This is a genomic window from Polaromonas sp. YR568 (assembly GCF_943369675.1).
In the GTDB taxonomy this organism is placed as follows: Bacteria; Pseudomonadota; Gammaproteobacteria; order Burkholderiales; family Burkholderiaceae_C; genus Polaromonas.
This window is the reverse complement of sequence record NZ_CALROB020000023.1, coordinates 1-55127: the sequence shown is the minus strand read 5'-3', so window position 1 is coordinate 55127 and position 55127 is coordinate 1. Positions and strand designations below refer to the sequence as shown.

55 protein-coding genes, 3 tRNA genes and 1 pseudogene (1 of these 59 running past the window's edge) are annotated in these 55127 nt (G+C 64.0%); 28 read left to right on the top strand and 31 right to left on the bottom strand.

All coding sequences use genetic code 11. The features are described 5' to 3' along the window. Both recN and ACLV8F_RS14105 read right to left on the bottom strand, forming a co-directional pair. Positions 1 to 352: the beginning of a DNA repair protein RecN gene (gene recN / locus ACLV8F_RS14110; RefSeq protein WP_411884826.1), read on the bottom strand. 1292 nt of this gene lie to the left of the window's left edge; 352 of the gene's 1644 nt are visible here — the first part of the coding sequence; it begins with the start codon at positions 350 to 352; the stop codon falls past the left edge of the window. Between the two features lie 18 nt (positions 353 to 370). Beyond that, the gene (locus ACLV8F_RS14105; RefSeq protein ID WP_411884825.1) at positions 371 to 1246 is read right to left on the bottom strand and encodes an NAD kinase; all 876 of its coding nucleotides are present in this window, start codon (positions 1244 to 1246) and stop codon (positions 371 to 373) included. A gap of 48 nt (positions 1247 to 1294) precedes the next feature. On the opposite strand from ACLV8F_RS14105, the gene hrcA reads away from it, so the two are divergent. The 5 genes from hrcA (at position 1295) to greB (ending at position 3576) form a co-directional block, all read left to right on the top strand. After that, the gene (hrcA, locus tag ACLV8F_RS14100) at positions 1295 to 2314 is read left to right on the top strand and encodes a heat-inducible transcriptional repressor HrcA (protein ID WP_411884824.1); all 1020 of its coding nucleotides are present in this window, start codon (positions 1295 to 1297) and stop codon (positions 2312 to 2314) included. 45 nt (positions 2315 to 2359) lie between these two features. Next, positions 2360 to 2436: transfer RNA gene (locus tag ACLV8F_RS14095), tRNA-Ile, on the top strand. Between the two features lie 27 nt (positions 2437 to 2463). Beyond that, positions 2464 to 2540 (top strand) — tRNA-Arg (locus ACLV8F_RS14090). Positions 2541 to 2710: 170 nt separating this feature from the next. Continuing rightward, complete coding sequence (locus ACLV8F_RS14085; RefSeq protein ID WP_411884823.1) at positions 2711 to 2965, top strand: hypothetical protein; 255 nt, start codon at positions 2711 to 2713, stop codon at positions 2963 to 2965. Positions 2966 to 3009: 44 nt separating this feature from the next. After that, the gene (gene greB / locus ACLV8F_RS14080) at positions 3010 to 3576 is read left to right on the top strand and encodes a transcription elongation factor GreB (protein WP_411884822.1); all 567 of its coding nucleotides are present in this window, start codon (positions 3010 to 3012) and stop codon (positions 3574 to 3576) included. Positions 3577 to 3584: 8 nt separating this feature from the next. Here the strand turns inward: greB and ACLV8F_RS14075 are convergent, their stop codons facing one another. The 4 genes from ACLV8F_RS14075 to ACLV8F_RS14060 all read right to left on the bottom strand — a co-directional run bounded on the left by ACLV8F_RS14075 (position 3585) and on the right by ACLV8F_RS14060 (position 7786). Further along, positions 3585 to 5831 carry a RelA/SpoT family protein gene (locus tag ACLV8F_RS14075; protein WP_411884821.1) on the bottom strand — a complete coding sequence of 749 codons (2247 nt, stop codon included), beginning with the start codon at positions 5829 to 5831 and terminating at the stop codon, positions 3585 to 3587. A 109-nt stretch (positions 5832 to 5940) separates the two neighbouring features. Beyond that, the gene (gene rpoZ, locus ACLV8F_RS14070; protein ID WP_411884820.1) at positions 5941 to 6144 is read right to left on the bottom strand and encodes a DNA-directed RNA polymerase subunit omega; all 204 of its coding nucleotides are present in this window, start codon (positions 6142 to 6144) and stop codon (positions 5941 to 5943) included. Positions 6145 to 6185: 41 nt separating this feature from the next. Next, positions 6186 to 6806 carry a guanylate kinase gene (gene gmk, locus ACLV8F_RS14065; protein WP_411884819.1) on the bottom strand — a complete coding sequence of 207 codons (621 nt, stop codon included), beginning with the start codon at positions 6804 to 6806 and terminating at the stop codon, positions 6186 to 6188. 62 nt (positions 6807 to 6868) lie between these two features. Further along, complete coding sequence (locus tag ACLV8F_RS14060) at positions 6869 to 7786, bottom strand: YicC/YloC family endoribonuclease (protein ID WP_411884818.1); 918 nt, start codon at positions 7784 to 7786, stop codon at positions 6869 to 6871. A gap of 76 nt (positions 7787 to 7862) precedes the next feature. Between ACLV8F_RS14060 and ACLV8F_RS14055 the strand changes: the two genes are divergently transcribed. From ACLV8F_RS14055 to ACLV8F_RS14030, 6 genes are all read left to right on the top strand, one after another. Next, entirely contained in the window at positions 7863 to 8870 is a 1008-nt protein-coding gene (locus ACLV8F_RS14055) for a serine/threonine-protein kinase (RefSeq protein ID WP_348046394.1), read from the top strand. Then, entirely contained in the window at positions 8867 to 9769 is a 903-nt protein-coding gene (locus tag ACLV8F_RS14050; protein ID WP_411884817.1) for a PP2C family protein-serine/threonine phosphatase, read from the top strand. The genes ACLV8F_RS14055 and ACLV8F_RS14050 overlap by 4 nt, the downstream gene beginning before the upstream one ends. A 101-nt stretch (positions 9770 to 9870) precedes the next feature. Beyond that, positions 9871 to 10599 (top strand): ribonuclease PH, encoded by a 729-nt coding sequence (gene rph / locus ACLV8F_RS14045; protein WP_411884816.1) that lies wholly within the window; start codon positions 9871 to 9873, stop codon positions 10597 to 10599. A gap of 13 nt (positions 10600 to 10612) precedes the next feature. After that, positions 10613 to 11233, top strand: coding sequence for an RdgB/HAM1 family non-canonical purine NTP pyrophosphatase (gene rdgB, locus ACLV8F_RS14040; RefSeq protein ID WP_411884815.1), 621 nt, complete (start codon positions 10613 to 10615; stop codon positions 11231 to 11233). 16 nt (positions 11234 to 11249) lie between these two features. Beyond that, positions 11250 to 12443 carry a radical SAM family heme chaperone HemW gene (hemW, locus tag ACLV8F_RS14035; protein ID WP_411884814.1) on the top strand — a complete coding sequence of 398 codons (1194 nt, stop codon included), beginning with the start codon at positions 11250 to 11252 and terminating at the stop codon, positions 12441 to 12443. 25 nt (positions 12444 to 12468) lie between these two features. Further along, entirely contained in the window at positions 12469 to 12687 is a 219-nt protein-coding gene (locus ACLV8F_RS14030; protein ID WP_411884813.1) for a hypothetical protein, read from the top strand. 38 nt (positions 12688 to 12725) lie between these two features. Here the strand turns inward: ACLV8F_RS14030 and ACLV8F_RS14025 are convergent, their stop codons facing one another. The 5 genes from ACLV8F_RS14025 to ACLV8F_RS14005 form a co-directional block, all read right to left on the bottom strand. Continuing rightward, the gene (locus tag ACLV8F_RS14025; protein ID WP_411884812.1) at positions 12726 to 13028 is read right to left on the bottom strand and encodes an I78 family peptidase inhibitor; all 303 of its coding nucleotides are present in this window, start codon (positions 13026 to 13028) and stop codon (positions 12726 to 12728) included. A gap of 435 nt (positions 13029 to 13463) precedes the next feature. Continuing rightward, positions 13464 to 13649, bottom strand: coding sequence for a YegP family protein (locus ACLV8F_RS14020; protein WP_411884811.1), 186 nt, complete (start codon positions 13647 to 13649; stop codon positions 13464 to 13466). Between the two features lie 142 nt (positions 13650 to 13791). Further along, entirely contained in the window at positions 13792 to 14253 is a 462-nt protein-coding gene (locus tag ACLV8F_RS14015) for a hypothetical protein (protein WP_411884810.1), read from the bottom strand. Positions 14254 to 14303: 50 nt separating this feature from the next. Beyond that, the gene (locus ACLV8F_RS14010) at positions 14304 to 15503 is read right to left on the bottom strand and encodes an AAA family ATPase (protein WP_411884809.1); all 1200 of its coding nucleotides are present in this window, start codon (positions 15501 to 15503) and stop codon (positions 14304 to 14306) included. Between the two features lie 334 nt (positions 15504 to 15837). After that, positions 15838 to 16005 (bottom strand): recombinase family protein, encoded by a 168-nt coding sequence (locus tag ACLV8F_RS14005; protein WP_411884862.1) that lies wholly within the window; start codon positions 16003 to 16005, stop codon positions 15838 to 15840. A 197-nt stretch (positions 16006 to 16202) separates the two neighbouring features. Between ACLV8F_RS14005 and ACLV8F_RS14000 the strand changes: the two genes are divergently transcribed. Both ACLV8F_RS14000 and ACLV8F_RS13995 read left to right on the top strand, forming a co-directional pair. Then, positions 16203 to 16292 (top strand) — tRNA-Ser (locus tag ACLV8F_RS14000). Positions 16293 to 16657: 365 nt separating this feature from the next. Next, positions 16658 to 17035, top strand: coding sequence for a hypothetical protein (locus ACLV8F_RS13995; protein ID WP_411884808.1), 378 nt, complete (start codon positions 16658 to 16660; stop codon positions 17033 to 17035). 55 nt (positions 17036 to 17090) lie between these two features. Here the strand turns inward: ACLV8F_RS13995 and ureG are convergent, their stop codons facing one another. From ureG to ACLV8F_RS13955, 8 genes are all read right to left on the bottom strand, one after another. Further along, complete coding sequence (gene ureG, locus ACLV8F_RS13990) at positions 17091 to 17762, bottom strand: urease accessory protein UreG (protein WP_411884807.1); 672 nt, start codon at positions 17760 to 17762, stop codon at positions 17091 to 17093. 27 nt (positions 17763 to 17789) lie between these two features. Then, positions 17790 to 18497, bottom strand: coding sequence for an urease accessory protein UreF (locus tag ACLV8F_RS13985; RefSeq protein WP_411884806.1), 708 nt, complete (start codon positions 18495 to 18497; stop codon positions 17790 to 17792). 7 nt (positions 18498 to 18504) lie between these two features. Beyond that, the gene (gene ureE, locus ACLV8F_RS13980) at positions 18505 to 19146 is read right to left on the bottom strand and encodes an urease accessory protein UreE (RefSeq protein WP_411884805.1); all 642 of its coding nucleotides are present in this window, start codon (positions 19144 to 19146) and stop codon (positions 18505 to 18507) included. A 300-nt stretch (positions 19147 to 19446) separates the two neighbouring features. After that, positions 19447 to 21165 (bottom strand): urease subunit alpha, encoded by a 1719-nt coding sequence (gene ureC, locus ACLV8F_RS13975; protein ID WP_411884804.1) that lies wholly within the window; start codon positions 21163 to 21165, stop codon positions 19447 to 19449. A gap of 23 nt (positions 21166 to 21188) precedes the next feature. Next, entirely contained in the window at positions 21189 to 21866 is a 678-nt protein-coding gene (locus ACLV8F_RS13970) for a LysE family transporter (RefSeq protein WP_411884803.1), read from the bottom strand. 24 nt (positions 21867 to 21890) lie between these two features. Beyond that, on the bottom strand, positions 21891 to 22196 hold the full coding sequence (locus tag ACLV8F_RS13965) for an urease subunit beta (RefSeq protein ID WP_411884802.1): 306 nt from the start codon (positions 22194 to 22196) through the stop codon (positions 21891 to 21893). Between the two features lie 9 nt (positions 22197 to 22205). Further along, on the bottom strand, positions 22206 to 22817 hold the full coding sequence (locus ACLV8F_RS13960; protein WP_411884861.1) for a HupE/UreJ family protein: 612 nt from the start codon (positions 22815 to 22817) through the stop codon (positions 22206 to 22208). 67 nt (positions 22818 to 22884) lie between these two features. Then, on the bottom strand, positions 22885 to 23187 hold the full coding sequence (locus ACLV8F_RS13955; RefSeq protein WP_007874763.1) for an urease subunit gamma: 303 nt from the start codon (positions 23185 to 23187) through the stop codon (positions 22885 to 22887). 170 nt (positions 23188 to 23357) lie between these two features. Here ACLV8F_RS13955 and ACLV8F_RS13950 point away from each other — a divergent pair, with 170 nt between their 5' ends. From ACLV8F_RS13950 to infA, 4 genes are all read left to right on the top strand, one after another. Next, positions 23358 to 26882, top strand: coding sequence for an ATP-binding protein (locus ACLV8F_RS13950; protein ID WP_411884801.1), 3525 nt, complete (start codon positions 23358 to 23360; stop codon positions 26880 to 26882). Continuing rightward, positions 26866 to 27921, top strand: a complete 1056-nt coding sequence (locus ACLV8F_RS13945) for a response regulator (protein WP_411884800.1) — start codon at positions 26866 to 26868, stop codon at positions 27919 to 27921. Before ACLV8F_RS13950 ends, ACLV8F_RS13945 begins: the two co-directional genes overlap by 17 nt. A gap of 354 nt (positions 27922 to 28275) precedes the next feature. Then, positions 28276 to 28512 carry a hypothetical protein gene (locus tag ACLV8F_RS13940; RefSeq protein WP_411884799.1) on the top strand — a complete coding sequence of 79 codons (237 nt, stop codon included), beginning with the start codon at positions 28276 to 28278 and terminating at the stop codon, positions 28510 to 28512. Positions 28513 to 28575: 63 nt separating this feature from the next. Further along, positions 28576 to 28833 (top strand): translation initiation factor IF-1, encoded by a 258-nt coding sequence (gene infA, locus ACLV8F_RS13935; RefSeq protein ID WP_092132708.1) that lies wholly within the window; start codon positions 28576 to 28578, stop codon positions 28831 to 28833. 93 nt (positions 28834 to 28926) lie between these two features. Here infA and ACLV8F_RS13930 read toward each other — a convergent pair. Both ACLV8F_RS13930 and ACLV8F_RS13925 read right to left on the bottom strand, forming a co-directional pair. Beyond that, positions 28927 to 30271, bottom strand: a pseudogene (locus ACLV8F_RS13930) (dicarboxylate/amino acid:cation symporter). A 126-nt stretch (positions 30272 to 30397) separates the two neighbouring features. After that, entirely contained in the window at positions 30398 to 31009 is a 612-nt protein-coding gene (locus ACLV8F_RS13925; RefSeq protein ID WP_411884798.1) for a DUF502 domain-containing protein, read from the bottom strand. Positions 31010 to 31190: 181 nt separating this feature from the next. Between ACLV8F_RS13925 and ACLV8F_RS13920 the strand changes: the two genes are divergently transcribed. The 6 genes from ACLV8F_RS13920 to ACLV8F_RS13895 all read left to right on the top strand — a co-directional run bounded on the left by ACLV8F_RS13920 (position 31191) and on the right by ACLV8F_RS13895 (position 34369). Continuing rightward, a complete protein-coding gene (locus ACLV8F_RS13920) occupies positions 31191 to 31400 on the top strand; it encodes a hypothetical protein (RefSeq protein WP_411884797.1) in 210 nt (69 codons plus the stop codon). Positions 31401 to 31412: 12 nt separating this feature from the next. After that, positions 31413 to 31775 (top strand): hypothetical protein, encoded by a 363-nt coding sequence (locus ACLV8F_RS13915; RefSeq protein ID WP_411884796.1) that lies wholly within the window; start codon positions 31413 to 31415, stop codon positions 31773 to 31775. Next, positions 31772 to 31948, top strand: coding sequence for a hypothetical protein (locus ACLV8F_RS13910; RefSeq protein ID WP_411884795.1), 177 nt, complete (start codon positions 31772 to 31774; stop codon positions 31946 to 31948). Before ACLV8F_RS13915 ends, ACLV8F_RS13910 begins: the two co-directional genes overlap by 4 nt. A gap of 186 nt (positions 31949 to 32134) precedes the next feature. After that, entirely contained in the window at positions 32135 to 32368 is a 234-nt protein-coding gene (locus ACLV8F_RS13905; protein WP_411884794.1) for a hypothetical protein, read from the top strand. A gap of 131 nt (positions 32369 to 32499) precedes the next feature. After that, positions 32500 to 33318, top strand: coding sequence for a hypothetical protein (locus ACLV8F_RS13900; protein WP_411884793.1), 819 nt, complete (start codon positions 32500 to 32502; stop codon positions 33316 to 33318). Positions 33319 to 33703: 385 nt separating this feature from the next. Continuing rightward, on the top strand, positions 33704 to 34369 hold the full coding sequence (locus ACLV8F_RS13895; protein WP_411884792.1) for a hypothetical protein: 666 nt from the start codon (positions 33704 to 33706) through the stop codon (positions 34367 to 34369). Positions 34370 to 34375: 6 nt separating this feature from the next. On the opposite strand, the gene ACLV8F_RS13890 is transcribed toward ACLV8F_RS13895, so the two are convergent. The 8 genes from ACLV8F_RS13890 to ACLV8F_RS13855 all read right to left on the bottom strand — a co-directional run bounded on the left by ACLV8F_RS13890 (position 34376) and on the right by ACLV8F_RS13855 (position 43389). Further along, positions 34376 to 35359, bottom strand: a complete 984-nt coding sequence (locus ACLV8F_RS13890; protein WP_411884791.1) for a Bug family tripartite tricarboxylate transporter substrate binding protein — start codon at positions 35357 to 35359, stop codon at positions 34376 to 34378. A 40-nt stretch (positions 35360 to 35399) separates the two neighbouring features. Beyond that, positions 35400 to 36104, bottom strand: a complete 705-nt coding sequence (locus ACLV8F_RS13885; RefSeq protein WP_411884790.1) for a class II aldolase/adducin family protein — start codon at positions 36102 to 36104, stop codon at positions 35400 to 35402. Between the two features lie 5 nt (positions 36105 to 36109). Next, on the bottom strand, positions 36110 to 36502 hold the full coding sequence (locus tag ACLV8F_RS13880; RefSeq protein WP_411884789.1) for a nuclear transport factor 2 family protein: 393 nt from the start codon (positions 36500 to 36502) through the stop codon (positions 36110 to 36112). Position 36503: 1 nt separating this feature from the next. Then, on the bottom strand, positions 36504 to 37352 hold the full coding sequence (locus ACLV8F_RS13875; RefSeq protein ID WP_411884788.1) for a fumarylacetoacetate hydrolase family protein: 849 nt from the start codon (positions 37350 to 37352) through the stop codon (positions 36504 to 36506). Further along, entirely contained in the window at positions 37349 to 38998 is a 1650-nt protein-coding gene (locus tag ACLV8F_RS13870; protein WP_411884860.1) for a bifunctional 3-(3-hydroxy-phenyl)propionate/3-hydroxycinnamic acid hydroxylase, read from the bottom strand. Before ACLV8F_RS13870 ends, ACLV8F_RS13875 begins: the two co-directional genes overlap by 4 nt. Before the next feature lie 23 nt (positions 38999 to 39021). Next, positions 39022 to 39804 (bottom strand): IclR family transcriptional regulator, encoded by a 783-nt coding sequence (locus ACLV8F_RS13865; protein ID WP_411884787.1) that lies wholly within the window; start codon positions 39802 to 39804, stop codon positions 39022 to 39024. A 9-nt stretch (positions 39805 to 39813) separates the two neighbouring features. After that, entirely contained in the window at positions 39814 to 40635 is an 822-nt protein-coding gene (locus ACLV8F_RS13860) for a VOC family protein (protein ID WP_411884786.1), read from the bottom strand. 417 nt (positions 40636 to 41052) lie between these two features. Next, positions 41053 to 43389 carry an ATP-dependent DNA helicase gene (locus tag ACLV8F_RS13855; protein WP_411884785.1) on the bottom strand — a complete coding sequence of 779 codons (2337 nt, stop codon included), beginning with the start codon at positions 43387 to 43389 and terminating at the stop codon, positions 41053 to 41055. A 300-nt stretch (positions 43390 to 43689) separates the two neighbouring features. Between ACLV8F_RS13855 and ACLV8F_RS13850 the strand changes: the two genes are divergently transcribed. The 3 genes from ACLV8F_RS13850 to ACLV8F_RS13840 all read left to right on the top strand — a co-directional run bounded on the left by ACLV8F_RS13850 (position 43690) and on the right by ACLV8F_RS13840 (position 52107). Further along, the gene (locus ACLV8F_RS13850) at positions 43690 to 44637 is read left to right on the top strand and encodes a DedA family protein/thiosulfate sulfurtransferase GlpE (protein ID WP_411884784.1); all 948 of its coding nucleotides are present in this window, start codon (positions 43690 to 43692) and stop codon (positions 44635 to 44637) included. A gap of 328 nt (positions 44638 to 44965) precedes the next feature. Further along, positions 44966 to 50116, top strand: a complete 5151-nt coding sequence (locus ACLV8F_RS13845; RefSeq protein ID WP_411884783.1) for a PAS domain S-box protein — start codon at positions 44966 to 44968, stop codon at positions 50114 to 50116. Positions 50117 to 50556: 440 nt separating this feature from the next. After that, positions 50557 to 52107, top strand: a complete 1551-nt coding sequence (locus ACLV8F_RS13840; protein WP_411884782.1) for an ABC transporter substrate-binding protein — start codon at positions 50557 to 50559, stop codon at positions 52105 to 52107. Positions 52108 to 52196: 89 nt separating this feature from the next. On the opposite strand, the gene ACLV8F_RS13835 is transcribed toward ACLV8F_RS13840, so the two are convergent. Continuing rightward, positions 52197 to 52574 (bottom strand): hypothetical protein, encoded by a 378-nt coding sequence (locus ACLV8F_RS13835; protein WP_411884781.1) that lies wholly within the window; start codon positions 52572 to 52574, stop codon positions 52197 to 52199. A gap of 433 nt (positions 52575 to 53007) precedes the next feature. On the opposite strand from ACLV8F_RS13835, the gene ACLV8F_RS13830 reads away from it, so the two are divergent. After that, complete coding sequence (locus tag ACLV8F_RS13830; RefSeq protein WP_411884780.1) at positions 53008 to 53385, top strand: VOC family protein; 378 nt, start codon at positions 53008 to 53010, stop codon at positions 53383 to 53385. Positions 53386 to 53401: 16 nt separating this feature from the next. Here the strand turns inward: ACLV8F_RS13830 and ACLV8F_RS13825 are convergent, their stop codons facing one another. After that, complete coding sequence (locus ACLV8F_RS13825; RefSeq protein WP_411884779.1) at positions 53402 to 54229, bottom strand: hypothetical protein; 828 nt, start codon at positions 54227 to 54229, stop codon at positions 53402 to 53404. 262 nt (positions 54230 to 54491) lie between these two features. Between ACLV8F_RS13825 and ACLV8F_RS13820 the strand changes: the two genes are divergently transcribed. Continuing rightward, the coding region (locus ACLV8F_RS13820) for an MFS transporter (RefSeq protein ID WP_411884778.1) at positions 54492 to 55127 on the top strand (636 nt) is incomplete at its 3' end.

Here is a 55127-nt window from a genome sequence, read left to right as displayed (position 1 = left end):
CCTTGAGCTGCGTGGCGGTCGCCGCGCTGCCGTTGATCCAGGCCCGGCTTTTTCCCTGCACATCTATCGTGCGGCGCAGCAGCAGGCTGTCGCCGCCGTCGAAGCCGGCCTGCTCCAGCCAGGGGGCCAGGCTTTTGGGGCTGTCGAACTCGGCGCTGATCTCGCAGCGCGCCGCGCCTTCGCGGATCACACCGGCGTCGGCGCGCGCGCCCAGCGCCAGTTGCAGCGCGTCGATCAAAATGGATTTGCCGGCGCCGGTTTCACCGGTCAGCACCGTGAACCCGCCGGACAGGTCCAGCTCGAGTTCGTGGACGATGACGAAGTCGCGAAGCGAGATGCTTTTAAGGCTCATGGCTTTGTTCCGGGCCGTTCAGGCCACGCCTTCATTCCAGTGAAGTTTCTTGCGCAAGGTATCAAAATAGCTCCAGCCCTTGGGGTGCAGGAAGCGCATCTGGTGCTCCGAACGCCTGACGGTGATACGGTCGCCGTGCAGCAGGCTGGCCAGCGACTGCATGTCGAAATTGGCGCTGGCGTCGCGGCCCGCGACGATTTCAATCGTGATTTCGCCCGAATCGGACAGCACGATGGGCCGGTTGGACAGGGTGTGCGGCGCGATAGGCGCCAGCACCCAGCCGGCAATCGACGGGTGCAGCAAGGGGCCGCCGGCGGAAAGGGCATAGGCCGTGGAGCCGGTCGGCGAGGCGATGATCAGGCCGTCGGCGCGCTGGTTGGCCACGAAGCGGCCGTCGACCTCGACGCGAAGTTCCACCATGCCGGCGGTCGCACCGCGGTTGACCACCACGTCGTTCATGGCGGTGGCGCTGAAGACACAGCGGCCGTCGCGCACCACCTTGGCCTGCATCATCCAGCGGCGGTCTTCCTCGTATTCGCCGCGCAGCATGGGGATCAGGGTGCTCTGGTAGTCCTCGAAGGCAATGTCGGTGATGAAGCCGAGCCGGCCCTGGTTGATGCCCACCAGCGGGATGCCGAACTGGGCCAGCAGCCGGCCTATGCCCAGCATGGTGCCGTCTCCGCCCACCACCAGGGCCAGATCGCATTGCGCCCCTATGCCAGCTGTATCAAGCGTGGGGAACTGCGTAAGGCCGGTGTTGCTGGCGGTGTCCTGCTCGATCGCGACCTCGCAGCCCTGGGTGCCCAGGAAATGCGCGATGTCCTCCAGCGCGGACCGGGAACCTTGTGCGTGGTACTTGCCGATCAGAGCGACATGGCGGAATTGCGACTTCATCGGCAAATTACATCACAACATCCGGCCCAAGCTTCGTAGAATGTCCGCATGCTTGATGATCGTGCGCGGTTGCTACTCAAAGCGCTGGTAGAGCGCTACATTGCCGACGGGCAGCCTGTGGGCTCACGCACGCTGTCCAAGGCCTCCGGCCTGGAGCTGTCGCCCGCCACCATACGCAACGTCATGAGCGACCTCGAGGAGCTGGGCCTCATCGTCAGCCCGCACACCTCGGCCGGCCGCATTCCCACGGCGCGCGGCTACCGCCTATTCGTCGACACCATGCTGACCACGCAGCGTGACGCGTTCCCCGCATCCGGCCAGATAGGCGCGCCCCGGCTGGCGCCCGACCAGCCGCAGAAGGTGCTCAGCAACGCCGCGCACATGCTGTCCAGCCTTTCCCAATTCGTCGGCGTGGTCATGGCGCCGCGCCGCACATCGGTGTTTCGCCACATCGAATTTTTGCGCCTGTCGGAAAAACGCTTCCTGGTGATCATCGTCTCGCCCGACGGCGATGTGCAGAACCGGGTCATCTTCACCGAGGCCGACTACACCCAGTCGCAACTGGTGGAGGCCGCCAATTTCCTCAACTCGCACTACGCCGGCATGGCCATCGAGGAAGTGCGCGAGCGCCTGAAAAACGAGGTTGAGGCGCTCAGGGGCGAAATTGCCACGCTGATGCAGGCCGCGGTCAAGGTCAGCTCCGAAGCCATCGAGTCGCGCGACGAGGTCGTCATCTCCGGCGAGCGCAACCTGCTGGCCGTCAGCGATTTTTCCGGCGACATGGGCAACCTGCGCAAGCTGTTCGACCTGTTCGAGCAAAAGGCGCAACTGATGCGCCTGCTCGACGTGTCCAGCCGCGCCGAGGGCGTGCGCATCTATATAGGCGGCGAAAGCCAGGTCATTCCCTACCAGGAGCTCTCGGTAGTGACCGCGCCCTATGAGGTCGACGGCCAGGTCGTGGGCACGCTGGGCGTCATAGGCCCGATGCGCATGCCCTACGAAAAAATGATCCAGATTGTCGACATCACCTCCAAACTGGTCAGCACGGCCCTCAGCCACAGCAAGTAGGCCCTGAACAGGGTTCTCGGGGCCCTTACAATCGCTGTCTTGTGTGGGGCGTTAGCTCAGTTGGTTAGAGCAGAGGACTCATAATCCTTTGGTCGAGTGTTCAAGTCACTCACGCCCTACCATTTAAATAAGCTATAATTTGAGGCTTAGCGGCTGTAGCTCAGTTGGATAGAGTACTTGGCTACGAACCAAGGGGTCGTGGGTTCAATTCCTGCCAGCCGCACCACTTTTATTAGTGATTTCAATAGCCTAGAGGCGTAAGCCTCTAGGCTATTTTTCTTTGTGCGAACGGTTTGCGGGTGGTTTTAGTGGTTTTCCTGGGGCTGTCCGGCACTCAATGGGCTGTACGCCCGGCAAGGGCTCCGTTATTCTGGAAGCTTATTCCGGAGGAGAGACATGGGATCACTGAACGTCGAGGACCACGGCGAATGGCTGAGTTTTGGCCTGTCGCATGCAGGCAGCACCATCCCCGTGAGGATTTCGCGCGAGGCGATGGAGGAGTTTTTCGGCGCCGTTCCGGAGCCGGATTCCCTCAAAAAGGCCTATGAGCGCGATGCTGAAATGATTCATGCGCGCGCCGCCGACATGGTTGTGCAGGGGGTTAACTACACGTCCGACAATCCCCTGCGGCTGAATATGGAAGATTTTTAGGTGCATTCGCGGCCGGCGGCCATGAATGCTATGGTGGCCGGAGCATGAACAAAGCCTTTACCAAAGAAACCGACGCTGAGGACGACGAGCCGGCGCTCCCGCCGCTGCCCGCGGGTGGTAAAAACTACATCACGCCGCAGGGTTACGAGCGTCTGCGCGGCGAACTGCTGGACCTGATCGACAACGAGCGGCCGAAAATGGTGGAAATCGTCCACTGGGCCGCCAGCAACGGCGACCGCTCGGAAAACGGCGACTACCACTACGGCAAAAAGCGGCTGCGGGAAATCGACCGCCGTATCCGCTTTCTGACCCAAAGGCTGGAAATCGCCGAAATCAGCAACCCTTCACTCCACCACGGCAGCGACCAGGCCTTCTTCGGCGCCACGGTGACCTATGCCGATGACAGCGGGGCCGAGCGCGTCGTGACCATCCTGGGCATCGACGAAGCCAACAGCGCCTTGGGACAAATCAGCTGGATATCGCCGGTTGCCAGGGCACTGCTTAAATCACGGGTGGGGGACGAGGTGAGCCTGGTGACGCCGCAGGGCGTGCAGACACTGGAAGTGCTCAAGGTCAACTATCCGGCGCCAGGCGAGCGGACGGCTGGCTGACCAGCAGGCTAAGCGGTCGACTTGGCCCGTTGCACTCGCAGTACGGAAGGCGTGCGCTTGACGCTGCGCAGCGCCGAAGCCAGGTGCACGCGGTCGCGCACCGCCACGCCAAAGCGCAGGTCCGTCGCGTCATGCGAGGGCTCATGCTCCATGTCGACGTGCGTGATGTCGGCCTCGGCGCTGGCCAATGCCGCCGCCACGCGCGCCAGCACGCCCTTGCCGTTGGAGACGGTGACCAGCAGGTTGGTCTCAAACGTGCGCACCGGTTCGTCCGACCAGTCTACCGCGATGAAGCGCTCACTGTCGCGATGCTGCAGGCGCTTGGCGACGGCGCAGTCGTCGGTATGGATGACCAGGCCTTCGCCGCGGCCCAGGTAACCCACGATGCCGTCGCCCGGGATGGGCCGGCAGCAGGGCGCGAACTGCACCGAAGCGCCTTCGCTGCCGTCTATCACCAGCCCGCCTTGCGACACTGATTCGTGGGCGGTGTAGCGCTCGCGGCTCATCAGCAGCGCATTGGGTTTTTCGCCGGTCTCGGCCAGCAGCGTCACGATGCGTTTGGCCACCATGCTGGCGATGCGCTTGCCCAGGCCGATGTCGGTCAGCAAATCGGCGCGCGTGCGGTTGCCGGTAAAACGCAGGATTTTTTCCCAGGTCGCGTGGTGGGCTTCGTCGTCCTCGGGCAGGCGCTCGCGCTCTATGCCTTCGGCGCGCAACGCCTGGGCGAGCATTTTTTCGCCCAGGTCCTGCGATTCCGACAGCGCCATAGTCTTGAGGTGATGGCGTATCTTGGAGCGCGCCTTGCCGGTGCGCACAAAGCCCAGCCAACCCGGATTCGGGCTGGAGACCGAGGCCGTGATGATCTCGATCACGTCGCCGTTGTGCAGTTCCGAGCGCAGCGGGACCTGTTCGCCGTTGACCTTGGCGGCCACGGCGCGATGGCCCACGTCGCTGTGGATGGCGTAGGCGAAGTCGACGATGGTCGCGCCGCGCGGCATGGCCATGATCTGGCTTTTCGGCGTGAACACATAAACCGCCTCGGGGAACAGGTCGATCTTGACGTGGTCCCAGAACTCGGCGGCGTCGCGCGTTTCCTGCTGGATGTCCAGCAGCGACTGCAGCCACTGCGTGCCCAGGCGCTGCGAGGCATCGCTGTCCGGGTCGGTCGCCTTGTACAGCCAGTGGGCCGCAACGCCGGACTCGGCCACCACATGCATGGCGTCGGTGCGCATCTGGAACTCGATGTTGGTGCCGAAAGGGCCGACCAGTGTGGTGTGCAGCGACTGGTAGCCGTTGATCTTGGGGATCGCGATGTAGTCCTTGAACTTGCCGGGCAGCGGTTTGTACAACTGGTGCAGCACGCCCATCGCCGTGTAGCAGGCGGTCAGGTCTTTCACGATCACCCGGAAGCCGTAGAGGTCGGTGACCTGCGCGAAGGACAGGTGCTTTTCCTCCATCTTGCGGTAGATGGAATACAGCGTCTTTTCGCGCCCCGAGATGACCACGGGCACCTGTGCGTTGGCGAAGGCCGACTCGACCTCGCCCTGCACGCGCTTGATCACGTCGCGGCGGCGACCGCGTGCGCGTTGCAGCGCCTTGGTCAGCGTGGCGTAGCGCCAGGGGTGCAAGTGCTGGAAGGACAGGTCCTGCAGTTCGCGGTAAGTGGTGTTCAGGCCCAGGCGGTGGGCGATGGGCGCGTAGATGTCCAGGGTTTCACGCGAGATCCGGGTCCACTTGGCGCGGGGCACGTCGCCCAAGGTGCGCATGTTGTGGGTGCGGTCGGCCAGCTTGATCAGGATGACCCGCACGTCACGCGCCATGGCCAGCAGCATCTTGCGGAAGGACTCGGCCTGGTTTTCCTCGCGCGTGTTGAATTCGAGTTTTTCGAGCTTGGTCAGCCCGTCCACCAGTTCGGCCACCGGTGCGCCGAAGCGCTCGATCAGCTCGGGCTTGGTGACGCCGCAGTCTTCAATGGCGTCGTGCAGCAGGGCCGCCATGAGCGCCTGCGCGTCCAGCTTCCACTCGGCGCATTGTTGCGCGACGGCGATCGGGTGGGTGATGTAGGGCTCGCCGCTGTTGCGCAGCTGGCCCAGGTGGGCCTCATCGGCAAAACGGTAGGCGCGGCGGACGTTGTCGATGTCGGCGGCGCTCAGGTAGTCCAGCCTGGCCGTGAGCGCGGCAAAACTCGCGGCCGCTGCGTTGGCGGCGGCCGGGGTCGATTTGCTGGCAACTACGGGCGAAAGCATGGCGCTCATGCCTCAAATGTATCGCGGCATGAAAAAAATTTGAGAAAAATGGACTTTATGGAGGCTGAAATGAAAAAAGCACCGAGATTCGGTGCTTTTTGCGAAGCAGAGAGGGTTCTCAGCTTGGGACTTTTTTCAGCATTTCGAGGCCGACTTTGCCTTCGGCGATTTCACGCAGGGCGGTCACGCCGGGCTTGTTCTTGCTTTCGATCTTGGGGGCATGGCCCTGGCTCAGCATGCGCGCGCGGTAGGTGGCGGCCAGAACCAGCTGGAAGCGGTTCGGGATTTTCTCGAGGCAGTCTTCAACGGTAATGCGGGCCATGATGATCTCCGGTGTGATCGATAAGGTGAAAAGCGGTGAATTCAGGGAATTTGAAGGGCCTGGAAGGTCTCGGCACGGGCACGCCGCTGGGCCGAAAACTTGAGCCGCTGGGCATGCACAATGGTTTTCAGGTCGAAAACTGCCCGCTCAAACAACTCGTTGATTATAACGAAGTCGAATTCCCGGGCCTGGGCCATCTCGGCGGCCGCGTTCTTGAGGCGCAATTCGATGACTTCGGCGCTGTCCTCGCCGCGCCGCTGCAGGCGCGAGCGCAGTTCTTCCCAGCTCGGCGGCAGGATGAAAATCAGCACCGCATTGGCGAAAATTCGCTTGATGTTGATGGCGCCCTGGAAGTCGATCTCCAGGATCACGTCGGCGCCGGTGGCGACGCGCTCTTCAATCGTCTGGCGCGAAGTGCCGTAACGGTGGCCGTGCACATGGGCCCATTCGAGGAAGGAGTCGCGCAGCACCATGCCGTCGAAGTCCTCGGGTGACGCGAAAAAGTACTCCCTGCCGTGCTTTTCCTGCCCGCGCGGGGGGCGGGTGGTGTGCGACACCGCCGGCTGGATGCGCGAATCCAGCTCCATCAGGGCCTTTACCAGGCTGGATTTGCCCGCCCCGCTGGGGGCGGCCACGACAAAAAGGTTTCCGGGATAGTCCATGCGTACAGGCGTTGATTGCTTATTAATTAGAGGGCTTTGGGGTGGCAAGGGCGGCCGGGACTTTATTCAATGTTCTGGACCTGCTCGCGGATCTGCTCGATCAGCACCTTCATGTCCACGGATATGCGGGTGAGCTCCAGCGACGCGGATTTGGAGCCCAGTGTATTGGCTTCGCGGTGCAGTTCCTGGATCAGGAAGTCCAGGCGCTTGCCCAGTTCCCCGCCGGCGGCCAGCAGGCGGTCGATCTCGTCGAGGTGCGAGGACAGCCGGGTGATTTCTTCCGCCACGTCGATACGGATGGCGAAGGCGGTGGCCTCGGTCAGTGCCCGGTCCTGGGCGATTTCCGGCAGCGTGGCGCTTTCGGACAGGGCCATGGCCTCTTTCCAGCGCTCCAGGAAGCGGTTTTTCTGCTGCTCCACGAGCTTGGGGACCATGGGCTCGGCCAGAGCGGCCAGCGCGCGCAGCTGCGCCGTGCGGTCCAGCAGCATTTCCGCCAGGCGCGCGCCCTCCCGTTCGCGGGCCGCCATCAGCTCCTTGAGGGCTTTTTTGGCCAGCTTGACCAGCTCTTCGCTGTAGTCATGTGGTTTTTTGTCTTCATTCGTCGCAATTCTGAGAATATCTGCGACGCTCAGCGCCGCGGCCTGCGGCAACCATGATTTGATGCTGTCTTCCAGGGAGCCCAGGCGCTGCAGCGTGGCCGAGGAGGGCGCGCGCAGGTTGCCCGAGGTTGCGCTTTCCAGCGAGACGCGGACTTCGACCTTGCCGCGCTTGAGTTTGGCCGTCAGCAGTTCACGCAGCGCCGGTTCGGCTTGGCGCAGCTCGTCGGGCAGGCGGAAGGCCAGGTCCAGGAAGCGGCTGTTGACCGAGCGTATTTCGACGCCCAGGCGCGAGCTGGCATCGGGGCCCGATTCAGTCTCCGGGCCGGATTGCGCCATGCTCGATTGCACGGTCGCATAACCCGTCATGCTGTAAACTGACATTTGTAGAACGCTTTACTAGACTAGAGAGAGAACCAAGACCAAGCTGGCCATTGTCATGCTTGGGTAACCCCAAATTATGTCAAAGGTCAAGCCTGCACCATTGCCGCCCGACACCGTCATTGGTGGCTATCGTGTTGTGCGAAAGCTTTCGGCCGGTGGCTTCGGGGTAGTTTACTTGGCCGTCGACAACGAGGGCCAGCAGGTCGCCATCAAGGAATACCTGCCGTCCTCCCTGGCCAGCCGCTCCCCCGGCGAGCTGCTGCCCCAGGTCCAGGCGGAAAAACTCTCGCTGTACCGCCTCGGCCTCAAGAGTTTCTTCGAAGAAGGCCGCTCCCTCGCCCAGATTTCCCACGGTTCCGTCGTCAGCGTGCTGAATTTCTTCCGCGAGAACGAAACCGTCTACATGGTGATGAACTACCTGGAAGGCGGCACCCTCCAGGACTTCATCATCACGGCCCGCGAGCTCAAAAAGCAGAAGGTCTTCCGCGAATCCACCATCCGCTCGCTGTTCGACGAAATCCTGCGCGGCCTGCGCATCGTGCACCAGCACAAGATGCTGCACCTGGACATCAAGCCGGCCAACATCTTCATCACCGACGACAACCGCGCCGTGATGATCGACTTCGGCGCCGCCCGCGAGGTGCTGAGCAAGGAAGGCAACTTCATCCGCCCCATGTACACGCCCGGCTTCGCCGCGCCCGAGATGTACCGCCGCGACTCCTCCATGGGCCCCTGGACCGACATTTACGCCATAGGCGCCTGCATTTACGCCACCATGCAGGGCTATCCGCCCAACGACGCGCCCCAGCGCCTCGAAAAAGACCGTCTGTCGCTTGCCCTGTCGCGTTTGCGCGGCGTCTATTCCGACAACCTGATCGAGGTTGTAGAGTGGTGCATGTCGCTCGATCCGCTGTCACGCCCCCAGTCGGTGTTCGCCCTGCAAAAAGAGCTGAGCCGCGAAGGCGAGCGCCGCTACACCAAGCTCACCGTCAGCGAAAAGGTTCGCCTGCAGTTTGACAACATGGTGTCCGACACCAAAAAAACCGCGCGCAAGGCCACCGGCTACGCGACGAAATTCAAATGAAATTCTCAGTCTTTCAGGTAAGCCGTAAAGGCGGGCGCGAGAAGAACGAAGACCGCATGGGCTATTGCTACACGCGCGAATCGGGGCTTTTTGTGCTGGCCGACGGCATGGGCGGCCACCCTGAAGGCGAAGTGGCGGCCCAGCTCGCCCTGCAGACCATCTCGGCGCTCTACCAGAAGGAAGCGCGCCCCGTTATCGAAGACACCACCGAATTCCTCTCCACCGCCCTGATGGCGGCGCACCACCAGATCATCCGCTACGCCAGCGAAAAAGGCATGCTCGACACGCCCCGCACCACGCTGGTGGCCGCCATTTTGCAAGGCACGGGCGCCACCTGGGTGCACTGCGGCGATTCGCGCCTGTACGTCGTGCGCGACGGCGAGATGCTCACGCGCACCCGCGACCATTCCTATCTTGAGCAGCAAAGCGCCGGTGTCATCAAGCTCGAGCGCATCAACCGCAACATCCTGTTCACCTGCCTCGGTTCGCCCACCAAACCCGTCTTTGACGTCACCGGCCCCGTCACCCTGCAGCAGGGCGACAAGCTGCTGCTGTGCTCCGACGGACTCTGGGGCAGCCTCAGCGACGCCGAAATCGTGCGCCAGCTGGCCAGCAAAGGTGTCTCCGACGCGGTGCCCGACCTGGTCGAAAATGCCCTGCGCACCGGCGGCGAGCACAGCGACAACGTCACCGTGCTGGCCATGGAATGGGAAACCCCGGACGCCTTCGAGTCCACCCGCGGCGTTTCCACCGACAGCATCATGGACGGCGTTTTTGCCTCCACCATCCAGGCCGGCGTGCTCGACAGCATGGTCGACGACCTCGACGAAGCCACGATCGAGCGATCCATCGCCGAGATCAACGAAGCGATTCGCCGCTCGGCCGCCAGAAAAGCCTGATACCGGCTTTGGCTCCGGCCGGCGCCGCCGGGCCATTGCCTCTTCCCTCTACTTTTTACTGCAGATCCCTCCGGCGTTTTTTGCCAGAAAGCCCCATTTCCATGAGCCAATTTGAACGAAGCGGCGCGCGCGCCGCCGACGCCCTGCGCAGCGTGCGCATCACCCGCGGCTACACCGCCTACGCCGAAGGCTCCGTGCTGATCGAATTCGGCGGCACCAAGGTGCTCTGCACCGCCTCCGTCGAAGAAAAAGTCCCCGGCCACAAAAAAGGCAGCGGCGAAGGCTGGGTCACCGCCGAATACGGCATGCTGCCCCGCGCCACCCACACCCGCAGCGACCGCGAAGCCGCCCGCGGCAAACAAAGCGGCCGCACGCAGGAAATCCAGCGCCTGATCGGCCGCTCCATGCGCTCGGTGTTTGACCTCAAGAAACTCGGCGAACGCACCATACACCTCGACTGCGACGTCATTCAGGCCGACGGTGGCACCCGCACCGCCAGCATCACCGGCGCCTTCGTCGCCGCGCAGGATGCGGTCAACACCCTGATCGCCGGCGGCAAGCTCACGCAAAGCCCCATCATCGACCACGTCGCCGCCATCTCCGTCGGCATCGTGCAGGGCACGCCGCTGCTGGACCTCGAATACACCGAAGACTCCGCCTGCGACACCGACATGAACGTCGTCATGACGGGCGCCGGCAACTACGTCGAAGTGCAGGGCACGGCCGAAGGCGCGGCCTTCTCGCGCAAGGAAATGGACGCGCTGCTCGTGCTCGCCGAAAAAGGCATCCGCGAGCTGGTCGGCCTGCAAAAGCAGGCGCTGGCCGGTTGACCGCCTGCCGCCCATGAAAAAAATCGTTTTAGCCTCCAACAACCAGGGCAAGCTCGCCGAGCTCAAGGCCATGTTCGCGCCCCTGGGGCTTGAGCTCGTCAGCCAGGCCGAGCTCGGCCTGCCCGAGGCCGAAGAACCCTTTCGCACCTTTGTCGAAAACGCCCTCACCAAAGCCCGCCAGGCCTCCCGCCTGAGCGGCCTGCCCGCGCTGGCCGACGATGCGGGCCTGTGTGTCGACGCCTTCGGCGGCCTGCCCGGCGTCGACACCGCCTTCTACGCCACCCGCTACGGCTACACCAAGGGCGACGACAACAACGTCAAGGCCTTGCTTGAGCAGATGGCCCACCTGCCTGATCCCGCCCAGCGCCGCGCCGCGCTGGTCAGCACGCTGGTGGCCGTGCGCTCCGACAAAGACCCCGAGCCGCTGATCGCCTCCGGCCGCGTCGCCGGGCAGATCGCCGCACAGCCTGTGGGCGAGAACGGTTTCGGCTTCGACCCGGTCATGTTCATCCCCGAGTTCGGCAAAACCTTTGCCCAACTGCCCGTCGAAGTCAAAAACGCCAACAGCCACAGAGGCAAGGCCGCGTGCCGCATGATTGAATTGATGCGCGAACAATGGCTGTCCGCGGCCTGACATCCTGAATACCGCCATGGCCCCGCAGCAAGACATCCAGCACTACATGCGCAGCGGCACGCTGCAGCTGGCCGCGCTGCCGCCGCTGTCGCTCTATGTGCACCTGCCCTGGTGCATACGCAAATGCCCGTATTGCGACTTCAACTCGCATGAAGCCGTCGGCGAGATGCCCGAGCAGCGCTACATCGACGCGGTGATCGCCGACCTCGAAGCCGCGCTGCCCCTGGTCTGGGGCCGCACCGTGCACAGCATCTTCATAGGCGGCGGCACGCCGAGCCTGTTTTCACCGCAGGCCATAGACCGCCTGCTCGCCGACATACGCGCGCGCCTCAGGCTCGAGGCCGATTGCGAAATCACCCTCGAAGCCAACCCCGGCACCTTCGAGAAAGACCGCTTCAAGGCTTTTCGCGCCGCCGGCGTCACCCGCCTGTCCGTCGGCGTGCAAAGCTTTGACGACAAACACCTGAAAGCCCTGGGCCGCGTGCATGACCGCGCCCAGGCCATCGCCGCGGTCGAAGAGGCCGCCCAGGCCTTCGACACGTTCAACCTCGACATCATGTATGCGCTGCCCGGCCAGACCATGGACAACCTCGCGCAGGACATGCGCCAGGCCCTGGCCCTGCAGCCGCCGCACATATCGATTTACCACCTGACGATAGAGCCCAACACCTACTTCGCCAAATTCCCGCCCGTGGTGCCCGAAGAAGACACGGCCTACGCCATGCTCGACACCATCACCGAAATGACCGAGGCCGCCGGCCTGCGGCGTTATGAAGTCTCGGCCTATGCCAAAGCCGGCCATCAATGCTTTCATAACCTCAACTACTGGCAGTTCGGCGACTACCTGGGCATAGGCGCCGGCGCCCACAGCAAGCTCAGCTTCGCGCACCGCGTGGTCCGCCAGGTGCGCTACCGCGAACCCAAGCTGTACATGGAAAAAGCCCTGGCCGGCGAAGCCGTCACGCAAGAAACCGAAGTCAGCCGCGCCGACCTGCCGTTTGAGTTCATGCTCAACGCCCTGCGCCTGCGCGACGGCTTCAAGCTGCAGGACTTTGCCGAGAAGACCGGCCTGCCTTTCACCGCCATCCAGCAAGGCCTGGACGAAGCCGAACGCAAGGGTTTGATAGAACGCGACTTCGCGCACGTCAAACCCACCGAACGCGGCTTTGATTTTTTGAACGACCTGCAATCACTGTTCCTGGCCGGCTGAAAAGCGCAAGGCTACTATCCACCGCATGGAAACTCCCGCCATCATCTTTCTCGTTGTCAGCTGCGCCATCAGTTTCGGCCTGGGGCGGCTGTTTGTGCACTTCCGCGACAAGAAACGCAAGAAGGCGGCCGAAGAGCGCGCAGCCCAGATACTGCGAAATCGCCCGGCCGAGCCCGAGTCGCTCAACAAGGCCAAACGCAAGCGGCAGCTCCAGCAGCAGGCCGTTAAAAACGGCAAGCGCTGATTCCCCAGCGCCGTAGCCGTTGCTCTATACGGGCAGCATCAACCGCAGCTGACCCGCGTCACGCGGCCCGCATCGTCCACCGAGAGGCTCAGCCGCTCGGCATTGAACTCCATGGTCACGATCTGGTTGGGCTTGAGCGTCCGGACCGTCTTTGCGCCGGCGCGTGCGCGCGCCTCGTTCTCCAGCGCGGCGTCCGCATTGCGGCCGACGGCGAACTGGGCCGGTGCGGCGTTGCAGCGGCCTGATACGGGCGCGGGCTCGGGTGCTTGGCCGGTTGTAGGAGTGCCGCAGGCTGACACCAGTACAGAGGTAGAGGCAACGATAGAGATTAGCAAACGCATGGTGAAGTCCTTTCGAACGGCAGCACCTGAAATCGGTGCCGCACGATTATTAGGCAACCTAACATTCCCACCTTAGCGCCTGATGACGGCATCGCAAATGAGATGCATAGCTGTACTTCTGTAGGCGCAAGCCTAGGGAGCCAACGAGGGCAATGGCTTGCAACGCTTTGTGGGGAAAGGGTTCGGACAGAGACTTGGATGGGTCGGCGCGAGGGGGTGACCTGCAATTAAATGCCTGTGAGCAGTCAGGCTAATTGTTTGCCGAATTGCGTCGACGTGCCGGCCGAGATCGTCGCCGGCATCGAGGAATACATGAAGTTCAAGAATCTCACGAAAGCCGCGGTGATTACGAAGCTTGTTAAAACGCAACTGCTAAGAAAGCACTGACAGCGACTTACGAAAACGCTCGCCAAAAATTGCAGGCCAACCGTTCGGTTACGAGACGGTTTCAACAAATGGGGTCTGCCGGTTGGTGTCCATGATCAAATTCACCACGTCAACACAATCCTGCCGATTGAAGTAGCTTTCACCGCTCGCGATAACTCTGTTGTTGCCTGCCACCAACCGCCAACGCCACTGAGTGCCGCCGTTGACCGTAACCGGATAGAGTTGATATTGCATGTTCAAGCTCCATGCTCATTTAAGAGCGTTGCAAAAATCCGAGTCGTTTAATCAATCAATTCAACGATTTAAATACCTCTCGGTAGTCAAATTCTCACTTTTAATCGCACTTCACTCGTCCTCTACTTGAAGAAGTCAACCGCTAGGCACCAATAAATTTGAGTAGCCGATCGAGAACATCAATCTTGCCTCGAGCAGCGTCAAACTCGGCGCGGCTAATGCGCTTCTCAATCAGCCCTTGGCAGCATGCGTCATCAGCAAAGTGGTCTTTAAAAAGTCGCTTCTGATCTGCCGAAGAGCCATATTTAGCTTTTCCCACGATATCAAGTAACCATGCTTCAAGGCAAGGGTCTGACGCCAGAAGCGTGACCTTCTTTTTAGCCGCACGCTGTTGGACTGCATGAGTCCAATCCGTATCCGTATCTAACAACGCAGCCACGGCATTGAATCCACCTTGCACAGCTTGTCGAATGGTGTAATCGACGACGTGGCCGGCACCTTTCCCTCGAGCGTTTCCGATTGATATTTTGTGACCTTGATTGCCGCTTGTATACAGAGTTCTAATATATTGAAGTAAGTAGACCTCTGCATATCCCTCTCCCACGATTAGAACCGTAGGCCGTATGCTTCTCGTATGAACTAAGCGACGCGCCATTAGATTCGGGGCACAGCACCCAATGCGCCAGCCATATACTTTGCACGAAGGTTGTCATCGCTCCTTAGGCCCGTAATTTCATCGCCTCTAAAAGCTATGCTTTCGCAATCTCTTTTCTCTACAAAAATCACTTGAGCCTTCTGCAGTAGATCGAGTACTTCCGGTGTATGGCAGGTGAAAATTAATTGTGCCTTGAATGGATTAGTGGAAGGGTTTGCAAATAGATCAAGCAGCGGTTCAACCATGTGCGGATGCAGATCGTTTTCCAGCTCATCAATTAGCGCAATACCACCTTTCTCTAGAATCTGCAGTAAGCGACCCAGCAAGATAAAGGCAGATTGAGTACCGCTAGATTCAAGCTCAAGCGGCAATTGGAAAGTCGCTCCTTCGCGCGTTTCGTGCTTGCCAAAAGCACTCCAAATCTTGACTGGGTGAGCGGGACTGCCGGAGCCAGCGGCGATTTGGACTTCGCGCTCTTCGACATGGACACCTTTTAGGCCCAAATCCCATCGAGTCAATAAGCTGCTCATTTGATCGCGCAACTTACTATTCTCGAAAAACAGCTTCGACACGATACCCAGTTGTTGCATTTCAAAAGTAGAGCGGCCCATGACCGTCACATTGCTCGTGAAATTAACCGAGTCGATATGTTTCGCGACTTCAGTTCCATATTGCAAGGCAGTTGAGATTAGCGAGGCATTTGGGCGCACCTTCCGCGCCTCCGCAGGAGCTAGACCAAAATCTTGTTGCTTGACTTGATAGGTCTTATTCTCTTTGTCCCAGTCTCGGACAAACACATAACGAAACCGTTCACTCTTGCGATAAAGCGCTTCATGCACGACGTGCGTCGCCGTCGCGTGTAGTACGTATCGCCACAAAATACCAGCACTATCTTCCGCCTCAAGCTCAATTTCAGTCGGCGAATCAATAGTAGAAAAATGGGGGGTTAGAGGAATTCCGCTCTCAGGTAGCGAGGAGAATGAATTCGACATAAACCATGCTGCAAATGCAAGTGGCTTAAGCGCCGCTGTTTTTCCCGCACCGTTTGCGCCAAGTACGGCCAGAGCAGTGGTTAACCGTTGACCACTTGCGGACACGGCTTCCCATCCCCGAACAGGCATCTTGTTATTCAAAACTAGGGAAATGTGAGCTCGTTCGCGAAAGCTCTGGAAATTTTTAAAGGAATAGGTGTGGAGCATTTGATTTCGTATTACGTAATCAGGCTAATTTTGCATCAACAAAGTGTTTTTTCAACAATTTTTTGTTGAAAAGCAAAAATACCAAGGTTATTTTTGCGATATTGAACTAGACGCCGAGAGCAGATGCAGCGCCCGCGCGCCTATCCTTCAATTAGGGGGAAGATCAGCGCAAGCTGGAATGCCCCGGCTTTCTCACACGGTATACGGCACGCCTAATCGTAGACGGATGGACCTCAAACAGATCAGCCAGGCTGTTTAGGGTGTACCAATCGCCGGGGAGCAGTACAGCTTCACGATATCGGCCTCTACGTCGCTTGGAAGGGAGCGCTTGCGGCTACAGCGCACACCGCGCTGCTTGCTGGCCCGCTATGGACCGTTCTCTGATAATTCCGCGCTCAAACTTGGCAAACGCGCCGAGCATGTGCATCATCATGCGGCCGGTGCCGGTAGACGTGTCTACCGGCTCAGTGAGGCTGTGAAAACACGCGCTGGCCTCTTCGATGCGCTCAAGGATTGAGAGCAGACCAATCAGCGACCGAGCGAACGGTCGATTTTGTAGACCTCTACCACATCACCAGGGCGGAGCATTGAGAGTAGGGTTGCAAATCACCCTGTTGCTCACTGAACTGGGTTTCCCGCAAGATTTGCTCGACATGAGTACCTGCCCAAGGCTCGCAGTCGCTGTAAACTATGCCGCTCGGAAGCGTGGCAGAGCGGTTGAATGCAGCAGTCTTGAAAACTGCCGAGGATGCAAGTCCTCCGTGAGTTCGAATCTCACCGCTTCCGCCACTTACTCAAGTGGCACTGGCTTTAAGGCCTCTCACACCGCACTCTGCGGTTCAGCCCTCAGCCGCAACCGCCCTCAGTTACCTGAGCCCCCCCACTTGACGGCAAGTCCCGTGGTCGGCGCGTAGCCAGGCCGACGGCCTTGGCCGAAAAGTCCGGCCGCCAATAGCCTGCTTCTTCGCCCATCCCGTTTCAGTCAATTTCAAAGGTGCTTCAGCACCCCAGCCAGCAATTCCGGGCCAAAACTCCGATCCGGCCCCATTCGGCCGTTAAAAGCCCTGAAAACGTCAAGCGGCGAACAGACGCCCAAAACCGGAACTATTTCCTGGAACTAGTTCCGTTCCTTTCTGAAAACTTATTTCAGGGTGATGACGAAAAGCGCGGGGAACGCGATCATTGAAACAATAAGTTACAGCGTTTCAAAGGTCGAAAATTCCATGACTATTCCTGCTTTTCATCCCGAAGTGGCCGAGCAAGTGGCCACTGCCTTTGTCAAGGCAACCGCAGCCCGCTGGTCGTTTCCGCGGGTCGATCTCCAGGACAAGGGGACTTTCATGCTGATCAGCGTGGAAGCCCTGGCGCCAGATGCCCAGGAAGTCGAGATGCCGCTTAAAAAGTCCATTGCGCAGGCGCTCAGCGAGGTGATTCCGATGCATCCTTCGCAAAAATTCGGCAACTGGATGGTGGTCTTCTTCCACGAAGGCAAGATGTTCGAGACGGTGCATCCCAGCGAATTCCAGGGGTGAGCGCTCCCTGACTTGCTGATGCCGGGCCTTTTGCGGACCTCGGCCGCCGCCAGCCTCAGGCGGCTTCGGCTTCGGGCTGCAGCAGCATGCCCCGGGTCTCGATAAAGGCAATCACCTCGGCCAGGCCGTCCCTGGTTTTCAGGTTGGTCATCACAAACGGCTTCAAACCCTTGGCCGTGGTGCGCATGCGTATGGTGTCCTCTTTCATGACGCCCAGGTCGGCGCCCACATAAGGCGCCAGGTCGGTCTTGTTGATCACGAACAAATCGCTTTTGGTGATGCCCGGCCCGCCCTTGCGCGGAATCTTCTCGCCGGCCGCCACGTCAATCACATAAATCGTCAGGTCGCTCAGCTCGGGGCTGAAGGTGGCGGCCAGGTTGTCGCCGCCGGATTCCACGAACACGACGTCGGCATCGGGGAAGTCCACCAGCATGCGGTCTATCGCCTCGAGGTTGATGGAGGCGTCTTCGCGGATCGCGGTGTGCGGGCAGCCGCCGGTTTCCACACCCATGATGCGTTCGGCGTCCAGCGCGCCGCTCACGGTCAGCAGGCGCTGGTCTTCCTTGGTGTAGATGTCGTTGGTGATGGCGACCAGGTCGTACTTGGCTTTCATGCCCTTGCACAGCATCTCGAGCAGCGTGGTCTTGCCGGAGCCGACCGGGCCGCCTATGCCCACACGCAGGGGCGGCAGTTTTTTGGTGCGGTTGGCGATGTGGTGCAGGCTCATGGGGTACCTAAAAAGCGGTTGGATGGATCAGGAGCGGAACAGCCGCGAATACTGGGTCTCGTGTTGCGCTGAAAGAATCGCCAGCATGGGCGAAAAAGCCTGGCGTTCACCGTCGGGCAGGCGCATCGCCGTTTCGACGGCGCCGGGGATGTCGCGGCTCAGCTTGGCCAGTATGCGCTGGCCGGCGCTTTGGCCCAGGGGCACGGATTTGAGCGCGGCCTGCATCATGTTCTCGGCCCAGCCGAAGGCATAGGCCAGCAGGCAGTCGCGCACGCCGGCGGCGGTTTGTGAGGCCGCGAGCGCATAGGCCACGGGGTAGGTCGGCTGCAGCGCGGCGCAGGCCGCGATGTACGGGGCGCTCGCGCCTTCATGGTTGCGCAGCCATTCAAGCAGCGATCGGCCCATTTGTTCGGCCTGCGCGCGCAACTCGCTGGTCTCGCGCGTCTGCAACACCCAGGCGTTCAGCTCGGCGATGCGATCCAGGTCGCCCGTGCGCCAGGCCGGAATGGCCTGGGCGATCACGGCCAGGTCGCCGCGCGTGAGGGCCAGCTGCAGCTGGTCGCTGAGCCAGCTTGCAGCCAGGGCTTCGCAGGTGACCTCGCCGCAGTCGACGGCGGCTTCCAGCCCTTCCGAATACGAGAAGCCACCCACGGGCAGGGCCGGCGAGGCCAGCCAGATCAGCTGGAGCAGGCTGGACGCCGGAAGCTGTCCTGCGGGCGGGGCGGACATGTCCATCAGCGGCCTAGTGGCTGTGCGGCTTGTGTTTGTGGACCTGGATGGCCACGGGCTTTGCTTCGTGCGCGTGGTCGTGATGCTCGTGATCATGGCTGTGGTTGCAATCGGGGCCGTGCACGTGTGGCGCCGGTGCTGCCGCAGCAGCAGGTGCATGGTTGTGCTCATGTCCGTGATCGTGGCCATGCCCATGTCCGCCCGAACTGTAAGCACCGCCCTCAGGCTCAAACGCTTCCTCGACCGCGTTAACGATCAAATGCATGGAACGCAGCATGTCGGCCAGCACATGGTCGGGTTCTATCTTGAGGTGGTCGGGCTTGAGCTCTATCGGCACATGGCGGTTGCCCAGGTGGTAGGCCGCGCGCGTCAGGTCGAAGGGCGAACCGTGGGATGTGCAGGCCGTGATGCGCAGCACGGCTTGCGGCGCGGCAATCACCTTGACCATGGAGCCGTCTTCGGCCACCAGCACGTCGCCGCCGCGCACCAGCGTGCCGCGCGGCAGGAAGACGCCCAGCTGTCGGCCCAGCGAATCGGTCGCGTCAAAGCGGCTTTTCTGGCGCACGTCCCAGTCCAGCTCGACGGTGGCGGCGCGTTTGACGAGGACGGGGGCCAGGCCCGCGCCTTGGGGAATGATTTTGGAAGTTTGAAGCATAGGTCTGGTTGCAGCTTACTTAGTTTTCAATCTTGCTGGTGGCAGACGGGGCATTTGCTTTGTTCTTTCTCCCGGAAAATGCCGACCAAAGTAGCAGAAGCCCTCCGATCGGAACCGTCAGGAAACAGAAGAAGGCAAAGGGGATCAATGAGGCAAGTAGCGGCCATAAGGACTGATGTCTGGCGCAAACGCCCCCCATGCAGCCCAACAGCTCACCGACCCCGCCTGCAACGAATGTGACGGCAAGTGGCGAAAGCATGAAGACAACAACCCAAGCGCGATAACCCATGCAGGCAGCCCTTAAAACAGGAAATAGCGCTGCGTCATCGGCAGGCTGGTTGCCGGTTCGCAGGTCAGCAGCTGGCCGTCGGCGCGCACCGCATAGGTCTGGGCATCGACTTCCATTTTGGGCAGGTAGGCATTGTGGACCATGTGCTGCTTGTGCACGCCGCGTATGTTTTTCACGGCGCTCAGCGTCTTGGCCAGGCCGAAGCGTTCCTTGACGCCGGCGTTGAAGCCGGCCTGGGAGACAAAGGTCAGCGAACCCCTGGCGATCGCGCCGCCGAAGCCGCCGAACATGGGGCGGTAGTGCACCGGTTGCGGCGTGGGGATGGAGGCGTTCGGGTCGCCCATGGCGGCCATGGCGATAAAGCCGCCCTTGAGGATGACCGAGGGCTTGATGCCGAAAAAGGCCGGTTTCCACACCACCAGGTCGGCCCACTTGCCGGGCTCGACCGAGCCGACCTCGTGCGAGATGCCGTGGGCGATTGCCGGGTTGATGGTGTATTTGCTGATGTAGCGCTTTACGCGGAAGTTGTCGTGGCGCTCGCTGTCGCCGGGGAGTTTTCCGCGCTGCTGCTTCATCTTGTGCGCGGTCTGCCAGGTGCGGATGATGACCTCGCCGACGCGGCCCATGGCCTGGCTGTCACTGCTCATCATGCTGATCGCGCCCAGGTCGTGCAGCACGTCTTCGGCCGCGATGGTTTCCTTGCGGATGCGGCTTTCGGCAAAAGCCAGGTCTTCGGCGATGCCGGCGTCCAGGTGGTGGCACACCATCAGCATGTCGACGTGTTCGTCGAGCGTGTTGACGGTGTAGGGCATGGTCGGGTTGGTGGAGGAGGGCAGGAAGTTCTCCTCGCCCACCACGCGCAGGATGTCGGGCGCATGGCCGCCGCCCGCGCCTTCGGTGTGGAAGGCGCAGAGGCTGCGGCCCTTGGTCGCGGCGATCGTGTTCTCGACAAAGCCCGATTCATTGAGCGTGTCGCTGTGGATGGCGACCTGCGTGTCGGTTTCCTCCGCCACGTCCAGGCAGTTGCTGATGGCCGCGGGCGTGGTGCCCCAGTCCTCGTGCAGCTTCAGGCCTATGACGCCGGCGTTGATCTGCTCATGCAGCGCGGCGGGCAGGCTGGCATTGCCCTTGCCGAGGAAGCCCAGGTTCATCGGGAAAGCGTCGGCGGCCTGCAGCATGCGCTCGATGTTCCAGGGGCCGGGCGTGCAGGTGGTGGCGAAGGTGCCGGTGGCCGGGCCGGTGCCGCCGCCCAGCATGGTGGTGATGCCCGAGGTCAGCGCCTCCTCGATCTGCTGCGGGCAGATGAAGTGGATGTGCGAGTCGATGCCGCCGGCCGTGACGATCATGCCTTCGCAGCTGATGATTTCGGTGCCGGGGCCGATGATCATGTCCACGCCGGGCTGGGTGTCGGGGTTGCCGGCCTTGCCGATGGCGGCGATGCGACCGCCCTTGAGGCCGATGTCGGCCTTGACGATGCCCGAGTGGTCGATGATGAGCGCGTTCGTCATCACGCAGTCCATGGCGCCTTCGGCCCGGGTTTTCTGCGACTGGGCCATGCCGTCGCGTATCGTCTTGCCGCCGCCGAACTTGACTTCCTCGCCGTAGCTGCCGGCGCGCAGGGTGTAGTCGGCCTCGACCTCGACCACCAGGTCGGTGTCGGCCAGGCGCAGGCGGTCACCGGCCGTGGGGCCGAACATTTCCGCGTAGGCGCGGCGTCCTATGGTTGCCATCGTTGTGTCCTCGGTTCAGAAAATTACGGGGCCGGCGTTGCCGAACGGGCGGCGCGCGGCCCGTTCGCCGCGGCGTCGGCCGCCGGGTCAAAAAGCTCGCGCAGCGTGCCCAGGGCCAGGGCCAGCAGGGCCACCGCGCAGAGGCGATAAGTGAAGCGCGCCCAGCGCGCGCCCAGGCGGCGGAACACGCGGTCGACAATGGCGGCGCAGACAAAACACCAGACGACGGACGCGACCATGAAGCCGGCAAAAAAGATGGCGTAGTCCGCGGCGCCCGGGTGCGCCACGCCCACCGCGCCCATGGCTCCGCCCATGGCGGCCCAGTAGGCGATGTTCTGCGGGTTGGTCAGCGACAGCGCCATGCCTTTTTTCAGCGCGCCCTGCGCGGCCGGTGCCGCGCCGGCGTCCATCGTGTGTTCGACCCGCGCGGCTTGCCAGCTGTCCCAGGACAGCCACGCCAGGTAGGCCGCGCCCGCCAGCCCCAGCGGCCAGCGCAAGGCATCGAGTTGCATGGCCAGGCCTATGCCGGCAAGGCCCAGGATCGCCCAGACGGCATCGCCCACCAGCGAACCCGCCTGCACCTGGAAGGCGGGCCGGAAGCCGCCGCGCACGCCCTGGCGCACCGTCTCGGCGAACACCGCGCCGGGCGCGGCGTTAAACACCAGGCCCAGGAAAAACGCGGAGATGAACAGTGTCGTCATGGCTGTGCACTGGCTTGGCGGGGCTCAGAGCCCGCCCTGGACCAGGCCGCGAAAGCCGTAGACCTTTCGGTCGCCCGCGAAGTCCACCAGCTCGACGGTGCGCTGCTGCCCGGGCTCAAAGCGCACGGCGGTGCCCGATGCGATGTTCAGCCGCATGCCGCGCGCCGCGTCGCGGTCAAAGCCGAGCGCGCCGTTGGTTTCGGCGAAGTGGTAGTGCGAGCCGACCTGGATGGGCCGGTCGGCCGTGTTCTGCACGACGACGGTCAGCGTGCGCCGGCCCGCGTTGAGCACGTGGTCGGGTCCGTCGGTGATGAGTTCGCCGGGAATCATGGCGCGTCCTCAGGCCAGTTGGGCCAGCAGGGTCACGCCAAAAATGGCGACAGCGGCGCCGGCCGCGCGCGGCAGCCACACATTGGCGCTGCGCAGCGCCCAGCCGGCGCCCAGGCCCGCCAGGTGCAGCAGCAAGGTGGTCGCCAGCATGCCCGACAGCGCGGCCCAGGCATTCGGCGCAGCGGCCAGTTCATAACCATGGGCCAGGCCGTGGAAGACGGCGAACACGCCGACGATGAGCGCGGCCGCGATGCCTGGCACATGCCAGCGCGACACGACCAGCAAGCCGGTGACCAGCAGCGAGGCCGCGATCATGGGCTCAACGGCGGGGATCTGCACACCTTGCAGTCCCAGCAAGGCGCCCGCCAGCAGCATGCCGGCAAAACCCAGCGGGCCCCACAGCAGTTCGGGCCCGGCGCGGCGCGCGGCCAGGGCGCTCCACAGGCCCACGGCCACCATGGCGGCCAGGTGGTCCATGCCTGTCAGCGGGTGCAGGAAGCCGGTCATGAAGTTCAGGTGCGTGTGGCCGTCCACGCCGGTGTGCGCGAAGGCGGCGGCGGGCAGCACGGCCGCGAAGGCCAGCAAGGCGCGCAGAGTACGCAGAGTAAGGGATGAAGGCATCAAGGAAAAACGCACGGCAATCTCCTGTTGGGCGATGTTGTAGTTTGAAATGAGAAGCGGGTGATATTCAGACGATGGGCTGGTGCACGGTGACCAGCTTGGTGCCGTCGGGGAAGGTCGCTTCGACCTGGATGTCGGGGATCAGCTCGGGGATGCCGTCCATCACGTCGGCGCGGGTCAGCACGGTGCGGCCCTCGCTCATGAGCTGGGCGACGGATTTGCCGTCGCGCGCGCCTTCCATCACGGCGGCGCTGATCAGCGCGACGGACTCGGGGTAGTTGAGCTTGAGGCCGCGGGCGCGGCGCCTTTCGGCCAGCAGGGCGGCCGTAAAAATAAGCAGCTTGTCTTTTTCGCGGGGCGTCAATTCCATGGGGCTCTCTCAGGGCAGGCTGCCGGCTTGGGGATGCTTGCCGGGGTGCAAGAATGGTGCCATAAGAAGCGGGGCCCACCAAGGCCGCGGGGCAGCCCAGGGGGCGCATGGCACAGAACATGCACCTGAACGGGGTCAATCACTCCGCGCCCGGCGCATCTGCCCACCCCATGGACGCCCCGCTCACGCCCCTGCAGCCGCCACTGCCGCCCGACGCGGCCGTGGCCGCGCCTTTGGCGGGCGAGGCGCCGCCGCTGCAGCGCATCATCAAGGTCAGGCGCGACTACAACAGCTGGGTCGCCAGCGAAACCATGGAAGACTACGCGCTGCGCTTCACGCCGCAGCGCTTTCGCAAGTGGTCGGAATGGCGGGTCGCCAACACCGCCTTCGGCGCGGCTTCCTTCCTGATCCTGGAGGCGGTGGGCGCCACGCTGCTGGTCAAGTACGGTTTTACCAACGCCTTCTGGGCCATCGTCGCCACCGGCCTGATCATCTTCCTGGCCGGCCTGCCCATCAGCATTTATGCGGCGCGCTACGGCGTGGACATGGATTTGCTGACGCGCGGCGCTGGTTTCGGCTACATAGGCTCCACGCTGACCTCGCTGATCTACGCGTCCTTCACCTTTATCTTTTTTGCGCTGGAGGCGGCCGTCATGGCCTATGCGCTGGAATTGGCGCTGGGCATTCCGCCGAGCTGGGGCTACCTGATCTGCGCACTGCTGGTGATCCCGCTGGTCACCCACGGCGTGTCCGCCATCTCGCGCCTGCAGGTCTGGACCCAGCCTTTGTGGCTGGTCATGCTGGTCGTGCCCTTTGTGTTCGTGCTGCTGCGCGATCCTGGTGCCTTTTCAGGCGTTCTGCACTACGGCGGGGAGAAAGGCACGGGCGGCGAGTTCAATTTGCACCTGTTTGGTGCCGCGCTCACGGTGGGCATCGCGCTGATCACCCAGATGGGCGAACAGGCCGACTACCTGCGCTTCATGCCGGTGCAGACGCCGGCCAACCGCTGGCGCTGGTGGGGCGGCGTGCTGGTGGGCGGGCCGGGCTGGGTGTTTCTGGGCGTGGTCAAGATGCTGGGCGGCGCTTGCCTGGCCTACCTGGCGATCTCCAACATGGTGCCGCTGGACCGCGCGGTCGACCCCAACCAGATGTACCTCGCGGCCTATGAATATGTGTTCCCGCACTACGGCATGGCGGTGGCCGCGACCGCGCTCTTCGTCGTGGTGTCGCAACTCAAGATCAACGTGACCAATGCCTACGCGGGTTCGCTGGCCTGGTCGAATTTTTTCTCGCGCATCACGCACAGCCATCCGGGGCGCGTGGTGTGGGTGGTGTTCAACACGCTGATCGCCTTCATGCTGATGGAGATGAACGTCTTCCAGGCGCTGGGTGACGTGCTGGGCCTGTATTCCAACATCGCCATCGCCTGGGTGATGGCGGTGGTGGCCGATCTCGTCATCAACAAGCCGCTGGGCCTGAGCCCGCCGGGCATCGAGTTCAAGCGCGCGCATTTGTACGACATCAACCCGGTCGGTGTGGGCGCCATGGCGCTGGCCTCGGCCTTGTCCATCACGGCGCACCTGGGGCTGTATGGCGAAATGGCGCAGGCTTTCTCCGCCGTGATCGCCATGGGCACGGCTTTTGTGGCGGCGCCGCTGATCGCCTGGGCCACCAAGGGCAAGTACTACATCGCGCGCAGTTCAGGTGCTACGGCCGGTGAAGGAAGCTACAAACGTTATGCGACCCAGCAATGCGTGATCTGCGAGCGCGCCTACGAGGGCCCCGACATGGCGCACTGCCCGGCCTACCAGGGCCCGATCTGCTCGCTGTGCTGCACGCTGGACGCGCGCTGCGGCGACCTGTGCAAGCCGCATGCGAGCCTGTCGGCGCAGTGGTCGGCCACCTTGCGCTGGCTGCTGCCGCGCCGCGCCTGGCCTTACCTGGACACCGGCCTGGGCCACTTCCTGCTGCTGATGCTGATCATCGTGCCGCTGCTGGCCAGCGTGTTCGGCCTGCTCTACCACCAGGAACTCAGCGCGTTGACCGACCTGGCGCCGTCCGAGCCGGCGCTGAAGTCGGGCTTCCTCAAGGCCTATATGGCGCTGCTGGTGATTGCCGGCCTGGTCGCCTGGTGGCTGGTGCTGGCGCACAAGAGCCGGCAGGTCGCGCAGGAGGAATCGAACCGCCAGACGCATTTGCTGATGCGTGAGATCGAGTCGCATCGCCAGACCGACGAGGCGCTGCAGCAGGCCAGGGTGGTCGCCGAAGAGGCGCGCCACCACGCCGACCAGGCCAACCAGGCCAAGAGCCGCTACATCAGCGCCATCAGCCACGAGCTGCGCACGCCGCTCAACAGCATCCTGGGGTATGCGCAGCTCATGGGCGAAGACAGCGCGATCCCGCCGCACCGCAAGCAGGCCGTCAGTGTCATCAAGCGGGGCGGCGAGCATCTGCTGTCGCTGATCGAAGGCACGCTGGACATCGCCCGCATCGAGGCCGGCAAGCTCACGCTCAACGTCAAGCCCATGCACTTCGCCGATTGTGTGCACGAGATGGCCGGCATGTTCGAGCTGCAGGCCGCGGCCAAGGGCCTGGCCTTCCACTTCGAGGCCAGCGGCAACCTGCCCGAGCTGGTGCGCGCCGACGAAAAGCGCGTGCGGCAAATCCTGATCAACCTGCTGGGCAATGCCATCAAGTTCACGGTGCAGGGGCAGGTGACCTTCCGGCTGCGCCATGCGCGCGAGATGGCCTACATCGACATTGAAGACACCGGCCCCGGCATGCGCGAGGCCGAGCTCGCGCGCATCTTCGAGCCCTTCGCGCGCGGCGCCGCGGCGGGCCAGAGCGCCGCGGGCACGCCGGGCGCCGGCCTGGGCCTGACGATTGCCAAGATGCTGACCGACCTTATGGGCGGCGAGATGACCGTCGTGAGCACGCCGGGCGAGGGCTCCGTCTTCCGCATCCGATTGTTTTTGCCCGAGGTGCATTTGCCGGCGGGCGCCACCAAGGATGCGATCACCCGGCCGGCGCGGCGCCGGCCGCGCGGCTACGAAGGCCCGCGCCGCAAGCTGCTGGTGGTCGACAACGAAGAGCCAGACCGCGAACTGCTGGTGCAGCTGCTGCAGCCCATGGGTTTTGAACTGCGCACCGCCGCCAGCGGCCACGACTGCCTGGACCTGCTGGCCGCCGGCTACCAGCCCGACGTGATCTTCATGGACCTGGCCATGCCGGGCATAGACGGCTGGGAGACGCTGCGCCGCGTGCGCGGCTCCGGCCATGAGGCCATCCACCTGGCCATCGTCTCGGCCAACGCCTTCGACAAGGGTATGGAGAACGACGCCGGCATCCTGCCCGAGGACTTCATCCTCAAACCCGTGCGCCACACCGAGCTGATTGCCTGGCTGGAGCGGCGCCTGTCGCTGACCTGGCGCTACGACGAGGCCGCCGAGGCCTTGCCCGCGCCGGCGCCCGCACTGCGCGTGCTGCCGGACGCCGCGCAGCTGGCCGCGCTGCAGGAGGTGGTGACCCTCGGCTTTTACCGCGGCATCATGAACACACTGGCGGACATCGAACGGCAGCAGCCCGACACCGCAGCCTTTGTCGACGACATGCGCGTGCTGGCGCGGCAGTTCCAGTTCGAGGCCATGGGCCGCCAGCTCGCCAACCAGGAGGACCGCGATGAGCAGCGTGCTTGAAGATTCCCCCGCCACACTGAACCCGCTGAACCGCAGCCTGGACCACACACTGGACCGCGCCAACAGCGACGTCGTGCTCATCGTCGACGACGTGCCCGACAACCTGTCGGTGCTGCACGACGCGCTCGACGAGTCGGGCTATACCGTGCTGGTCGCCACCAACGGCGAGGCCGCGCTGCAGCGCGCGCTGCAGGCCAGGCCCGACATCGTGCTCCTCGACGCCATGATGCCGGGCATGGACGGTTTTGAAGTCGCCAAGCGCCTGAAGGCCATGGCCGAGACCAGCCACATCCCCATCATCTTCATGACCGGCCTCACCGAAACCGAGCACCTGGTGGCCGCGCTGGAGGCAGGCGGCGTGGACTACGTCACCAAGCCGATCAAGCCCAAGGAAGTCATGGCGCGCATGGGTGTGCACCTGCAGGGCGCGCGCCGCGCCCGCCAGGAGGCGCGCCAGGCCGGCCAGGCGCGCAATGCGCTGGACGCCTTTGGTTATGCCAGCATCACGGTGCGCATGGGCGGCGCGGCCGACGGCCGGCTGGTCTGGCAGACGCCGCTGGCGCGCGACCTGTTGATGCGCTACTACGGCACCGCCGCGCCGCAGACGCCCGAGCCGGTGCTGGCCTGGCTGCGCCGCCACATGGCGGACGCCGAACGCCAGATCGAGCCGCCGCGCCTGGCGGTGGAGCAGGGGCCGCGCCGGCTGACCTTCCGGCTGCACCAGCAGACCGGCGATGCCGAGGGCGGGGCCGGCGGCAGCGGAGACTGGCTGATCGTGATGCGCGAGATTTCCGACGATGCGGTGGTCGAGGCCATGAGCCTGAGCTTCAAGCTCACGGCCCGCGAGGCCGAGGTGCTGTACTGGGTCGTCAAGGGAAAAACCAACCGCGACATCGGCGACATCCTGGGCTCAAGCCCGGCCACCGTGAAGAAGCACCTGGAGCGCGTCTACGCCAAGCTGGGCGTGGAAACCCGCACCGCCGCCGCGGGTATGGCGATGAACCGGATCCGGCAGTTGCACCCGCAATTCGAGGGCTGAGTTCTGCCCAAACAAGGCAAAAGGCGCGATTTGCGCCGGGCGGTTACAATAAGCGCTTCGGTAAAGCATCAGCTTTTTACATCGAAGCCTTTTCCCAACAGGTTTCCTTCTCAATTGCGGCGCTTCCCAGAGCCCGAATCCACAGTGTTTTCAGTGCCCATACAGCGCTGAACCCTCTCAACACTGTTCCGTTTTCCCGGCGAGCACTATTCCCGACAGTGCCCACGCATGGCTCAACCAGCCCAGCCCCTGACAAAGGCCAGGCGGGTGGACACCGAACACCCGCCGGCTTGCTCGCAAGCCGATTACTCCTTATTTATCAAGCCGGGACACATAACCCGGCACGGAATTTTTATGAACGTAGATCACACCAAAATCGCGGTGGGCAAGTACCTTGTCTCACCACTGGCCAAGCAGCAAGGCGAACGCTACGCTGCATCGGTCTCCATCCGCTCCGGAAGCGGCAGCGCCACGCATGACCGCGTGATGCGCTTCAGCGACCTCTTTGACAGCGCGGCCGCGGCCGTGCATTACGCGACGGAACATGCCCTCGGCTGGATCCACGAGCGTTCGACGCCGGCCTGCGCATAAAGCCTTGCCAGCCCTCACAACAGACATCACGGACAATTTTTTCAATTCCCTAGGAGTTACATCATGGCCAAAGAAGAACTGATTGAAATGCATGGGCTGGTCGACGAAGTGTTGCCTGATTCGCGCTTTCGCGTCACGCTCGACAACGGCCACAAGCTTGTGGCTTACACCTCGGGCAAGATGCGCAAGAACCACATCCGCATTCTTGCGGGCGACCAGGTGTCGCTGGAGCTCTCGCCTTACGACCTGAGCAAAGGCCGCATCACCTTCCGTCACATCGCGGGCCGCGGCCCGGGACCGGCACCGCGCCAGGCCCGCTAAAACGGCGGTTCGCCGCAGTACAAAAACACAAAGCCCGGCAGGTGGAGTTTTCTCCGCCTGCCGGGCTTTGTTATTGGTGGCGTGTGATGTGTTTCAGTGGCGCCCGGTCGCCATGTGTTCGGTCTTCCGGTTGACCAGCACTTCCGGTTCCTGGGCTTCCACCCAGGTCTCGTTGTTGAGCCCGGCCTTGAACCTGTCGGTGTCCAGCTCATCCGTCCATTTGGCGACCACGATGGTGGCCACGCCGTTGCCGATCAGGTTGGTCAGGGCCCGCGCCTCCGACATGAAGCGGTCTATGCCCAAAATCAGCGCCAGCCCGGCTACGGGCACGGTGCCCACGGCCGACAGCGTGGCGGCCAGCACGATAAAACCGCTGCCGGTGATGCCCGCCGCGCCCTTGGAGGTCAGCAGCAGCACCGCCAGCAGCGTGATTTCCTGCATCAGCGTCATCGGCGTGTTGGTGGCCTGGGCGATGAACACCGCCGCCATCGTGAGGTAGATCGAGGTGCCGTCCAGGTTGAAGGAATAACCCGTCGGGATCACCAGGCCCACGGTGGTTTCTTCGCCCCCAGGTTCTCCATTTTTTCCATCATGCGCGGCAGCACCGACTCGGACGATGAGGTGCCCAGCACGATCGGCAGCTCTTCCTTGATGTACTTGATGAACTTCCAGATGCTGAAGCCGTGCACGCGCGCGATGGTGCCCAGCACCACGAAGATGAAGATCAGGCAGGTCGCGTAAAAAGCCGCCATCAGCTTGCCCAGCGAGACCAGGCTGTCCACGCCATACGCGCCTATGGTGAAGGCCATCGCGCCGAAAGCGCCTATGGGCGCCACCCGCATGATGAAGCCGACGATGGTGAACAGCACGTGCGAGGTTTTCTCGACGAAGTCGAACACAGCGTGCCGCGACCGCCGAAGCGGTGCAGCGCGAAGCCGAACATCACCGCGATCAGCAGCACCTGCAGGATTTCGCCCTTGGCGAAGGCGTCGACCACGGTGGTCGGGATGATGTTCATGATGAAGTCGGTTGTGCCCACCATCTTGCCGGGGCCGGTATAGGCCGCGATGGCCTTGGTGTCCAGCGTGGAGACGTCGACGTTCATGCCCTGGCCCGGCTTGAACACGTTGACCAGCACCAGCCCGATGATCAGCGCGAAGGTGCTGACGACTTCAAAGTACAGCAGCGCCAGGCCGCCGGTCTTGCCGACCTTCTTCATGTCTTCCATGCCGGCGATGCCGATCACGACAGTGCAGAAGATGATGGGCGCGATCATCATCTTGATCAGCTTGATGAAACCGTCGCCCAGCGGCTTCATGAGCTTGCCGGCCTCGGGGTAGAAGTGCCCCAGCAGCACGCCGGCGATCACCGCACAGATCACCTGGAAGTAAAGCGACCGGTAGAGCGGCAGCTTGCGGCTTGTTGTCTCTGTTGTCATAGCCGGGGCGCATCAAGGATGCGAATGTATGTGTGACCGGCCCAATATAGTCCTGCCACACGATTTGTCCATGTGGGAAACCAAAGATCACAAACCTTTACGCACCCCCGGCACGGCCGCAAACGCTCAGCCGGCCGTGCCGCCGCTGCCCTGGGCCGGCGGGCGCGCCATCCAGGCGATCAGCGAGGAGCGCATGGCTTCCTCCACCGACATGTCTATGGGCTGCACCCAGTCGGCCGGCACGAAGACCGTGTAGCCGCCAATCATGTAACCCATGGGCAGATATACCGCCACGCGCTCGCCGGGCAGGAAGCCCGGCGGCAGGTCGGCAAAGCTGCGGCGCGTGATCAGGCCGACGATTTCCATCGCATGGCCGGGCATGCGCAGGATCACCACGCTTTGTTCGCCCTGCTTGCCCGAAGGCGAAAAATAGTCGGCAAAACTCTTGAGCGAGGAATAAATACTTTTGACCACCGGCAGGTTGGTAAAGGGCAGTTCCGCGAAAGACAGCAGCTTGCGCACGCTTTGTTTGGAGACCAGGTAGCCGATCACCAGGATGCTGAGCACGCCGAACACCAGGCCCAGGCCCGGGATGTAAAAGCTGCCGATCAGCGGGCGCAGCACCCACAGCGCCGCGGTTTCCATCCAGGCCAGGAAGATGTAGAGCAGGTAGACCGTCAGGGCCACCGGCAGGATGGTGATCAGGCCGCGGAAGAAGTATTTGTAGAGGCTTTTCATGGGTTCTCTGGTCGTGGCGCCGCTGTGCACGATGCAAGGCTGGCCGTGCCTGCAATATACCCATTTAAGTTGACGCCTCCGCGTGGGAGCGCCTGTCGGCTTTCTCCTACATTTTTCCGGTACTAATCACCGCAAATTGTCATATTTCCGTGCGTAAACTGGCGGGACTGCGAACACCGACATGCAAGCCGCCGCCCCCGCCAAGATGACACCGGACACTGGCCCGCGCGGCGCCGCCGTCACCGTCTTTTCCTGTTCGCCGCCATCGGCCGCGTCGCCGAAAGTTACGTTTCATCCCCTTGATATTTTTTTGCCGCGCTCCAAGCTGCGCTGCAACGCGCGCGCACGCCTTCACACCCGTCATTGCACCCGGCACGCCCGGATTTTTTGAGGATTCCTTTCCATGACCCAATCCACACTGGCCACTGCACAGCTCAGTGCACCCTTGCGCTCCCTGGCCTTGACCGTCGAGGAAACCGCGCCCGGCGAATTTGTCTGGCGCATTCTCGAAAGCTTCGGCAAGCCCGGGGTGTTCGAATCGGTGTCCTGCTCGGATATCAGCTTCGCCGCCTACGACACGGCGCTGGCCACGGGCTATGGCGAACTCCAGCGCCTGGTCGGCCCCGACCTGCAATACGGCCCGCGCAGCGTGGATGACCCGCAGGTCGACCTCTTCACCGCCGCGCCCAAGGCCGCTGCGGGCAGCAGCCCCGACAGGCGTGCCGCGGTGAATGCCAGCCCCAAGCGCGGCGCGGTGCCCGCATGAAGGCCGCCCGCCTCGAGACTGATTACGCGCGCCTGCGCGCGCAGCTGGAGGCGCTGCAGGCCGCGCCCGAGAAAGATTTCGCGAAGATAGATGCGCTCATCGACGAGCTCGAAAAACTCCAGCTCGCCATCAAGGCGACGCATGGCATCAAGGGCAACAACCCCAACGAGTAAGCCCTGCGCCCACTGCGGCAGGCACAGTGCGTAGCATTTTGTGACCTCGCTTGTCCTACATGGCGCGCTGTAGGAGGCCGACGAAACGCTTTCCCTCCTGTTCGTAAATTGAACCTAGCTGGCAATACGGCCAGCGAATTTACCAACCCGATTGCCTGTGATGGGCATGACCCAAGGAGTTAAACCATGAAAGCATCCAAGACCCTGGCATCCGCCTTCGCCGCCGCAGCTGTTGTAGGTGCCATCGGTATGGCTTACGCCCAGACCCCTGACACCACCACGCAACCCGCTTCGCCGACCGACGCGACCATGCAGAACCAGGTCACCACGCCTGACAGCGCAGCACCTGCGGCCGCGCCCAGCACCACGGACACCACAGGCTTCCAGGCCGAGCGTCCCGCCCAGGCTGACCGTAACTAAGCCAGGGACACCATGCACCTTGGTGTGACACCCGCCCCGGGCGGCCCCCGCATGCCGGCATGCGGCGGTTCCCGGGGCGTTTTCATGCACGGGCATGGCCTTTGTTTCCCTTTTTTAACGGCGCCAGCGCCATGCAAACTTTCTTTCATCAGTTCCGGGACCTCCTGAATTTTTCCGGCCGGCCCGCACCTGAAGGCGCGCCGCAGGACGACACGCGCTCGGACATCCTGGACGGCATCAAGCAGGGCGTGCTGTGGGGCGTAGCCGTGGCGGTTGTGGTCTTGCCGATATTCCGCGCGCACCAGGTGAGGCCTGTCTACACCGCTCAGGCCCAATCCGCGCTGCAGCAGACACCGCGCGTCGCCGATTTCGGCGGCGAGAGCGCCTCCGACAACGCCCGCCAGGTCGCCAACTGGGTTGTCACTTCGGGCGACAACCGCAAGCTCTTTTTTGTCATCCTCGACAAGGCCCACACCAAGGTGTTCGTCTTTGAGCCTTCGGGCAAGCTGCGCAGCGCCACACCGGTGCTGATAGGCGCCGCGCGCGGTGACGATTCGGTGGACGGCATAGGCGGGCGGCCCATCGCGCAAGTGCGGCCCGAAGAGCGCACCACACCCGCCGGCCGCTTCCTGGGTGAGCCCGGGCGCAACGCAACCGGCGAGGATGTGGTCTGGGTCGATTACGACGCGGCCGTCTCCATGCACCGCGTGCGCACCACCGAGCCCAAGGAGCGCCGGCTGGAGCGCCTGGCTTCGGCCACCACGGATGACAACCGCATTTCCTATGGTTGCATCAACATGCCGGTCGCTTTTTTTGAAAACGTGCTCAAGCCGGCCTTCAATGCCAGCTACGGCGTGGTCTATGTGCTGCCCGAGGTCAAGCCGCTGGCCGAGGTGTTTCCGGCGGCGCATGAACTCGCCGTCCGGCAGGGAACGGCTCCTGCGGCCTGAGTTTTCCTCCCCGATTTTTGTAACTTGTAACGGGCGCCAATCTGGCGCCCGTTTTGTGTTGCGCGCCAGCATCTTTTGCCCGAAAAAATCCCGGCCAAAGCGACTGTTACATGCCCGGGCACCGTATCCTGTTGGCCGGCCTAACACGGTAATTTCGTTTCTGCCAAAGGATTTTCTGCTATCTAAACAGGAGCGAGTTTCCGAGCGGTTTCAGGGTTTTTCCGTTGAGCACAATTGCTTGCATCGTTAACATGGCGCAACGACCGCCGGGCGCGTTAAGCGTTAATCACCCGGCTTTCCAATGTGCGTTCGCGCACGCAACGGCGCAAGGCACAGGACCCGAATGTTGTTCAAAGGCAGGAAGCACGCTCGCATACTTCGCACGGTGGCATTTGCCGTTTTTGCCGCCGGCCCCTTGCTCTCCCTGGCCGCGCCGCTGGCACCTTATACGGAGACTTCTGCCGGCCCCGCCGCCGCGAATCCCCACACCGGCATGGCATTGGTGGCCGCTTCCACGGATGCCCGCCAGGCCTTGCGCTGGGTGGTGGACGCGCACGACAACCAGGGCCTGCCTTTTGTCATCGTCGATAAAAAAGGCGGGCGCATCTTTGTGTTCGAGGCTGACGGGCAGTTGCGCGGCGCATCGCCCGCATTGATGGGCCTGGCGCCCGGCGACCAGACCGTGCCCGGCATGGCCCAGCGCAGCGTGGCCAGCCTGCGTGACTACGAGCGCACCACGCCCGCGGGCCGCTTTGTCTCCGAGCCCGGCCACAACCTGCAGGGCGAAGCGATTGTCTGGATCGACTACGCGGCCAAGCTGGCCATCCACCGCCTGCGCCCCGCGCCCGTGGCCGAGCGACGTGCGGAACGGCTGGCGTCCGACACACCCGACGACAACCGCATCTCCATGGGCTGTGTGGTGGTGCCGGTCAGCTTTTACGAAACGGTGGTCGGCCCCGCGCTGGGGAAAAGCCGCGGCATTGTTTATGTGCTGCCAGAAACCCAGCCGCTGCAGCGCATGCTGGTTGCGCTGCAGCTAAGTCAGCGCTAAAGGCTCTCATTCAGGCTTGATGTTGGCTGCCTTGGCCAGCTGTTCGTAGCGAATTTTGTCCGAGCGGATCAGCTTCACCACCGCCGCGCCATTGCCCGCATAGGGCTCGACCCCCGCATTCGACAGGCGCGACTGCACGGCGGGATCGGCCAGCACCTTTTGCACGTCGGCGACGATCTTGCTGACGACGGCCGGCGGCATCTTGGCCGGTCCCATCAGCGCGAACCAGGTCGAAAAGTCCAGCGGCTTGAGGCCTTGCTCTTCAAAGGTGAGGGTGTCGGGCAGTAGCGAATAGCGCTTCTGGCTGGCCACGCCGATCACATTGAGCCGGCCCGATTTGGCGTAGGGCGCGGCCAGGTTGGCGCTCAGGATGGCCAGCGGGATCTGGCCGCCCACCACGTCGGGCACCACGGGCGCGCAGCCCTTGTAGCCGGCGTGCACCGCGTCCAGCGAGGTCTTCTGCTTGACGAGTTCCATCACGAAATGCATGGGCGTGCCCACTCCGCAGGAGCCGTAGCTGAGCTTGCCGGGGTTGGCCTTGGCATAGTCCTGCAGCTCCTTGAGGTTTTTGACGTTGAGGCTGGGGTGGGCCACCAGGGCGATCGGCGTGATGCCCAGCAGCATGATGGGCGTCAGGTCTTTTTCGGGGTCGTAATTGAGTTTCATGCCCAAGCCCATGTTGACCACCATGGTGCTGTTTTGCAGCAGCAGTGTGTAGCCGTCGGCCGGCGAATTCACCACGACTTCGGAGCCGATGTTGCCCGAGGCGCCGGTGCGGTTTTCCACCGCCACGCCCTGGCCCCAGGACTGCTGCAGGCTGGCGCCCAGCTGGCGCGCCAGGATGTCGGCGCCGCCGCCCGTGCCGTAAGGCACGATGATGCGCACCGATTTGGCCGGCCAGGTCTGGGCCAGCGCCGCGGGGGTGGCCAGCGCATGGCAGGCCAATGCGAGGGCGCAGGTCTTCAGGAGGGATGTCAGCTTCAGTTTCATGCGTTGCTCTCCAGGGGTTGGGTCAAAAAACAGGATTCAATCAAAGTTCGTGCTGCCACAGCGCCCAGGCGCGCGGGATCTGCGCGTCATTGGCGGCGGCGGCCAGGGCGGCTTCAGTGTCGGTCAGGTAAGTGACAGTGCCCAGCGCCATGGCGGCAGCCTGCAGGCCGGCGTTGACTTCGGTGTAGACGGCGCGGTAAACGGCATGCTCGAGCGAGCCGCCCACCACCGTGCTGCCGTGGCCGCGCATCAGCACGCAGGCGCAGCCGCCCAGCGATGCGGCGAGCGCCTTGCCGAGGGCAGGGCTGCGTATCAGCAAATCGCTGTCGCCCGCCGTGTCGCGAATCTCGAAATGCGCCGAGCCGCTGCCGAGGAAGCCCGACATGTGGAACACCGGCCGCAAGCGCTGGCCGGTGATGCCGAAGGGAATCACGCGCGGCGAATGGCTGTGCACCACCGCCATCACCCCGGGCCGGGCGCGGTAGATCTCGCTGTGGATGAAGCGCTCCAGGTAAGGCTTGCCGGTGATGGCGCCCAGCGGCTCGCCGTCCAGGCCGTAGCAGCCTATGTCGGCTTCTTCGACCAGCGCCGGCGCGCGGCTGCGGGACAGTAGAAAAACATCGTCATTGCCGGGCTGGCGCACGCTGACGTGGCCGAAGCCGTCCACCACGCCGCGCGCGTACAGGATGTGGTTGGCCAGCACCAGTTGCCGGGCCAGGGCCGGGTCGGGTTTGATAGCACTCATGGCGCTCATGCGGCTTTGGCGGGCAAGGCGGTGGCCTGCACGGCTTGCAGCACCCAGCCTGACGCCGTGTGTTCCCACACCGCGAGGTAGCTGCTGGCGATGTCGCGGCGAACCTCGCCCTTGAGAATCGTGGCCCGCATCACCGCACTGACCAGACCCGTTGTTCCCGCGCCCAGCAGCCGCGCTTGCGGCGCCGCAAACTCCAGCGCCTCATAACGCAATGCGCCATTCGCCAGCAGCCGCAGGTAGCTGGCCTTGCTGTCCGTCACGCCGGTCGAATGGGTGTAGGCCAGCGCATCCGACAGCAGCGTATCCAGCGCGGCCGTGTCCGCGGCCAGCATGGCCAGCCGCCTGGCCTCTTCGGCCGCCAGCAGGCTTGATTCAAGGGCGGCCGCCATCTCAGAAACGCGTGGCGTCGGCCGCGATGGTGTTGAAAAGCACGCCGACCTTGCTGACCTCGATTTCCACTTCGTCACCCGGCTTCATCCACACCGGCGGCGTGCGCTTGACGCCGACGCCGCCCGGCGTGCCGGTCACGATCACGTCGCCGGGTTGCAGCGAGGTGAAGCTGGAGATGTATTCGATCAGCACCGGGATGCTGAAGATCATCGAGGCGGTGGTGGTGTGCTGCATGACCTGGCCGTTGAGCCGGGTTTCGAGTGTGAGCTCCTCCCCGTCGGCGATCTCGCCGCGCGTCACCATCCAGGGGCCGAAGCTGCCGGTGCCGCTGAAGTTCTTGCCGGCGGTGAACTGCAGCGTGTGTTTTTGCCAGTCGCGCACCGAGCCGTCGTTGTAGGCGCTGTAGCCGGCCACGTAATTCCAGGCGTCGGCTTCGCGGATGCGCCGGCCAGCCTTGCCGATGACGACGGCGATCTCGCCTTCGTAATCGAGCTGCGTCGATTCAGCCGGCATCAGGATGGGCTGGCGGTGGGCCGTCTGCGACTCGGCCACGCGCATGAAGAGCAGCGGGTGCTGGGTGGGGTCGCGCTGGGTCTCGATGCGGTGCGCCTCGTAGTTGTGGCCCACGCAGAAAATCTTGCCCGGCATCGGGATCACGGGCAGGAAGGTGATGGCGTCCAGCGGCAAGGCGCTTGCCGAAACAGGCCTGGCGGCGATCTCGTCGAGCTTGCCGGCCTGCAGCGCGCTGAGCAGCGTCGGGTACTGCGCCGACTGCAGGGGCAGGACGCCGGCCTCGGTGGCCACGCCCCAGCCGGGTTGTCCCTGGTAAAGATAACTGGTGATTTTCACGGTGTGTTTCCTGTGGTGAGTTGAACGGAGGGGGTCTGTGCACCGGGCGGCATGCCCAGGCGCTTGAGGAGTTCGGCGCCGGCGGCATCGCCGCGGCGCAGGTAGGCCAGCACATAGCGGTCGGGCCGCAGCAGAACGGCCTGCGCGCCGGCGCTGCGGATGATGGCCTCCAGCGTGCCGCCGCAGTCGCGCAGTGTTTCGCCGGGTTGGGCCGGCTTCAGGAAGTCGTCGCTTTGCGCCACCACGCGGATATGGCGGCAGGCCAGGTCGGTGGCCGCCAATTCGGCCAGCGCGGCGGCCGCATCGCCGTCGTCGGCATCGGCCAGCGACAGCAAGGCGAAGCCGCTGCCCAGCACGTCGTCGAGCGAAGCCTGCGCGCCGCCCGGCAGTTCCACCCGGGGCTGCGGCAGCAACTGCCCGGCCGGCACCAGCGCCGCGGGCGCATGGCCGGGCACAAAAAAACCTTCAAAAAAACGCGGCTTGGGCTTGAACTTGAGTTGCAGCACATAGTCGCGCACCGGCGGGAAAATACTGAACAGCTTGAGTGCGCCTTGCGTCAGCATGGCAGCCGGCACCGATTTGGGCTGCATGAATTTGCCGATGCGCACCGCCATCTGGATCAGCGACCAGGCATGGGGTTTGCGCTCGGTTTCATAGCTGTCCAGCAGCGAGGCGGGCAGCCGGCCCTGCACCACGGCGGCCAGTTTCCAGGCCAGGTTGGCGGCGTCGCGCACGCCGCTGTTCATGCCCTGGCCCGCAAAGGGCGGTGTCAGGTGGGCTGCGTCGCCGGCCAGCAGCACGCGGCCGGCTTTCCAGCGCTGGGCCACGCGCGCATGGAAGGCGTAGACCACCTTGCGCGTGATGGGCAGCTGCGCATCGGCCGGTTCGCGCGCATGGATCCAGCTGCGCACGCGGGCTTCTTCCAGCATTTGCTCGGGGTCTTCGCCTTCGTGCAGCATGAATTCGTAACGCAGCGTGCCGTCCGGCCCAGGCAGGCGTATCGCGGGGCGCACCGGGTCGCAGTAAGTGCGTGTGTGGCGAAAGGCCGAGTTGCGCTCCAGCAGGTCGACGATCAGCCATTTTTCGTCATAGCTGCTGCCGGTCAGCTGGATGCCCAGCTGCTCACGCACGCCGCTGCGGCCGCCGTCGCAGGCCACCAGCCAGTCGCAACGGATGTGTTTGGTTTCACCGTCATGGCGCAGTTCAAGCCGGACGCTTTCCCCGTCGTCGGCAAACTTCACCAGCTCATGGCCGAACCAGATCGCCGAGCCGGCAAAGCGCTGCATCCCGTCGCGCAGCTGGCCCACCAGCAGTTGCTGGCGAAAGGCGTTGCGTTTTGGGAAGCCGTGTTCCATTGCGTTGGGTTCTATGCGCGCGAAGACCTTGTTGCGCCATGAGTAGTAATGCACGCCATAGCCTTGCACCACATGCGGCAGCACATCGGCGATCAGGCCGGTGGCCTGCACCGTGCGCAGGCTTTCATCGTCGATGGTGACGGCGCGCGGCTCGCCCACGGTATTGGTGTTGCGCTCAACCACCAGGGCCTGCACGCCCTGCATGCCCAGCAGGTTGGCCAGCATCAGGCCGGTGGGCCCGGCGCCGACGATCACAACGGGGACATGCTGTGGGTCCGGCAGGGCCGGCATCGATGACAGAGAGAGTGGGGCGTTCATGGGGCTTCCGTTTTTTTGGTGGCGCGGGCTTTGTCGCGCTGGTCCTGCAGCCGGCCCTCCATGCGGCCGGCCGCGCTTTGCAGCCGCGCCAGCGTGGCCTTGCGCGCGGCGGCTGTGAGCCCGGCCGCCGGCATCACCACGCTGAGGCTGCCCAGCAGGTGCTCGCCGTCGCGCAGCGCCACGGCAAAACCCACGGCGTCGGAATCGACCTCGCCCTCGGTGATGCAGTGGCCGACCTCGCGTATGCCGCGCAGCACCTTGCCCAGTTGCGCATAGTCGTCGGGCAGGCCGGCGGCCACCAGGGTCTTGCGCTCGGCCGCCCAGAGCTGCTTGAGCTGCGCGGCCGGCAGGTAGGCGAGGATGATCTTGGACGTCGCGCCGCGGTACAGCGGCATGGCGCGGCCACGCTCGTAGCTGACGGAGAGCGCCGGGTTTTTCCCCTTGACCTGGTGGATGCACATCACCTTGCTGCCGTGGAAGCGGCACAGCAGCACCGTGCCGCCGGTCTGCTCGGCCAGCTTGGCGGGCAGTTCGTCGGCAGCCTCCAGCAGCGGGTCGGCCAGGCGTATCTGCCGGTCCAGCTCCACCACCATGGGCCCCAGCACGTAGCCGCGGTCGGCCACGCGCTCCAGCAGGCCGGCGGCGGCCAGCTGGCCCAGGTCGCGGTAGACGCTGGCGCGCGAGACCCCCAGTTCCTGCATCAGCCACTCGGGCGTGATGACGGGCCGCTCCAGCTTGAACAGCCCGAGGATGCGCAGCATGCGGTTGGTGCTCGCCATGGTGTTGTTCTAGCTGCGCAGGATGGCCTTGCCCCAGAGGTTGAGCGTGCGCTCCTCGTGCGGCCAGGTGCCGGCGGGGCGGCCGGGCGCGCAGTGTTCGATCTCCGAGGAAATCTCGGCCAGGTTGCCGTCGGGGTCGCGCACCATAAAGAACACGTCGTTGCCCGGGCCGTGGCGGCCTATGCCCCAGACGATGGGCACCTTGAGCGCCGCCATGTGGTCGCCCCATTCCTTCATGCTGGCCCAGTCGGGCGCTTCAAAGGACTGGTGGTCGAAGCAGGCGGCCGGCGCGAAGAACAGGGCCAGCGCATGGTGCAGCGCGTCGGTGCGCAGGAAGCAGGCGCGCAGTGTGCCTTCCGGGTCTTTCACCGCGTCCGACAGCACAAAGCCCAGCTGCTCCGTGTAGAACGCCAGCATTGCCGGCAGGTTGGGCGTGCGCAGCGCGAAATGCTGCAGCGTGGCGGGCGGAAGCGGCGTCGCTTCGGTAGCTGCAAGGTTGACGGGCGGTGTGAACACCACGAGGTTGCCGTCGGGGTCTTTGAGTGCGATGGCTTCGCCGGTGAAATCGGCCGGTACCGTCTGCTGCGGCAAGCCCTGAACGCGCGCCGCAAAAGCCTGCCACGCGCCGGCATCGGCCAGGGCGTAGTGGGCGTAGCGCAGCTGGTTGGCCGGGCCTTCGGACAGGCGCAGTTCACGCCCCGGGCCGCGGCACACAAAGCCGCTCGCCGCGGGCGCCATCGCCATGCCGTAAGTGGCGCTGTAAAAGCGCGCGGCCTGCAGCGGGTCGGGCGAATAAAGGTGAAGGCATTGCAGCGCGGCTTGCGGTTCCATGGGGGCGGCTCTCGGTGTGAATCGGCGCCTCCACTGTCGCCGCGGCTTTGCGTGCTGTCAAACCTGAATCTCAATAGATGAGATTCAGCCGACACATCAACAAGGGGATATGGGTGCCGTCCGTGCGGCGCAGGCCTGCAAGCGGCCGCCTTTGTTACTACACGCGCGTCAGCCATCCCCTACTTGCAGCAGGCCTTCAGGCTGGCATCCCGGGCCTGCCGCGAGACCTACATTGAAGTTGTGTCTTAACTCACCACCTACCTAGGAGAAACAAATGCCCATCATTGCCTGGCTACTCGGCGTCCCCCTCAGTGTCGTTCTGATTCTCATGTTGCTGGGCGTGTTTTAGGCCCCGCATTGACGGCCTTCAGGCCGTTCAAGCAAAAGCCCGCGGATGCGGGCTTTTTTATGGGCGGCTCACAGCGCGGCGGCGGGCTCCTTGCGCCGGGCCCGCAGCCGTTGCACCTTCCACCAGCCTGGCAGCAGGCTTTGTATTTCAGGCCGGGTGAAGCGGTCATCGATCAAATAGACCACGCCGCGATCGGATGTGGTGCGTATCACCCGCCCGGCCGCCTGCACCACCTTCTGCAGGCCGGGATAGAGGTAGGTGTAGTCATAGCTTTGGTCCACACCGAAGTTCACACCCATGCGCTCCTTGATCTGCTCGTTCACCGGGTTCATCTGCGGCAGCCCCAGCGTGGCAATGAATGCGCCTATCAGCCGGTCGCCGGGCAGGTCTATGCCTTCGGCAAACGAGCCGCCCAGCACGGCAAAGCCTATGCCTTTGGAGTCCGGCGTGAAGCGCGCCAGGAAGGCGTCGCGCGCAGCTTCTTCCATGCCGCGCGTCTGCTCCCACACCGGAATGTGCGGGTAGCGCTGCCGGAACAGCGTCACCAGCTTTTGCAGGTAGTCGTAGCTGCTTAAAAACGCCAGGTAGTTGCCGGGCTGGCCTTCATACTGCCGCGCCATCAGGTCGACGATGGGCGAAAGCGAATCGTCCCGGTGCTGGAAACGCGTGGAGACGTCGCTGACCACCGAGACCTGCAGCTGCTCGGCCAGGAAGGGCGATTCGACTTCCGTCCACACCGTGCCGGCCGGCAAGCCCAGCGTGTCGGCATAGTAGTTCTGCGGGCTCAGCGTGGCTGAAAACAGCGCCGCCGACTGCGCGGCCGCAAAGCGCGGCGCCAGGAAAGGCGCCGGCACCACGTTGCGGATGTTGAGCAGCGCGAGCGGCTGGCCCAGCGCCTGGCCGAAAGTGCCCGGCCCCGTGTCGGCTTGCAGGGTCACGTCAAACAGCGAATGCTCGCCGAAGGCCTCGGCCATGCGCGAAAAATGCAGAGCCTCGAAATAAAAGTCCTGCAACTCGCCGTCCACGCGTGTTGGGTTGGCCAGCAGGAAGTCGGTGATCTGCGTCAGCGCCTGGCCCAGGGTTTTCAGGAAAGGCGCGGGCAACTCCGGGTGGACCTGGTAGGGCTCGTCCTGGTATTGATGCAGCTCCTGCAGGCTGCGGTTGAGCCGCTCCAGCACGCCGCGCACGGCTCGCGGCGCGCCGGCGTGCACCTGCTGCAGCTGCGCCTGGCTCAGCGTGGCCGAATACATTTTTCGCGCGCGCTCCACCAGGTTGTGGGCCTCGTCCACCAGCACGGCCACGCGCCACTGGTTGCCCACAGCCTGGCCGTGCAGCAGGGCGCTGGTGTCGAAGTAGTAGTTGTAGTCGCCCACCACCACGTCCGACCAGGTCACCAGTTCCTGGCTCAGGTAGTAGGGGCACACATGGTGGGCCAGCGCAAGTTCGCGCAGCGCGGCCTTGTCCAGCGGGCCCTGCGCGGCGGCATGCCGCACGGCGGCGCTGCGCGCCTGCGGCAGGCGGTCGTAAAAGCCCTTGGCCAGCGGGCAGGCGTCGCCATGGCAGGCCTTGCCGGGGTGTTCGCAGGCCTTGTCGCGCGCCACCAGTTCGAGCACGCGCAGCGGCAGGGCCTGGGTGCTGCCCTTGATGCGGTCCAGCGCGTCCAGCGCCAGCCGGCGGCCTGGTGTTTTTGCGGCGAGGAAGAAGAGTTTGTCGAGCTGCTTTTTGGGCACGGCCTTGAGCAGCGGAAACACCGTGCCGATCGTCTTGCCTATGCCCGTGGGCGCTTGCGCCATCAGGCAGGCGCCGGCCTGCGCGGTTTTGTAGACGGCCGCGGCGAGTTCGCGCTGGCCGGGCCGGAAAGCGGGGTGCGGGAATTCGAGTGCCGTCAGCGCCGCATCGCGCGCCTGGCGGTGCGCGAGCTCCTGCGTGGCCCAGGCCAGGAAGCGTTCGCACTGCGCCTCGAAATATTCCTTGAGCGCGGCGGCCGTGAAATGTTCGGTCAGCGGCGTTTCCTGCGTGCTGGCCACGTCGAAGTAGACGAGGGTCAGGTTGATGTCGGGCAGGTTCCGTTCGGCGCACAGCAGCCAGCCGTAGATTTTCAGCTGCGCCCAGTGCAGGTGCCGGCGGTTGTGGGCCATGGCGTGCAGGTCGCCGCGGTAGGTCTTGACTTCCTCCAGCTGGTTCTCGTCGGGGTCATAGCCGTCAGCGCGGCCGCGCACCGTCAGCGCCTTGTAGTCGCCCTCCAGGCCGACCTCGGACTGGTAGGACTCGCCACGGCGCGACGCAACCAGCGCATGCCCGGCCATGCCTTCCTGGGCGGAAGGCGAGGGCGTGAAGCGCAGGTCCAGGTCGCCATGCTTGGCCGTGAACTCGCACAGGGCGCGGACGGCTACGAGGTATTTCAATCGGGGTCGCTCTCTGGATAGCGGGAATGGGAGTAAGGAGTTCATGGTAGCGCAGGCGCCGCGCACCACGCTTGGCCCTTCCCCGATTTAACTCCCTCTCCCTCTGGGAGAGGGCGGGGGTGAGGGGCCAACGGCCAACGAAAAAAAACCGCTGTGAAGCTTCAAACGCCGCCGGCCCTCATCCCCGCCTTCTCCCAGAGGGAGAAGGGGTAAAACAGCGCCGGCCGTTTACCTGAAGGCTTCAGCCGTCTACATTTGAAAGCCGGGTCAAACGCCTGACGAACAGCTAAACGGAACCCCATGGACCAAATCATTGTGTGGCTGGAGCATTACGGGCTGGCCGCCGTTTTCCTCAACATCGTGCTGGAGCAGCTCGGCCTGCCGATTCCGGCCTACCCGGTGCTCATCCTCACCGGCGCCCTGAGCTTCAACGGCCAGTATTCGGCCGGCGGCCTGCTCGCCACGGCGGTGGCGGCCTGCCTGATCGCCGACAGCGTCTGGTACTGGGCCGGCCACCGCTACGGCAGCCGCGTGCTCAAGACCCTGTGCCGCATTTCGCTATCACCCGATTCCTGCGTGCGGCAGACCGAGTCCATCTTCACGCGCTGGGGCGTCCGGTCGCTGGTGCTGGCCAAGTTCATCCCGGGTTTTGCCTCGCTGGCCACCGCGCTGGCCGGCCGCACCGGCGTGCCCTTCGGCCGTTTCCTGTTTTTTGACGCGATAGGCGCTGCGCTTTATGCCGGCGTGGGCCTGGCGATCGGCATGGTGTTTCACGGCGCGGTGGCCGACGTGCTGGCGGTCTTCGAGCAGCTGGGCCGCATCGGCTTGATGGTGCTTGTGGCGGCTTTCGCGCTCTTCATTGCGCACAAATGGTGGCAGCGCCAGCGCTTTTACCGCCAGCTGCGCATGGCGCGCATCACGCCGCATGAACTGGTGCAGCTCACGCAGGGCGGCGGGCCCTCGGTGATCCTGGATGTGCGCACAGAGCTCGGCCGCGGCGACGGCGGCATCATCCCGGGGGCGCTGCTGTGGTCGGACCCCGACCGCAAGATGGCCACGCTGGACCTGCCGCACGACGTGGCCGTGGTGGTGTACTGCGCCTGCCCCAATGATGCCTCGGCCGCGCAGGTCGCCAGGCGCCTGATGGCGGCGGGTTTCAGGAACGTGCGGCCCCTGCATGGCGGCATAGACGCCTGGCAGGCGGCCGGGCTCGCGCTCGAATATCCGCGGCCGCCGGCGGCCGGCTGAGCCTGCCAGGTGGCCACCAAGGGGAAAATGCGGCGGCGCAGGCCTGATTTTCTATAGTCCTTTAGTATGCAAATGCCGGGCATGATGTGACTGGCTGCACCTAAAAGAGAACAGGGTCTTGTCCTATGGTGCATTTTCTTGCCGCCCAACACACTGCGAAGGCGGGGCGCCATGCAAAATACGACAAGGCGCCTCGCCTTTGCCAAGAAAGTTACCCGCAGCGCATGAATTCCCGATCGCCAGGCGCGCCGACCGCAGCCCACCGCCAGCATGGTTTGCCGGAATTGCCCGCCGCCATGACCTTCTGCCCGTGCACCGAGCGGGGGCTATGGTGAAAAGGGATGAAACCCTGGCCCAGGCCAACGAGCGCCTGCAGGCCGAGGCGCTGGCGCTGGCCGCGGCCAATGAGGACCTGGCACGGGAGCTCGCCCAGCAGCGAAGCGCCGTCGCCGAACTCAAGGACGACGTGCAAAGCCTGCGCAGCCTGGCGTCGATTTCGGCGGACTGGTATTGGGAGCAGGACGCCGATTACCGCTTCACCGATTTCAGCGCCGAACGCAGCGTCGCCGCCAGCCTGCCGGACACCGGCCTCAATGGCGCCATCGGCAAATGCCGCTGGGAACTGAGCGGCGCCTATCCCCTGAGCATGTCCTGGGACCACCACCGCGCGGTGCTGGAGGCACGCCAGCCCTTCCGCGATTTCGAATACATCCGGGTGCTGGGCGACGGCGTGGCGCATTATTTTTCCGCCAGCGGCGTGCCGGTGTTCGACAAGCACCATGCCTTCACCGGCTACCGCGGCACGACGCGCGACACCACCGTGGCCAGGCGCATCGAGGAAAAGGAGCGCAAGGCCGCGCGCTTCCTCGACGACGTCGTCGACAACATGCCGCTCGCGGTGCACCTGAAGTCGGTGCACGACGGCCTGCGCGTGGTGGCCTGGAACAAGGCGGCCGAAAGCCTGTACGGCATACGCCGCGAGGACGCCATGGGCCGCACCGTGCACGACCTCTGGCCGACGGAGCACGCCGACCGCATCAACGTCTCCGACGTGGAGGTGGCCAACACCGGCGTCATGCAGGACTTCCCAGACCGCGCCATCATGACGCGGGACCGCGGCACGATACGCGTGCACATGCGCAAGCTCCCGCTCAAGGACAGCAGCGGCCGGGTCACCCACATCCTCATCACGACCGAAGACATCACCGAGCGCCTGGCCGCCGAGGACAGCCTGCGCAGCAGCCAGGAGCGCTTCAGGAGCCTGACCCAGCTGTCCTCCGACTGGTATTGGGAGATCGACGAGCAATTCCGCTTCACCCGGCTGTCCGGCGGCGCGACCGAGAAAGCCGACGTCGCCGTCGGCAACTACCTCGGCAAGGCCCGCTGGGAGATCGACGGCACGCGCCGCAACCGCGGTATCTGGATGGCGCACCGCGCCCAGCTCGAGCGGCACGAGACCTTCCGCGATTTCGAATACGAGTACGAGCACAAGGACGGCCGCGTGCTGGTGTTCAGCATCAGCGGCGAGCCCGTCTTCGACGCCGCCGGCCGCTTCACCGGCTACCGCGGCGTGGGCACCGACATCACCGAGCGCAAGCAGACCGAAGTCGCGCTGCGCACCAGCGAGGCGCGTTTTCGCACCGTGGTCGAGGCCCTGGCCGAAGGCGTGGTGCTGCGCGATGCCGACGGCAAGATCATCGACTGCAACGCCAGCGCCGAGCGCATGTTCGGCAAGAGCCTGGCGCAGATGAAGGGCCTGCCTTCGGCCGCGCTGGACTGGGAGCGGCTGCGCGAAGACGGAACGCTGATGCCCGAAGTCGAGTGGCCCAGCGTGATCGCCAGGAAAAGCGGCCAGGCGCAAAGCAACGTGGTGCAGCGCTACCGCAGGCCCGACGGCAGCACCTTCTGGGGGCTCATCAACGTGCAGCCGCTGTTCGAGGGCGGCAGCGCCACGCCGTCGGGCTTCGTCACCTCGGTTGCCGACATCACCAAGCGCAAGCAGGCCGAGGTGGAAATCGTGCGGCTCAACGTCGACCTGGAAAACCGCGTGCTGCGCAGGACGGCGCAGCTGGAGGCGGCCAACAAGGAGATCGAGGCCTTCTCGTACTCGGTGGCGCACGATTTGCGAACGCCCCTGAGCACCATAGACGGCTTTTGCGCGCTGCTCGAAAAAAACATGCCGCCCGGCGCCGGCGAGCGCGCGCTGCATTTCCTGGAACGCATACGCAGCAGCGTGCGGCGCATGGGCGAACTCACCGACGGGCTGCTGTCCCTGGCGCGCCTGTCGCGCACCAGCCTGGTCTGGGAGCCGGTGGACATCAGCGCCGAGGCGCTGCGCGCCGTGCGCCGGCTCCAGGGCGCCGACGCCACGCGCGACGCCGGTTTCACGGTCGAGCCGGGCATGGCGGCGCGCGGCGACCAGGCCCTGATCAGGCAGGTCCTGGAGAACCTGATCGCCAACGCCTGGAAGTTCAGCGCCAAGAAGCCGCGCACCGAGATCACGGTGGGCCGGCAGCCCGGCAAGGATTCCCAGCCCGTGTTCTTCGTGCGCGACAACGGCGCCGGCTTCGACATGGCGTACGTCGACAAGCTGTTCGGCAACTTCGAGCGCCTGCATTCGCCCGACGAATTCGCCGGCAGCGGCATAGGCCTGGCCACGGCCAAGCGCATCATCGACCGGCACGGCGGCAGGATCTGGGCGCAGTCCGCCGTCAGCGAGGGCAGCACCTTTTATTTCTCGCTCGGCGGCGACCAGTCCGGCACGGGCGCCGGCACCCAGGGCCTGCCTTCCGAAGACGTGTCGAGCTTCGCGCCGCTGGAGGCCGTGTCGGACACGCCCTTCAGCAGCGACAACGACGCCTTCATGCTCAACGACTCGCAGTTCAGCAACGCGTTCGAGCACGCCGCCATCGGCATGACGCTGATCGGCATCGACTCGCGCCGGCTCAAGGTCAACAACGCTTTTTGCCAGATGCTGGGTTATTCGGAAGCGGAGATGCTGGCGCGCACCATCCACGACCTGACCCATCCCGACGACATCGAATGGGACCTGAAACAGCGCCAGCGCGCGCTGGCCGGCGAGATCGAGTCCTTCCACGTCGAGGAGCGCTACATCCACAAGGACGGCCACGTCGTGTGGGGCTATATGAGCTGCTCCCTGGTGCGCGACGCCGACCGCAAGCCGCTGCGTTTCATCGCGCAGATCCAGGACATCACCGAGCGCAAGGAGACCGAGCAGGTGCTGCGCGAGAGCGAAGAGCGCTTTCGCGCGCTCACCGCGCTGTCGTCCGACTGGTTCTGGGAGCAGGACGAGAATTTCCGCTTCGTCGAGGTGTCCGGCGAGACCACCAATGCCTCGAGCATCACCAGCGCGGCCTACGGCAAGACGCCCTGGGAGCTGGACCACGTGGGCATGAGCGACGCCGTCTGGGCCGAGCACAGGGCCTTGCTGGAGCGGCACGAGGTGTTCCGCGACTTTGAAAGCATACGGCGCGACGCCCACGGGCGCGTCCGCTACCTCAGCATCTCCGGCGTGCCCATCTTCGACGCCTCCGGCAAGTTCACCGGCTACCGCGGCACGGGCCGCGACACCACCGAGATGCGCCGCGTGACCGAGGCCTTGCGCGCCAGCGAATCGCAGCTGCGTGAAGTCACCGACACCGTGCCGGCCTGGATCACTTTTGTCGACGTCGACCAGCGCCTGCGCTTTTACAACCGTGCCTACCAGGAGGCCCTGGGCCTGGCGCCGGAGAAGCTGCAGGACAGGCCCCTCGCCGAAATCCTGGGCGGCGAAATCTATGAGGTCATGCGCCCCCGGGTCGAAGAGGTGCTGCGCGGCTACCCGGTGGTCTATGAACGCTCGCAGAAAACCGCCCGCAGCGGCACGCGCGACTTCATGATCCATTACTTCCCGCGCTATGGCGACGGCGCCGACGAGGGCAAGGTGGTCGGCTTCTACTCGCTGGCCAACGACATCACCGAGCTCAAGCGCATAGACCGCATGAAGAGCGAATTCGTCTCGACGGTCAGCCATGAGCTGCGCACGCCGCTGACCTCGATACGCGGCTCGCTGGGCCTGATCTCCGGCGGCGTCGCCGGCCAGCTGCCCGATGCCGTCAAGACCCTGGTGGGCATCGCCAAGAGCAATTGCGAACGCCTGATCCGCCTCATCAACGACATCCTGGACATCGAAAAAATCGAATCCGGCAAGATGACCCTGGACCTGCAGGTGCTGGAGCTCAAGCCCCTGCTGGAGCAGGCGCTGGCCGCCAACGAGGGCTACGGCACCTCGAAAGACGTGCACCTGAACCTGCACTGCCCCGAGGAAGACCTGCTGGTCAGGGCCGACAACGACCGCCTCACGCAGGTCGTGACCAACCTGCTGTCCAACGCGATGAAGTTCTCGCCGGCCGGTGGCGTGGTCGACATCATCGTGGAGCGCGTCGAGTCCGGCGTGCGCGTCGAGGTGCGCGACAGCGGGCCGGGCATTCCCGAAGATTTCCGCAAGCGCATCTTCCAGAAGTTCTCCCAGGCCGACTCTTCCGACACGCGCCAGAAAGGCGGCACCGGGCTGGGGCTGAACATCTCGCGCGCCATCATCGAGCGCCTGGGCGGCAGCATTGGCTTTGAAACGCGCACCGGCGCGGGCACCACCTTTTACTTCGAGCTGCCGCAATGGGTGGAGCCGCCGCCCACGCGCCCGGTCGAGATGAGCGGGGACAGGCCGCGCGTGCTGGTCTGCGAAGACGACCGCGACATCGCCCGCCTGATCGCCATGATGCTGGACAAGGGCGGCTTCGACGCCGACCTGGTCTTCAGCGCCGAACAGGCCATGGTCCAGATGGAGCAGCAGTATTACGCCGCCGTCACCGTCGACCTGACGCTGCCCGGCCAGGACGGCATTGCGCTGATACGCCAGCTGCGCGAGCGGCTGCTCACGCGCGACGTGCCCGTCGTCGTCATCTCGGCCTGGGCGGCTGAAGGAAAAATCCAGTTCAACGACCAGTCGCTGACCGTGTCGGACTGGCTGGAAAAACCCATCGACGAAAACCTGCTGGTGCTGGGCGTGCGCCGCGCCATCGAGGGCGCGGTGGAAAACCGGCCGGTCATCCTGCACGTCGAGGACGACCCCGACATCCAGCGCATCGCCGCCACCATCGCGCAGGACTTCGCGACCTTCGTCTTCGCGGCCACGCTGCAGGAGGCGCGCGCCAGGCTGGCAAGCCAGCCTTTCAGCCTGGTGCTGCTGGACCTCAACCTCGGGGAAGAATCGGGCTGGGATTTTCTGGACGACATCGAGGCCCTGCAGTCGCCGCCGCCGGTGGTGATTTTTTCCGCGATGGAAGTCAGCCGCAGCCAGGCCGCGCGCGCCGCGGCCGTGCTGGTCAAGGCCAAGACCTCCAACCACGAACTGCTCGACACCCTGAGGCGGGTGCTCGGGCTGGCGCTTCCGCCGGAGTCGGTGCCGCCGTTTTCCTGAGCGCGGCGTTTATCCGCGGAGAGAAATTTATCCGCAGATTACGCAGATTTGAAGAGAGAGAGAGAGAGCCTTGCATTCAAGGTTTCCTTTCTTGCCTCCATGCGTCGCTGCATGGGTTCACATCTGCTGGTCTTCATCTGCGTAAATCTGCGTAATCTGCGGATTGAAATTCTTCGCTTATCTGCGGATCACGCAGATAAAAGACGAGGCATCGGGACTCACCCTGCTGGTTTCAAAAATCCATCCCACGCTCATGTAATTCGGCCGCGCCATGCAGCGGCCCAGCCTCCAGGTATTCCCGGTTTGTAATGCAATTACCCGACAAACGGAAATTTAATTTCAAACTAAAGTCATGAATGTCAGGGTAATCACTTACATAATCTCACAAATCGGGAAATATCCTACAAATTCTGAAAATTACTTTCACATAGGAGTGCCTCATGGCTAACCGCTTCCACACGCGCCGGCTGCTTCCGGCGCTGGTACTGGGTCTTATTGCCGCTCTGGGGGCCATCCCCGCGCTGGCGCAAACCAGCCCCTCGGCGGCCAACCTCGCCATGGTCGGCGAGCCGCCTTCGCTGGACCCGATGCAGGCCACGACCGACCTGGTCGGGACCATCATGCAGCACGTCTATGAGCCGCTCTACACCTTCGACGCCAAATGGAACGTGGTGCCCATGCTGGCCGAAGGCATGCCGCGCTTCTCGGCCGACGGCAAGGTCGTCACCATCACGCTGCGCAAGGGCGTGAAACTGCATTCGGGCCGCACGCTCGACGCGGAAGACGTGGTCGTCAGCCTCAAGCGCTGGATCAAGGAAGCGCCGCGCGGCAAGGCCGTGGGCAAGGAAATCATCGAGCTCAAGGCGCTCAACGACATCACCGTCGAACTCACGCTGAAGTCGGCGTACGCGCCGCTGCTCGCGCAGCTGGCTCTGCCCAGCGGCATGGCCGCCATCATGGCCAAGGAAGCCGTGCAGATCCCGCTGCGCGACTTCGTCGGCACCGGCCCCTACAAGTTCAAGGAACGCCGCACCGACCAGTACGTGGTGCTCACGCGCTTTGACGGCTACACCTCGCGCAAGGAACCGGCCAACGGCTACGGCGGCAAGCGCGAGGCCTTCATCGAAGAGCTGCGCTTCATCCCCGTGCCCACGCCCAACACGCGCGTCGAAGGCGCCATGTCCGGCCAGTTCCACTTCGCCGACCTGCTGCCCATAGACGCGCTGGCCCGCCTGGAAAAAGCCGGCGGCCGCGCCACCGCGGTGATCACGCCGGCCTTCGGTTTCCCTTACCTGGTGTTCAACACGCGTGAAGGCATCAACGCCAACAAGGGCATGCGCCAGGCCATCCAGACCGCCATCGGCCCCGGCGAGATGATGGCCGCCGGCTTCGGCGACACACGCTTCTTCACGGCCGAAGCCAACCACTTCCCGACAGGCTCGCCTTACTACTCGGCCGCCGGCGCCGAGAGCTACAACCAGCGCGACCCGGCCAAGGCCAAGGCGCTGGCCGAAGCGGCCGGCTACAAGGGCGAGACGGTGCGCATCCTGACGAGCCGCCAGTACGACTTCCACTACAACATGGCCGTGGTCATGGCCGAGCAGCTCAAGCGCGCCGGCATCAAGGCCGAGCTCACCGTGGTCGACTGGGCCACGCTGGTGCAACGCCGCAACGACTCCGCCGCCTGGGACATCTACGTCACGCATTCGGGCCTGCTGCCCGAACCCATGCTGTCGCCGCCGCAGCTCGGCGACGGCGCGCCCGGCTGGTGGAACACCCCAGGCAAGCAGGCCGCGCTGCTGGAGTTCAACCACACGCCGGTGCCCGCGAAGCGGGGGCCAATCTGGGGCAAGGTGCAGCAACTCGTGTATGACGAAGTGCCTTACATCGACATCGGCAAGTTCAACAGCCTGTCGGCCAAGTCCACCAAACTGGAAAACTACCAGCCCGCGCTCTGGCCCTTCTTCTGGAACGTGAAGCTGAAGAACTGAACGTCATCAGCAATCAGAAACGCAAAAGCCGTGCGGCCACAAGCCGCACGGCTTTTTTTATTGAACCAGACTGAAGCTGGTGCGACTTGTCAGGGCTGCCGGCTGCGATTCATGGCGTTGTTGAATTCCTCCGGCGAGAGGAAGTTGTCCTTGTTGACGTCGGCCTCGTCAAAGTGTTTGGAGACACCGCGAAAGTTCGAGGCCTCGTCGCGGCTGACCTTGCCGTCGCCGGTCTTGTCCATGAACTTGAAGGCGCGTTCCAGGTCTTTCGCGTCGTAGGCGGCTACCGGCTGGGCCGGCGCGGCGGTGGGCGTCGCTGCCGGCTCCGCCGTCTGGGCCTGCGCCTGCGTGGCCAGCAAGGCCGCCACCGTGCCCAGGGCCAGCAAGGAGCCCAGCATCAGCATGCGGGTGCGTTTCAGGCTGGAAAGTGTTTTGGCGGAAGTGGTCGTTGTCGTGGGCTGTTTCATGGGCTTCCTGCGTAAGTAAGTCATAGCAATCATTGGATGCTACTCCCGCCTCCAATGCCAGTGTTTTTGCAGGGTGTTGCGCCGGTTTACATCGGGGCCCGCGCTGGACACACTTCTTTGCGCGATAGGCCCGTGCCAGGGCTTGAATTGGAGGAAAACGGCGCTATGGGCTGATGCCATTCTTGCTCCTTCCCCCTCTGGGGGAAGGTTGGGATGGGGGCCGGTGGCGCTGGACTGCATGACCGGCTTTGGATGTGGAGGCTGGGGAGCCCCCATCCCTGCCTTCCCCCAGCGGGGGAAGGAGAAAGAGAAGAGAGCGCCGCGCACGAATGTGGACAGCTCTCGCGTGACAACACAAAAGAACATCTTCCCGCACTTGTCCGATTGACAAGCCCGGCCGCCGCCTGAAACATGGGCATGAAAGGAGACCCCCATGCTCGCCAACCGAAACGCCATGGCTACCATCGCCGTCAAGGACCTCGCCGCCGCGAAGCAGTTCTACGGAGGCACACTGGGCCTCACGCAGCAGGAAAGCGGTGAAGAGGATGTGCTCACTTACCAGAGCGGTACCGCCATCGTCCTCGTTTACGTCTCGCAGTTCGCCGGCACCAACCAGGCGACTTCCTGCACCTGGAGTGTGGGCGACGAGTTCGACACCATCATGAAAGCGCTCAAGACCAAGGGTGTGGTCTTCGAGCACTACGACATGCCCGGCATGACGCTGCAGGGCGACGCGCACGTCGCCGGCGACTTCAAGGGCGCCTGGTTCAAGGATCCCAGCGGCAATATCCTGCACATCCTGAACCAATGATTCCCTGGATTCCTTGTTAGAAGCGCACCTTCAGGAAAGCCGACGGCCCCTTGAGCTTGACGCGAAAGCGCGCGTTGCTGTCGTCGCGGTGGATGTCGATGTCGGTCAGGCCGTAGTCCAGCACCACGCCGACGTTCTTTGCCGGGAACCACTCCACGCCCACGGCGGCGTTGTAGATCTCGCCGCGCGCCCGGCCGCCGGTTTTTTTCACGCCCGAGGCGTCGGCAAAGAGGCGCAGGTCCGGCGAAATCGCGTGCCTGAGGCCCACCTCCAGCAACGGCGCCACGGCGTCGTCGCTGTCGCCCTGGCGGATGCTGCCGGTGCTGCCGTTGATGGACGCCGTCGCGCTGAGGTCCAGCCCCACGCGGTAGTAGGCCGCGCCCAGGCCCAGGCCCAGCACCGTGTTGCCCGAGCCCAGCCACCACTTGTAGGCCAGCTTGGCGAAGTCCACCTTCACGTCCAGGTTGGCCGTGCCCGTGGTCGTCACGGTGCCGCTGCCCACGTTGAAATTGCTGGCCAGCGAATCCGAATAGCCGCGCTTGAACTGGTAGTAGTCGAAGGACAGGCCCTGGCTGTCGAACAGCAGCACGTCGGCCTTGATGCGCGGCATGGTCACGCTGCTGCGGTTCACGTCGCCTGAATCGAGCCGGCCGAAGTTGGTGTTCACAGACGCGTTGAAGGTCGGGTCGGCGTGAAAGGCGCCTATGGAAAAACTCGCGCGGTCCAGCGCGGGCGAGGGCTCGGCCAGTGCTGGCAGTGCGGCGCCGCCCAGAAAAAGGGCCAGGGCGGAAAGTCCCGACAGCCTGGCAATCCTGCCGTCGCGGGGCGAGTGAGTCATCAGCATGAAATTGATCCCAATGGCAAAAAGCGGCGTGCTTCAAAGGCGGGTGTTTTAAAAATGCCGCAAAGGCTCCCGTTTCCTGACCCATAAATTAGCCAGCACCTGCCGGACTTTGTATCCGCCAAAATCCGGTGCATTTGTAGGACACGGCGCGGCGCAATCGCGTTAACATGCGCCGCCAAGAATCGTTTTCGCGCCGCAACGACCTGAACCTGACCTGATTTGTTTGACAACATTCATCGATGAAACAGAGGAGAAACCGCCCATGAAACAACACATGGACAGCCGCAAGCGCTGGTGGGCCCTGATGGTGCTGTGTCTCGGGGTGCTGATGATCGTGCTCGACACCACCATCGTGAACGTGGCCCTGCCTTCCATACGCACCGACCTGCATTTCACCGAGACCTCGCTGGTCTGGGTGGTCAACGCCTACATGCTGACCTTCGGCGGCTTTTTGCTGCTGGGCGGCCGGCTCGGTGATTTGTACGGCCACCGGCGGCTTTTCCTCGCGGGGCTCACGCTCTTCACTGTCGCCTCGCTGGCCTGCGGCATCGCCAATTCGCAGGCGCTGCTCATCGTGGCACGCGCGGTGCAGGGCCTGGGCGGCGCGGTGGTGTCGGCGATTTCGCTGTCGCTCATCATGAACCTCTTCACCGAGCCGGCCGAGCGCGCCAAGGCCATGGGTGTCTACGGTTTTGTCTGCGCCGGCGGCGGCAGCATAGGCGTGCTGCTGGGCGGCGTGCTGACGGACTCGCTGAGCTGGCACTGGATCTTCCTCGTCAACCTGCCCATAGGCGCTGCGGTCTTCGCGCTGTGCCTTTTGCTGCTGCCCGGCGGCAAGGGCCAGGCCACGGGCGCGAAGCTGGACGTGGGGGGCGCCGTCACCGTCACCACCTCGCTG

Coding starts and splice junctions, on each gene's coding strand:
- ACLV8F_RS14030 (WP_411884813.1), top strand. CDS start 12,469: ATGGAAACTCCCGCCATCATCTTTCTCGTTGTCAGCTGCGCCATCAGT.
- ACLV8F_RS13845 (WP_411884783.1), top strand. CDS start 44,966: ATGGTGAAAAGGGATGAAACCCTGGCCCAGGCCAACGAGCGCCTGCAG.
- greB (WP_411884822.1), top strand. CDS start 3,010: ATGAACAAAGCCTTTACCAAAGAAACCGACGCTGAGGACGACGAGCCG.
- ACLV8F_RS13910 (WP_411884795.1), top strand. CDS start 31,772: ATGAAGGCCGCCCGCCTCGAGACTGATTACGCGCGCCTGCGCGCGCAG.
- ACLV8F_RS13950 (WP_411884801.1), top strand. CDS start 23,358: ATGGACGCCCCGCTCACGCCCCTGCAGCCGCCACTGCCGCCCGACGCG.
- ureG (WP_411884807.1), bottom strand. CDS start 17,762: ATGAGCCTGCACCACATCGCCAACCGCACCAAAAAACTGCCGCCCCTG.
- rpoZ (WP_411884820.1), bottom strand. CDS start 6,144: ATGGCCCGCATTACCGTTGAAGACTGCCTCGAGAAAATCCCGAACCGC.
- ACLV8F_RS14105 (WP_411884825.1), bottom strand. CDS start 1,246: ATGAAGTCGCAATTCCGCCATGTCGCTCTGATCGGCAAGTACCACGCA.
- ACLV8F_RS14055 (WP_348046394.1), top strand. CDS start 7,863: ATGTCAAAGGTCAAGCCTGCACCATTGCCGCCCGACACCGTCATTGGT.
- ACLV8F_RS13825 (WP_411884779.1), bottom strand. CDS start 54,229: ATGCTGATGACTCACTCGCCCCGCGACGGCAGGATTGCCAGGCTGTCG.
- ACLV8F_RS13945 (WP_411884800.1), top strand. CDS start 26,866: ATGAGCAGCGTGCTTGAAGATTCCCCCGCCACACTGAACCCGCTGAAC.
- ACLV8F_RS13985 (WP_411884806.1), bottom strand. CDS start 18,497: ATGGACATGTCCGCCCCGCCCGCAGGACAGCTTCCGGCGTCCAGCCTG.
- ACLV8F_RS13850 (WP_411884784.1), top strand. CDS start 43,690: ATGGACCAAATCATTGTGTGGCTGGAGCATTACGGGCTGGCCGCCGTT.
- rph (WP_411884816.1), top strand. CDS start 9,871: ATGAGCCAATTTGAACGAAGCGGCGCGCGCGCCGCCGACGCCCTGCGC.
- ACLV8F_RS13865 (WP_411884787.1), bottom strand. CDS start 39,804: ATGGCGAGCACCAACCGCATGCTGCGCATCCTCGGGCTGTTCAAGCTG.
- hemW (WP_411884814.1), top strand. CDS start 11,250: ATGGCCCCGCAGCAAGACATCCAGCACTACATGCGCAGCGGCACGCTG.
- ACLV8F_RS14075 (WP_411884821.1), bottom strand. CDS start 5,831: ATGAGCGCCATGCTTTCGCCCGTAGTTGCCAGCAAATCGACCCCGGCC.
- ACLV8F_RS13905 (WP_411884794.1), top strand. CDS start 32,135: ATGAAAGCATCCAAGACCCTGGCATCCGCCTTCGCCGCCGCAGCTGTT.
- ACLV8F_RS13925 (WP_411884798.1), bottom strand. CDS start 31,009: ATGAAAAGCCTCTACAAATACTTCTTCCGCGGCCTGATCACCATCCTG.
- ACLV8F_RS13870 (WP_411884860.1), bottom strand. CDS start 38,998: ATGCCGGCCCTGCCGGACCCACAGCATGTCCCCGTTGTGATCGTCGGC.
- ACLV8F_RS13915 (WP_411884796.1), top strand. CDS start 31,413: ATGACCCAATCCACACTGGCCACTGCACAGCTCAGTGCACCCTTGCGC.
- ACLV8F_RS13995 (WP_411884808.1), top strand. CDS start 16,658: ATGACGAAAAGCGCGGGGAACGCGATCATTGAAACAATAAGTTACAGC.
- ACLV8F_RS14085 (WP_411884823.1), top strand. CDS start 2,711: ATGGGATCACTGAACGTCGAGGACCACGGCGAATGGCTGAGTTTTGGC.
- infA (WP_092132708.1), top strand. CDS start 28,576: ATGGCCAAAGAAGAACTGATTGAAATGCATGGGCTGGTCGACGAAGTG.
- ACLV8F_RS14010 (WP_411884809.1), bottom strand. CDS start 15,503: ATGCTCCACACCTATTCCTTTAAAAATTTCCAGAGCTTTCGCGAACGA.
- ACLV8F_RS13955 (WP_007874763.1), bottom strand. CDS start 23,187: ATGGAATTGACGCCCCGCGAAAAAGACAAGCTGCTTATTTTTACGGCC.
- ACLV8F_RS14050 (WP_411884817.1), top strand. CDS start 8,867: ATGAAATTCTCAGTCTTTCAGGTAAGCCGTAAAGGCGGGCGCGAGAAG.
- ACLV8F_RS14060 (WP_411884818.1), bottom strand. CDS start 7,786: ATGTCAGTTTACAGCATGACGGGTTATGCGACCGTGCAATCGAGCATG.
- ureE (WP_411884805.1), bottom strand. CDS start 19,146: ATGCTTCAAACTTCCAAAATCATTCCCCAAGGCGCGGGCCTGGCCCCC.
- ACLV8F_RS13890 (WP_411884791.1), bottom strand. CDS start 35,359: ATGAAACTGAAGCTGACATCCCTCCTGAAGACCTGCGCCCTCGCATTG.
- ACLV8F_RS13885 (WP_411884790.1), bottom strand. CDS start 36,104: ATGAGTGCTATCAAACCCGACCCGGCCCTGGCCCGGCAACTGGTGCTG.
- ureC (WP_411884804.1), bottom strand. CDS start 21,165: ATGGCAACCATAGGACGCCGCGCCTACGCGGAAATGTTCGGCCCCACG.
- ACLV8F_RS13830 (WP_411884780.1), top strand. CDS start 53,008: ATGCTCGCCAACCGAAACGCCATGGCTACCATCGCCGTCAAGGACCTC.
- ACLV8F_RS13880 (WP_411884789.1), bottom strand. CDS start 36,502: ATGGCGGCCGCCCTTGAATCAAGCCTGCTGGCGGCCGAAGAGGCCAGG.
- hrcA (WP_411884824.1), top strand. CDS start 1,295: ATGCTTGATGATCGTGCGCGGTTGCTACTCAAAGCGCTGGTAGAGCGC.
- ACLV8F_RS13835 (WP_411884781.1), bottom strand. CDS start 52,574: ATGAAACAGCCCACGACAACGACCACTTCCGCCAAAACACTTTCCAGC.
- ACLV8F_RS13965 (WP_411884802.1), bottom strand. CDS start 22,196: ATGATTCCCGGCGAACTCATCACCGACGGACCCGACCACGTGCTCAAC.
- ACLV8F_RS13860 (WP_411884786.1), bottom strand. CDS start 40,635: ATGGAACCGCAAGCCGCGCTGCAATGCCTTCACCTTTATTCGCCCGAC.
- rdgB (WP_411884815.1), top strand. CDS start 10,613: ATGAAAAAAATCGTTTTAGCCTCCAACAACCAGGGCAAGCTCGCCGAG.
- ACLV8F_RS13970 (WP_411884803.1), bottom strand. CDS start 21,866: ATGACGACACTGTTCATCTCCGCGTTTTTCCTGGGCCTGGTGTTTAAC.
- ACLV8F_RS14020 (WP_411884811.1), bottom strand. CDS start 13,649: ATGCAATATCAACTCTATCCGGTTACGGTCAACGGCGGCACTCAGTGG.
- ACLV8F_RS13920 (WP_411884797.1), top strand. CDS start 31,191: ATGCAAGCCGCCGCCCCCGCCAAGATGACACCGGACACTGGCCCGCGC.
- gmk (WP_411884819.1), bottom strand. CDS start 6,806: ATGGACTATCCCGGAAACCTTTTTGTCGTGGCCGCCCCCAGCGGGGCG.
- ACLV8F_RS13900 (WP_411884793.1), top strand. CDS start 32,500: ATGCAAACTTTCTTTCATCAGTTCCGGGACCTCCTGAATTTTTCCGGC.
- ACLV8F_RS14025 (WP_411884812.1), bottom strand. CDS start 13,028: ATGCGTTTGCTAATCTCTATCGTTGCCTCTACCTCTGTACTGGTGTCA.
- ACLV8F_RS13840 (WP_411884782.1), top strand. CDS start 50,557: ATGGCTAACCGCTTCCACACGCGCCGGCTGCTTCCGGCGCTGGTACTG.
- ACLV8F_RS13940 (WP_411884799.1), top strand. CDS start 28,276: ATGAACGTAGATCACACCAAAATCGCGGTGGGCAAGTACCTTGTCTCA.
- ACLV8F_RS13960 (WP_411884861.1), bottom strand. CDS start 22,817: ATGCCTTCATCCCTTACTCTGCGTACTCTGCGCGCCTTGCTGGCCTTC.